Annotated in this window: 45 protein-coding genes; 16 read left to right on the forward strand and 29 right to left on the reverse strand. The window is 34.1% G+C overall.

Annotated features, from left to right (window positions below; genetic code table 11):
* From IDG64_RS15585 to IDG64_RS10400, 4 genes are all read right to left on the reverse strand, one after another.
* Positions 1 to 61: hypothetical protein (locus tag IDG64_RS15585; protein ID WP_481906130.1), on the reverse strand; the 61-nt coding region annotated here is incomplete at its 3' end.
* Between the two features lie 685 nt (positions 62 to 746).
* Positions 747 to 1,448, reverse strand: a complete 702-nt coding sequence (gene isaA, locus IDG64_RS10390) for a lytic transglycosylase IsaA (protein ID WP_000751274.1) — start codon at positions 1,446 to 1,448, stop codon at positions 747 to 749.
* 607 nt (positions 1,449 to 2,055) lie between these two features.
* The gene (locus tag IDG64_RS10395) at positions 2,056 to 3,111 is read right to left on the reverse strand and encodes a PTS sugar transporter subunit IIC (protein ID WP_000200684.1); all 1,056 of its coding nucleotides are present in this window, start codon (positions 3,109 to 3,111) and stop codon (positions 2,056 to 2,058) included.
* A 126-nt stretch (positions 3,112 to 3,237) separates the two neighbouring features.
* Positions 3,238 to 3,336 carry a hypothetical protein gene (locus IDG64_RS10400; protein ID WP_223181132.1) on the reverse strand — a complete coding sequence of 33 codons (99 nt, stop codon included), beginning with the start codon at positions 3,334 to 3,336 and terminating at the stop codon, positions 3,238 to 3,240.
* Positions 3,337 to 3,520: 184 nt separating this feature from the next.
* Between IDG64_RS10400 and IDG64_RS10405 the strand changes: the two genes are divergently transcribed.
* The 3 genes from IDG64_RS10405 to IDG64_RS10415 all read left to right on the forward strand — a co-directional run bounded on the left by IDG64_RS10405 (position 3,521) and on the right by IDG64_RS10415 (position 5,237).
* Positions 3,521 to 4,090 carry a TetR/AcrR family transcriptional regulator gene (locus tag IDG64_RS10405; RefSeq protein ID WP_001789900.1) on the forward strand — a complete coding sequence of 190 codons (570 nt, stop codon included), beginning with the start codon at positions 3,521 to 3,523 and terminating at the stop codon, positions 4,088 to 4,090.
* 160 nt (positions 4,091 to 4,250) lie between these two features.
* Positions 4,251 to 4,787 (forward strand): hypothetical protein, encoded by a 537-nt coding sequence (locus tag IDG64_RS10410; protein WP_001808306.1) that lies wholly within the window; start codon positions 4,251 to 4,253, stop codon positions 4,785 to 4,787.
* A 219-nt stretch (positions 4,788 to 5,006) separates the two neighbouring features.
* Entirely contained in the window at positions 5,007 to 5,237 is a 231-nt protein-coding gene (locus tag IDG64_RS10415) for a DUF896 domain-containing protein (protein WP_000697134.1), read from the forward strand.
* A gap of 162 nt (positions 5,238 to 5,399) precedes the next feature.
* Here the strand turns inward: IDG64_RS10415 and IDG64_RS10420 are convergent, their stop codons facing one another.
* Genes IDG64_RS10420 through IDG64_RS10430 form a run of 3 tightly spaced genes read right to left on the reverse strand, consistent with a single transcriptional unit; the run spans position 5,400 to position 6,934 of the window.
* Entirely contained in the window at positions 5,400 to 5,777 is a 378-nt protein-coding gene (locus IDG64_RS10420; RefSeq protein ID WP_000616225.1) for a VOC family protein, read from the reverse strand.
* Positions 5,778 to 5,793: 16 nt separating this feature from the next.
* Positions 5,794 to 6,615, reverse strand: a complete 822-nt coding sequence (locus IDG64_RS10425; protein WP_000651837.1) for an NmrA/HSCARG family protein — start codon at positions 6,613 to 6,615, stop codon at positions 5,794 to 5,796.
* A gap of 19 nt (positions 6,616 to 6,634) precedes the next feature.
* Entirely contained in the window at positions 6,635 to 6,934 is a 300-nt protein-coding gene (locus IDG64_RS10430; RefSeq protein ID WP_000055853.1) for a DUF2316 family protein, read from the reverse strand.
* Positions 6,935 to 7,064: 130 nt separating this feature from the next.
* Here IDG64_RS10430 and IDG64_RS10435 point away from each other — a divergent pair, with 130 nt between their 5' ends.
* The 4 genes from IDG64_RS10435 to IDG64_RS10450 all read left to right on the forward strand — a co-directional run bounded on the left by IDG64_RS10435 (position 7,065) and on the right by IDG64_RS10450 (position 10,266).
* On the forward strand, positions 7,065 to 7,622 hold the full coding sequence (locus IDG64_RS10435; protein ID WP_001224187.1) for a TetR/AcrR family transcriptional regulator: 558 nt from the start codon (positions 7,065 to 7,067) through the stop codon (positions 7,620 to 7,622).
* Positions 7,615 to 8,319, forward strand: a complete 705-nt coding sequence (locus tag IDG64_RS10440; RefSeq protein WP_000161829.1) for an SDR family NAD(P)-dependent oxidoreductase — start codon at positions 7,615 to 7,617, stop codon at positions 8,317 to 8,319. The genes IDG64_RS10435 and IDG64_RS10440 overlap by 8 nt, the downstream gene beginning before the upstream one ends.
* Positions 8,320 to 8,405: 86 nt before the next feature.
* The gene (locus IDG64_RS10445) at positions 8,406 to 9,416 is read left to right on the forward strand and encodes an amidohydrolase family protein (RefSeq protein WP_000836419.1); all 1,011 of its coding nucleotides are present in this window, start codon (positions 8,406 to 8,408) and stop codon (positions 9,414 to 9,416) included.
* A gap of 19 nt (positions 9,417 to 9,435) precedes the next feature.
* Positions 9,436 to 10,266 carry an alpha/beta hydrolase gene (locus IDG64_RS10450; protein WP_000448914.1) on the forward strand — a complete coding sequence of 277 codons (831 nt, stop codon included), beginning with the start codon at positions 9,436 to 9,438 and terminating at the stop codon, positions 10,264 to 10,266.
* Between the two features lie 146 nt (positions 10,267 to 10,412).
* On the opposite strand, the gene IDG64_RS10455 is transcribed toward IDG64_RS10450, so the two are convergent.
* The 7 genes from IDG64_RS10455 to IDG64_RS10485 all read right to left on the reverse strand — a co-directional run bounded on the left by IDG64_RS10455 (position 10,413) and on the right by IDG64_RS10485 (position 16,504).
* Positions 10,413 to 11,303 carry a CobW family GTP-binding protein gene (locus tag IDG64_RS10455; RefSeq protein WP_000706519.1) on the reverse strand — a complete coding sequence of 297 codons (891 nt, stop codon included), beginning with the start codon at positions 11,301 to 11,303 and terminating at the stop codon, positions 10,413 to 10,415.
* 96 nt (positions 11,304 to 11,399) lie between these two features.
* A complete protein-coding gene (locus IDG64_RS10460; RefSeq protein ID WP_206171317.1) occupies positions 11,400 to 12,740 on the reverse strand; it encodes a ferrous iron transporter B in 1,341 nt (446 codons plus the stop codon).
* Positions 12,734 to 13,840: an NAD(P)/FAD-dependent oxidoreductase gene (locus tag IDG64_RS10465; protein WP_001163738.1), complete on the reverse strand. Its 1,107-nt coding sequence runs from the start codon at positions 13,838 to 13,840 to the stop codon at positions 12,734 to 12,736. Before IDG64_RS10465 ends, IDG64_RS10460 begins: the two co-directional genes overlap by 7 nt.
* Before the next feature lie 515 nt (positions 13,841 to 14,355).
* Complete coding sequence (locus tag IDG64_RS10470; protein ID WP_000447710.1) at positions 14,356 to 14,652, reverse strand: DUF4176 domain-containing protein; 297 nt, start codon at positions 14,650 to 14,652, stop codon at positions 14,356 to 14,358.
* Entirely contained in the window at positions 14,640 to 15,008 is a 369-nt protein-coding gene (locus IDG64_RS10475; protein WP_000066356.1) for a hypothetical protein, read from the reverse strand. The genes IDG64_RS10470 and IDG64_RS10475 overlap by 13 nt, the downstream gene beginning before the upstream one ends.
* Positions 15,009 to 15,022: 14 nt before the next feature.
* Positions 15,023 to 15,301: a TIGR04197 family type VII secretion effector gene (locus tag IDG64_RS10480; protein ID WP_000987949.1), complete on the reverse strand. Its 279-nt coding sequence runs from the start codon at positions 15,299 to 15,301 to the stop codon at positions 15,023 to 15,025.
* Between the two features lie 336 nt (positions 15,302 to 15,637).
* Positions 15,638 to 16,504 carry a fructosamine kinase family protein gene (locus IDG64_RS10485; protein WP_001005515.1) on the reverse strand — a complete coding sequence of 289 codons (867 nt, stop codon included), beginning with the start codon at positions 16,502 to 16,504 and terminating at the stop codon, positions 15,638 to 15,640.
* Between the two features lie 217 nt (positions 16,505 to 16,721).
* Between IDG64_RS10485 and IDG64_RS10490 the strand changes: the two genes are divergently transcribed.
* Positions 16,722 to 17,786, forward strand: a complete 1,065-nt coding sequence (locus tag IDG64_RS10490) for a quinone-dependent dihydroorotate dehydrogenase (RefSeq protein ID WP_000277415.1) — start codon at positions 16,722 to 16,724, stop codon at positions 17,784 to 17,786.
* Between the two features lie 154 nt (positions 17,787 to 17,940).
* Positions 17,941 to 18,216: a hypothetical protein gene (locus IDG64_RS10495; RefSeq protein WP_000159837.1), complete on the forward strand. Its 276-nt coding sequence runs from the start codon at positions 17,941 to 17,943 to the stop codon at positions 18,214 to 18,216.
* Between the two features lie 185 nt (positions 18,217 to 18,401).
* Here IDG64_RS10495 and IDG64_RS10500 read toward each other — a convergent pair whose 3' ends face one another.
* Complete coding sequence (locus IDG64_RS10500) at positions 18,402 to 19,124, reverse strand: epoxyqueuosine reductase QueH (RefSeq protein ID WP_000606213.1); 723 nt, start codon at positions 19,122 to 19,124, stop codon at positions 18,402 to 18,404.
* A 353-nt stretch (positions 19,125 to 19,477) separates the two neighbouring features.
* Here IDG64_RS10500 and IDG64_RS10505 point away from each other — a divergent pair, with 353 nt between their 5' ends.
* Positions 19,478 to 19,927, forward strand: coding sequence for a VOC family protein (locus IDG64_RS10505; RefSeq protein WP_000125711.1), 450 nt, complete (start codon positions 19,478 to 19,480; stop codon positions 19,925 to 19,927).
* Positions 19,928 to 20,007: 80 nt separating this feature from the next.
* On the opposite strand, the gene IDG64_RS10510 is transcribed toward IDG64_RS10505, so the two are convergent.
* On the reverse strand, positions 20,008 to 20,595 hold the full coding sequence (locus IDG64_RS10510; protein ID WP_000151113.1) for a TetR/AcrR family transcriptional regulator: 588 nt from the start codon (positions 20,593 to 20,595) through the stop codon (positions 20,008 to 20,010).
* Between the two features lie 142 nt (positions 20,596 to 20,737).
* Between IDG64_RS10510 and IDG64_RS10515 the strand changes: the two genes are divergently transcribed.
* Positions 20,738 to 22,420, forward strand: coding sequence for a CocE/NonD family hydrolase (locus tag IDG64_RS10515; RefSeq protein WP_001071574.1), 1,683 nt, complete (start codon positions 20,738 to 20,740; stop codon positions 22,418 to 22,420).
* A 108-nt stretch (positions 22,421 to 22,528) separates the two neighbouring features.
* Here the strand turns inward: IDG64_RS10515 and sasK are convergent, their stop codons facing one another.
* From sasK to panB, 4 genes are all read right to left on the reverse strand, one after another.
* Positions 22,529 to 23,146, reverse strand: a complete 618-nt coding sequence (gene sasK, locus IDG64_RS10520) for an LPXTG-anchored surface protein SasK (RefSeq protein ID WP_001838109.1) — start codon at positions 23,144 to 23,146, stop codon at positions 22,529 to 22,531.
* 99 nt (positions 23,147 to 23,245) lie between these two features.
* The gene (gene panD, locus IDG64_RS10525) at positions 23,246 to 23,629 is read right to left on the reverse strand and encodes an aspartate 1-decarboxylase (protein WP_000621530.1); all 384 of its coding nucleotides are present in this window, start codon (positions 23,627 to 23,629) and stop codon (positions 23,246 to 23,248) included.
* A gap of 1 nt (position 23,630) precedes the next feature.
* Positions 23,631 to 24,482, reverse strand: a complete 852-nt coding sequence (panC, locus tag IDG64_RS10530; RefSeq protein ID WP_000163742.1) for a pantoate--beta-alanine ligase — start codon at positions 24,480 to 24,482, stop codon at positions 23,631 to 23,633.
* Positions 24,475 to 25,293: a 3-methyl-2-oxobutanoate hydroxymethyltransferase gene (gene panB / locus IDG64_RS10535; protein WP_000860050.1), complete on the reverse strand. Its 819-nt coding sequence runs from the start codon at positions 25,291 to 25,293 to the stop codon at positions 24,475 to 24,477. The genes panC and panB overlap by 8 nt, the downstream gene beginning before the upstream one ends.
* A 72-nt stretch (positions 25,294 to 25,365) precedes the next feature.
* Between panB and IDG64_RS10540 the strand changes: the two genes are divergently transcribed.
* Positions 25,366 to 26,226 carry an oxidoreductase gene (locus IDG64_RS10540; protein WP_000953569.1) on the forward strand — a complete coding sequence of 287 codons (861 nt, stop codon included), beginning with the start codon at positions 25,366 to 25,368 and terminating at the stop codon, positions 26,224 to 26,226.
* Between the two features lie 85 nt (positions 26,227 to 26,311).
* Here IDG64_RS10540 and budA read toward each other — a convergent pair whose 3' ends face one another.
* Together budA and IDG64_RS10550 are read right to left on the reverse strand one after the other, a co-directional pair.
* The gene (budA, locus tag IDG64_RS10545; RefSeq protein ID WP_000186117.1) at positions 26,312 to 27,016 is read right to left on the reverse strand and encodes an acetolactate decarboxylase; all 705 of its coding nucleotides are present in this window, start codon (positions 27,014 to 27,016) and stop codon (positions 26,312 to 26,314) included.
* Positions 27,017 to 27,293: 277 nt separating this feature from the next.
* Positions 27,294 to 28,253 (reverse strand): L-lactate dehydrogenase, encoded by a 960-nt coding sequence (locus tag IDG64_RS10550; RefSeq protein WP_000846637.1) that lies wholly within the window; start codon positions 28,251 to 28,253, stop codon positions 27,294 to 27,296.
* Positions 28,254 to 28,938: 685 nt separating this feature from the next.
* Here IDG64_RS10550 and IDG64_RS10555 point away from each other — a divergent pair.
* The gene (locus IDG64_RS10555; protein WP_000534428.1) at positions 28,939 to 30,387 is read left to right on the forward strand and encodes an APC family permease; all 1,449 of its coding nucleotides are present in this window, start codon (positions 28,939 to 28,941) and stop codon (positions 30,385 to 30,387) included.
* A 79-nt stretch (positions 30,388 to 30,466) separates the two neighbouring features.
* Here IDG64_RS10555 and IDG64_RS10560 read toward each other — a convergent pair whose 3' ends face one another.
* Complete coding sequence (locus IDG64_RS10560; protein WP_000030051.1) at positions 30,467 to 31,804, reverse strand: aspartate aminotransferase family protein; 1,338 nt, start codon at positions 31,802 to 31,804, stop codon at positions 30,467 to 30,469.
* A gap of 257 nt (positions 31,805 to 32,061) precedes the next feature.
* On the opposite strand from IDG64_RS10560, the gene IDG64_RS10565 reads away from it, so the two are divergent.
* Together IDG64_RS10565 and IDG64_RS10570 are read left to right on the forward strand one after the other, a co-directional pair.
* On the forward strand, positions 32,062 to 32,478 hold the full coding sequence (locus IDG64_RS10565; RefSeq protein WP_001641250.1) for a hypothetical protein: 417 nt from the start codon (positions 32,062 to 32,064) through the stop codon (positions 32,476 to 32,478).
* 122 nt (positions 32,479 to 32,600) lie between these two features.
* Positions 32,601 to 33,491, forward strand: a complete 891-nt coding sequence (locus IDG64_RS10570; RefSeq protein WP_001031409.1) for a fructose bisphosphate aldolase — start codon at positions 32,601 to 32,603, stop codon at positions 33,489 to 33,491.
* A gap of 193 nt (positions 33,492 to 33,684) precedes the next feature.
* On the opposite strand, the gene lqo is transcribed toward IDG64_RS10570, so the two are convergent.
* On the reverse strand, positions 33,685 to 35,181 hold the full coding sequence (gene lqo / locus IDG64_RS10575; protein WP_001130051.1) for an L-lactate dehydrogenase (quinone): 1,497 nt from the start codon (positions 35,179 to 35,181) through the stop codon (positions 33,685 to 33,687).
* A gap of 295 nt (positions 35,182 to 35,476) precedes the next feature.
* On the opposite strand from lqo, the gene IDG64_RS10580 reads away from it, so the two are divergent.
* A complete protein-coding gene (locus IDG64_RS10580; RefSeq protein WP_001838111.1) occupies positions 35,477 to 35,806 on the forward strand; it encodes a hypothetical protein in 330 nt (109 codons plus the stop codon).
* A 59-nt stretch (positions 35,807 to 35,865) separates the two neighbouring features.
* On the opposite strand, the gene mbcS is transcribed toward IDG64_RS10580, so the two are convergent.
* The 5 genes from mbcS to IDG64_RS10605 form a co-directional block, all read right to left on the reverse strand.
* Entirely contained in the window at positions 35,866 to 37,464 is a 1,599-nt protein-coding gene (gene mbcS, locus IDG64_RS10585) for an acyl-CoA synthetase MbcS (RefSeq protein WP_206171318.1), read from the reverse strand.
* 193 nt (positions 37,465 to 37,657) lie between these two features.
* Positions 37,658 to 38,101: an antibiotic biosynthesis monooxygenase family protein gene (locus IDG64_RS10590; RefSeq protein WP_001028786.1), complete on the reverse strand. Its 444-nt coding sequence runs from the start codon at positions 38,099 to 38,101 to the stop codon at positions 37,658 to 37,660.
* Between the two features lie 279 nt (positions 38,102 to 38,380).
* Entirely contained in the window at positions 38,381 to 38,593 is a 213-nt protein-coding gene (locus IDG64_RS10595; RefSeq protein ID WP_000011688.1) for a sterile alpha motif-like domain-containing protein, read from the reverse strand.
* Positions 38,594 to 38,870: 277 nt separating this feature from the next.
* Positions 38,871 to 40,580 (reverse strand): choline dehydrogenase, encoded by a 1,710-nt coding sequence (betA, locus tag IDG64_RS10600; protein ID WP_000066521.1) that lies wholly within the window; start codon positions 40,578 to 40,580, stop codon positions 38,871 to 38,873.
* 260 nt (positions 40,581 to 40,840) lie between these two features.
* A partial coding sequence (locus IDG64_RS10605) for an aldehyde dehydrogenase family protein (protein WP_206171319.1) occupies positions 40,841 to 41,437 on the reverse strand: 597 nt, incomplete at its 5' end.

Here is a 41,437-nt window from a genome sequence, read left to right on the forward strand (position 1 = left end):
ATCCAGGTAAGTATCGCGGGGAATACATTTTTTCTAAACGTTTAAAGTCTTTTGTATCCATGTTAATAAACGCCCCATTTATTTTTCTCTATTTTGTAGCATATCACAATATTTTTGAAAATAAAATATTGCACTGATTTTCATTAATTGATTTAACCCTTAATTAAGATAGTTTTAAATTTTTTATTAAGTAGAAAACAATTATTACAGTTAATTTCATTACTGCAAACCACATATAAATTTGTCGATTTTACTACATAACATAGATTATCATAGATTCTTGAATTTTTAGCAAAATAACTGTTATTTTCATTATATTTTTACAAAAAAAGGTTCGTTTTATATTTTATGCATATTACTGTAACAGAATCATTAAGATATGCTATTCGAATTTACTTTTAAAAAGTTGAATAAACTGATAAACTACCGCGCACTGTTATTAAAATATATCCACGGTGATATCTTTCCAACTCACTTTCAAATTTAACCATATGAAATGACAAATACTCACTCCATATTGAAGTATTTGTGTAAAAAGAATCATGGTGTATTGTTTATTTCGCCTTATCTAATTTAATAGTGACATTAATTCTTCTATCATGACATTAAAATCGTCAGGAATAATAAAATAACATCCTAACCTCTAGAATCAGACTTTAATTTCTAATAAAAAAACTCTCCCCAATTTCTATGGGAAGAGCTATATATTTAATGTCTAAACATTACTTTTATTTATTATGAAGGAATTAGAATCCCCAAGCACCTAAACCTTGTGCTTTGTATGCTTTAACAGCTGCGTTGATTTGTTGGTCAACAGTGTTTGTTGGACCCCAACCTGGCATAGTTTGGAATAAACCTGAAGCACCTGATGGGTTGTAAGCATTTACTTGACCATTTGATTCACGAGCGATGATTGCAGCCCATGTAGAAGCTGAAACACCAGTACGTTGAGCCATGATTTGAGCTGCTGATGAACCAGTAGCACCTGCAGTATTACCATTGCTTAATCTCACTGAACTTGAAGTAGTTGAAGTGCTGTAGTTATGGTAAGTTGGAGCTGAAACAGCTTCAACGTTTGAGTTACTTGATTGTGCATTGTAGCTTACTGATTGTACATTTGAACCTTGGTTGTATGAAGTAGTGTAGTCTGCACCTGCAACGTTTGAGAAACCAGCAGTTTGACCATTAGCTGCTTCATAGCTCCATGACCATGTAGTACCATTTGAAGTAAAGTTATATTGGAAACCATCTTTTACAAAGTGGATGTCATATGCACCATCTTTGATTGGAGCTGCATTTAATTGATCTTGGTGATTATGCGCTAAGTCAACTAAGTGTGCTTGATCAACGTTTACTTCAGCAGCGTGTGCTTCATGTCCTGTGCTTGCTGCGTAACCTGTTACACCTAATGCCACTGCTAATGATGATGCCATAATTGTCTTTTTCATAGTAAAAAATCCTCCAGTAATAATTGTAAGTTTATGTTTTTAGTAATTATATTTTGAATTTGAATGTCGTAGTGCAAGTTTAAATTGTCTTTTATTTCTTTCAACGGTACTCACTATATCACAAAAAACCAGCCAGTAAATTACACTTTCTTTACAAAACATTACAATATCAAGTGTTATTTGTAATGTTGAAATATGGCTGTTTTATACTGTAATGTGAAATATGTGCCCTTTAGAATCCAATCAACCCTTGAAATAGTCTTTAACACATAAGATTTTTACTATATTTAGCTCAACTATTACAGCTTTCGTAATATTACAGATTGTATTTTTGTTACATAGCTGTAATATATCTGACATGTAACTTCTCTTATTTTCGTACATTAAACGCAATTAAAAAGCAATCAACACATATGTTTCTACACATGTATTGATTGCTATTATTGTTGTATATTCAAAGTTTTAAAACACACATCTTTTGTGAATTGTCTTATCTTTTATTAGCGCAAATAAACTGCAGCTCAATTATATTGTTCAACTTCATTCTCGCAATTCACAATAACATTAAATAATTTTTGGTCTCATATTTTCAAAAAACATACTGTTATTATCCCATGAATTTAAAAATATCATTAGTATATAAACGAAACACTTTACGATAAATGATATCTGCAAGCCAAGCTGTTACAAATGGTACAACAAAGAACGCTACTACAATTAGTAAGACACTCAACCAAGCAGAATCAACCTCCATAAATTTAAATGCATTAATCGGTCCTACCATTCCTATAAAACCAAATCCAGCTGATTCTTTCGTTCCATGAATACCTACTAATGCTGATACCAAACCTGATACAATGGCTGTTGTCAATATTGGTAACATAAGAATTGGATATTTCACCATATTAGGTATCATCATTTTAACGCCTCCAAAGAAGACGGATAACGGCACCCCTAAACGATTCACTTTACTTGTACCAATTATCAATACTGCTTCAGTCGCGGAGATACCAATTGACGCTGATCCAGCTGCTAAACCTGTAATACCTATCGCAAAGGCAATGGCCACAGTTGATAGTGGCGAAATAATAATAAGACTAAATACCATTGAAATCAAAATACTCATGACAATCGGTTGTAATTCTGTAAAACCATTAACCATATTACCGATGGCTGTTGTAATCATTTTCGTATACGGCAATATTAAAACACCAATTGCACCTGAAATACCGCCAACAACTGTTGGGAATACAATCAATGCCATACTACCTACACGATGTTGAATAAGTAAAATGAACAACACTGCAATCGCTGCTGTAATCATTGTATTAATTAAATCACCAATACCCGTAATCATCCAAGCACCATTTTTAAACTGCGCTGCACCGCTTCCTACATATGCTGCACTTGCCACAACAGCAATTGCTAATGGCGATAGGTCAAATTTCATGGCAACCAATGCACCAATCAAAGCAGGTACTGTAAATTGAATTGCAACGACAACGCCTAATAACGTTTTAAAAATCGGATGATAATCCATAAAGTATTTAAAAATTTCTCCAAGTATCGCATTAGGAACTAAACCCGCAACAATACCTATGGCGACACCTGATAAAACTCTAAATATAAAATCTTTGGGTGTAATTGTTTTAATTGATGTCATAATATCATCCTTCCATTTATGTATATACATCTGTATGCAAATAATAAAGAGCCTTAAGTTATAAGCTGCCACTAGCTTAAATTCTAAGATGTGCATGCCGATGTTGTTATATTTAGGCTAGCAGTATCATCTATAACTCAAGACTATGAAAAATAGTATATCACAAAATTCTGAATTTTTAGATAAAGAAATTGGCAATTTTTCAAACATATTGTTACAATACACTTTTATTTTATCTTCATTTTTAAAATCCATTAATACAATAGAAGAAAGACATTCAAATGCTTACCAAAAAGGTACATTATTTGTTAGGAGCGTATCAGCACTTACATATCATCAACACAATTGACAATATAATAGAAGATACTGATAATAAGTGTTAAAACAACAGATGTTAGGTAGTGAACAAATGATGGAAAGTAAATCCATAGATCCAAGAATCGTTAGAACCAAACAATTGCTTGTCGATGCTTTTCTTAAAATTTCTAGAGAAAAGAAATTATCTCAAATTACAGTTAAAGATATCACTGATATTGCTACGCTAAATCGTGCAACATTTTACGCTCATTTCACTGATAAAGAAGACCTCCTAGACTACACATTATCTGTAACCATTTTAAAAGACTTGAATGATAACTTGAGCATTTCTAATGTCATTAATGAAAAGGTGCTGCGTAATATTTTCATTTCAATTGCGAGTTATATCAAAGATGCTGCAAAGTCTTGCGAATTAAATAGTGAAGCATTTTGCAACAAAGCACATCAACGTATTAATAATGAATTAGAAGATATTTTTGCGATTATGTTAGAAAACAGCTATCCGGAGCATCAACGAGATATCATTGTAAATAGTGCGAGTTTTTTAGCAGCTGGTATCTCAGGCTTAGCATTACATTGGTTTAACACGAGTCAAGAGACAGCCGATGTGTTTATCGATCGCAACCTTCCATTTTTAATTCATCATATAGCACATTTTTAACAAAACTTGGTATTTAGTCATGCATCTTGAAATCACTATGTGACTTAGGTTCATACTTGTACACACAATAAAATTTAACGTATTACGATTGATTAGCCGTGTCTAGGACATAAATCAACGTCCTATACTCTACAATGTCATATTAGCAGTCGTTAACTGAATGAAAATAAGCTTGTCATTAAAACATAAAGATTTTAGTGACAAGCATTTTGTTTTTGCGTACTTAAACAACACTTCAGGCAATATGTTGTTTAGGCAACAAATGATATGTGCGTGTTTATTGGCAAACGTACGACATAGTAGTATAGTATGTCTAAACAACATATGTTGCATAGTTGATATGCGTTGTTTAAATACTAAGATAGGAGGGATTGACGTGAGCGAGACAGATGAACCTCAGGGGTTTGAACGCACGCATAATATATTAAATATTAATCAGAGTAGTCTGGGTGTAGTGACATACATTACAAATAAATTAAAGTCGACGTTGAAGCAACACATAATAATTGCTCGTGGTAAAAAGCGAATCGACTATCGACTGTCGTATAACTTTTACACTACGTATTATGATAATGTAGAAATCAAGAAAATCGACTGTGAATATACCTATGCTATGCCCATTGCAATTTTAATAAGACACACGATGTCATTCGACAATGCTCATTTCTTTGCTCAGTTACGTCATCCTGTCTTATAAAACAACATTGCAGACATGTATATCAAACGACACTTCAATAACATCACTTTGCCATCGTACTACTATTAAAATCGTGTCTCAAACCCCTTATTTTAATTCCAAAAATCTGCTGGTCAAAAGACCGAGAAACTAAAAACATTACTGGATGTGTTGATAAATTATCTTATAGAAATAAACTCAAAATATATCAACACTTGATTCTAAGGAGGATATGACAATATGAAAATTTTAGATAGAATTAATGAACTTGCAAATAAAGAAAAAGTCCAACCACTTACTGTAGCTGAAAAACAAGAACAACATGCATTGCGTCAAGACTACTTAAGCATGATCCGAGGACAAGTATTAACAACATTTTCCACAATAAAAGTGGTTGATCCAATCGGTCAGGATGTCACACCAGACAAAGTTTATGATCTTCGCCAACAATACGGTTATATTCAAAATTAATATTTGCTCACGAGGTATTGCACTTAAGGTGCCAACTGACCTCATAAACAAAGCCCATACTGATTGAAGACACTAATGTGTCGCACCATGTCTCTTACGACATGTGCACATTAAACTTCATCTTTGTATGGGCTTTTTATTTATTCTTTTGAGAATTTCATTTTAGCAGACTAAAAAATTAAAATGGTGTCCATCAAGATCTTTGAACATTGCACCATAAAACCCTTGGCTTACTGTTGGTTCTTGAACGACTGCGCCACCCGCTTCTTTCACTTTATTCACCAACTGGTCAACTTCTTCATTTGTGTTCACACCTAGAGAAATCATCACTTCATTTGGTTCAGTATTAAGGCTTTGCTGACTTACATTTTGAAAATGCTTGTTTTCTATTAAAATTACGGTTGTTTGACCTATTTGAATACCGACCATTTTATCTAACATTTGTGGGTTTCTATTTATTTTAAATCCTAACGCTTTATAAAACTGTGCGCTCTTTTCTAAATCTTGCACATGCAAATTAAACCACATTGATTGAATCATGATTGCACCCCATTCATTACTTATTATAGTTTTGGACTTTAAGCCAATCACTTAATGATAATCTTGTTGGATTTATTTCAGCCATTAATTCAAAGTCTACTTCATAACCTTTTTCTTCCAACCATTGCTTTTCTGCAACACCACTAACAAATTCTCCTTCTATAACAGTAGATTTACCTGTCACTTCACTAAAAATTGTTGCTGCTTCACTTAATGTAACTTCATCGGAACCAATCTCTATTGATTGATGCGTAAAGCTTTGTGGATGTGCAAAAATATACGATGCAATTTTAGCTATATCAATAGAAGAAATCATTGTGAATTTTATATTCGGATTAATAAATTCTGGTAATGTAATACGTTCATCTTCGACTTTAGCAATGCGTAAAAAATTATCCATAAAGAATGATGGTTTGATAACTGTTGCATTTATATTAGATTCCATTAATCTATTTTCTATTTTTGCTAGTACTTCAAAGTGTGGGCCAGTTCGATTTCGATTAACCCCTCCCGCAGTACTATACACAATATGTTGAATATTTTCTTGCTCAGCTATTTCAATTATCTTCATACCTTGTCTTAATTCTTCGCTAACATCATCTTTAACGATTGGCTGAATACTGTATAAGCCATACTTCCCTTTCATCGCTGATTGCAAACTAACATTATCACTCAGATCACCTTCAACGATTGATAAATGCGGATGTCCTATGTCTGAAAGTTTACGATTATTCTTATTTCTAGTTAATGCACTTACATACCATCCATCCTCTAACAACTGTTTTACAACTGCATTACCTTGCTTCCCTGTTGCGCCTATTACTAAAATATCTTTCATTTTAGATCCACTCCTCTTTTTATCTTAAAAACCAATAGTCCTCTTTTTCACCTTTTAAATACGTATATGGTTCTGGTGTTTGTCCATTTCCTTTAATATTGTCGTTTATTACATCTCTGACATCCCATACTAAATGAATAAATCGTTGTAATTGATGACTAAAAATGCCTAGTGGCGCTGTCATAGCTAATAGTTTTTCCACATCTTCTGTAGTGACATTCAGTTTTTCAGCAATCATTTGAACCGATAAGGTAGATTCTTCAAAATGTGCTTGCAACTCTTCAGCTGTGATGCGTCTTTGCTCTTTATTTAAAGACATTATCAACACTCTTTTCTTTTATGATATTTAATAGTTATTGCAAATTCATTGCTAACTTTCTTAACACGTTTTATAATAAACGGAGAGTTATCCGTTTGTCAATTTTAGAGAATTTTAAGTAGGTGTAATCATGCGAAAAGATGCAAAAGAGAATAGGCAACGAATTGAAGAAATAGCGCACAAACTTTTTGATGAAGAAGGCGTTGAAAACATTAGTATGAATCGTATTGCTAAAGAACTAGGTATCGGTATGGGGACATTGTATCGACATTTCAAAGATAAAAGCGATTTATGCTACTACGTCATACAAAGAGACCTTGATATTTTTATCACTCATTTTAAGCAAATTAAAGATGACTATCATTCTAATTATGAGGTTATGCAAGTGTCGTTAGATTATCTTTTACAATTTAAAATCGATAATAAGGCACTACTGCAATGTATTGAAGCAGGCAACAATAAATTACGTTTTTACCAAAGCGCATTTTATCAAGAATTATTTGATTTTTATTATGACTTATTTAAAAGTGATGACGACACTTACACGAAGTTCAAAACAGATATGCTGTTGCAATCATTATCAACTAGTGTATTTGCCTTCCAAATAGAGCATCGCCATATTTCAATTGAAGCGTACAGAAATTATTTATTAAACATTTATTTAGATGAGGTGGAACGTAATGACTAAAATTGTGTTAATCACAGGAGGCAATAAAGGGTTAGGCTATGCAAGTGCAGAGGCACTTAAAGCATTGGGTTACAAAGTTTATATAGGTTCTCGGAATGATGTAAGAGGACAACAAGCATCACAAAAATTAGGTGTTCATTATGTACAGTTAGATGTTACAAGTGACTACTCAGTCAAAAATGCTTATAACATGATTGCTGAAAAAGAAGGCCGTCTTGATATCCTCATTAACAATGCAGGTATATCTGGTCAATTTTCAGCACCTTCCAAATTGACACCTCGTGACGTTGAAGAAGTATATCAAACGAATGTATTCGGTATCGTACGAATGATGAATACATTCGTCCCTCTCTTAGAAAAATCTGAACAACCTGTTGTCGTCAACGTATCAAGTGGTTTAGGTTCATTTGGAATGGTTACAAACCCCGAAACAGCTGAATCTAAAGTGAATTCATTAGCTTATTGTTCGTCTAAATCGGCAGTAACAATGCTAACGCTACAATACGCTAAAGGATTACCTAACATGCAAATCAATGCTGCTGATCCAGGCGCTACAAATACTGATTTAGTTGGTGATTTTAGTAATAATTCCAAACACGTTTCTGAAGGAATCAAGCCAATCATTCAATTAGCAACGATTGGTGCAGATGGCCCAACAGGTACATTTATTAATGGCGATGGAGAGATGCCTTGGTAGATAAATTTTATGTTACAAACATTGAAATTAGAGGTATATAAAAAATGCTTCTGCAATAGATGCAATACAATATGGAGGCGAATTAAATGAAAAGTATTACGTTTGAAGAACATTATGTCATTGAAGATATTCAAAAAGAAACGATGAATGCGATATCAGCAGATCCTAAAGGTGTACCGATGAAAGTAATGTTAGAAGGCCTTGAAAAAAAGACAGGTTTTACAAATGCCGACGAATTATCACATCATGATGAACGTATCCAATTTATGAATAATCAAGACGTTCAAATTCAAGTCTTATCTTATGGAAATGGTTCTCCTTCAAATTTGGTTGGTCAGAAAGCCATTGAATTATGTCAAAAAGCAAATGATCAATTGGCAAACTATATTGCACAATATCCCAATCGCTTTGTAGGCTTTGCAACTTTACCTATCAATGAGCCTGAAGCCGCAGCGCGAGAATTCGAACGTTGCATCAATGATTTAGGATTCAAAGGTGCGCTCATTATGGGACGTGCACAAGATGGTTTTCTTGATCAAGACAAATATGACATTATTTTCAAAACAGCTGAAAATTTAGACGTACCGATTTATCTACATCCCGCGCCAGTTAACAGTGACATTTATCAATCATACTATAAAGGAAATTATCCTGAAGTAACTGCGGCAACATTTGCTTGTTTTGGTTATGGTTGGCACATTGATGTCGGAATTCATGCAATACATCTAGTATTATCTGGCATTTTTGATCGTTATCCAAAGTTAAATATGATTATTGGACATTGGGGTGAGTTTATCCCATTCTTCTTAGAACGTATGGATGAAGCTTTATTCGCTGAACATTTGAACCACCCTGTAAGCTATTACTTTAAAAATAATTTTTATATCACACCGAGTGGCATGTTAACGAAGCCACAGTTTGATTTAGTCAAGAAAGAAGTAGGTATTGATAGAATTCTTTATGCTGCTGATTATCCATATATTGAGCCTGAAAAATTAGGTGTATTTTTAGATGAACTGGGTTTAACAGATGAAGAAAAAGAGAAAATAAGTTATACAAATGGTGCTAAATTATTAGGTTTATCACCTAACAATTAACAAATGGAGGTCATTGAATATGGAAACTTTAGAATTACAAGGCGCTAAATTACGATACCACCAAGTCGGACAAGGACCCGTGCTCATCTTTATTCCTGGTGCAAACGGTACCGGAGACATTTTTCTGCCTCTTGCAGAACAGTTAAAAGACCATTTTACTGTTGTAGCCGTTGATCGTCGTGATTATGGAGAAAGCGAGTTAACTGAACCACTCCCTGATTCCGCTTCAAACCCTGACAGTGATTATCGTGTCAAACGCGACGCACAGGACATTGCCGAACTTGCAAAGTCATTAAGTGATAAACCTGTCTATATATTAGGTTCAAGTTCAGGTTCAATCGTTGCGATGCATGTGTTAAAAGATTACCCTGAAGTCGTTAAAAAGATTGCATTTCATGAACCACCAATTAATACATTTTTACCAGACAGTACTTATTGGAAAGATAAAAATGATGACATTGTGCATCAAATTTTAACAGAAGGCTTAGAAAAAGGCATGAAAACATTTGGTGAAACATTAAATATCGCACCAATTGATGCAAAAATGATGTCTCAACCTGCTGATACTGAAGAAGGACGTATAGAACAGTACAAACGTACGATGTTCTGGTCAAAATTTGAAATTAGACAATATACGCATTCAGATATTACTTTGGATGATTTCACAAAATACAGCGATAAAATCACCCTACTAAATGGGACAGATTCTAGAGGCTCCTTCCCACAAGATGTTAACTTTTATATAAATAAAGAAACTAGCATACCTATTGTAGATATTCCAGGCGGTCACTTAGGTTATATTCAAAAACCTGAAGGCTTTGCTGATGTATTATTAAATATGTGGGGTTAATCTATCGTTCTCTAATAAAATAGCTTGGACAGTTTTCAAATTATATTTGATGGCTGACCAAGCTTATTTTTATTTACGCTTAAACGTTCAAATCAACTCGTTATTATACATGAAGGCATGTTAACCATTCTCTTCCACTGAAAACACTACTGTTCCAAACATTGATAGTCTTCTTTTGAAATACCCTTTCCGATAAGCACCAAATATTCTGGCACTTTTTTTGAAAATGCTACAGGTGTTAATTCATATTGTCCTTGTGTAAATTGAATGAGATACGTATGTGCGGTGTCTTCAAATGTCATAAACCCTTTCAACCTATAAATATGAGACGGAAGGCATGCTAAACGTTTTATAAACTCTGCTTTAGTACATTTGACTGGTGATTGCACAAATTGATGATTAATCATTTGATGTAACGACTTATGTTTATTGTCAGAAGTTGCTGTCATTTGTCTAACTGATATTGGCAAAGTGACGCTGCCATGCATACCGACTTGTATATCGGCCTCTGGGTTAATAACTTCTAAATCTTTCAATAGTTTGCTCGTTGTTTCAACATCTGCTGAATCTATTTTATTAACAAATAAGACAGAACAATATGCTAATTGCTCATAAAATAAGCCTTGGATGTCTTTAGGGAATGATTTAATGTGTTTATACATGCTTGCGTCTATTACACCAATCATATGTGTAATTGTTGTAAACGGAGCTAAAATAGGCGTTAAACAAGCATCTAAGACAGAGACTGGTTCTGCAATCCCACTACATTCAATAAATACAATGTCTGGTTGCTCTTTTAAATATAATTGATGTAACTGTTCTGATACATCTGCTTTCATTGCGCAACAGATACACCCCTCTGTCAGTTCACTTAAAGGTATGTCTTCAGATACTAAGGCACCATCAACACTCATTTTCCCAAATTCATTCATGATGACTGCTGGTTTCAGCGATTCCTTTAATGATTCAGCGAGCAAATGATTTAAGACAGTCGTTTTACCGCCACCTAAAAACCCACCTATAATAACTATTTTCATCTGCGACTCTCCTCTTATACTTCATATGAATAGCATATTCCAAGATAGATCTCCTATTGACTGACATGACTCTATATTCAGTTATAGTTCATTTTTTTAAATAATCAGCATTACTATTTTAACAATGATGCCTATACCAATAACTAAAGACAATGATGTCACCATTTGCTTTCCAATTAATTTTAGTGCTGACTGACCACCTAAATGTTTCAAAAGCATCGTCATTGTGACCGAGCACGCTGTAAATGTTGAACTAAAAAACACAAGTAGTAGTAACTGTGTTGCTGTCATTCCTTGTAATAAGGCGCCCTGATGCAAATTAAACAAGAGCATGCCGTCTTTTCGAATCATTGAAAATAAAATCCCTGGTGACAATTCTGACGAGATGCCTAATAACGATAATATAGGTGTAAATATTTGTGATAAAACATTCAAAATTGGCGTTAGTGATAAAATACTAACAATAAGACAGATTGTGATAAAAATAGGTAGCGCTTGAACGATAAACATTTGTATATTTTGCCACATTTGTAGCAACATTTGACGTATATTTGGCATATGTAATTGCCTATCATAAGGTAGCGGAACGCTAAGTTGTTGATCATTCTTTTTCAACCATATCCTATTATGTAAGATGCCACCTAAAAGTACTAATATTAAGTACGGCATAAATAGCCATGACTTTCCAGCTACACTAAAAATAGATAATGTCGCACCTATTTGATAACTACAAGAACTACCAAAGCTTATTAAACTCATACACTGTGTCTTCGTGCAGGTATGGCATTGGTGTGCTGCTTGTGAAATAGCTGCTGCATTACATCCAAACCCTTCTAATAGTGGCACGATATCATTACCTTGTAATCCTATCCGTAACATTGATGGTTCAATTGCCCATATCATCCATGATTTGAATCCTGTTTGATCAATTATAGCAGTTGATAAACTAATCAATATTACAACCGGCAATGCCCATACGAGCGAATATGTTCCAAGTGATAGCACACCATAATCACCAAATAATATATGCTGTAATATATCGTGATTGAGCAATGTTGTTTGAGTTAAATATTCTATCCATGCTGATACATACTGATTTTGAAACCAATCTGAAAATTGATAAGCGATACCGATTGGTAATGCAAACATTAAAAATATCAACAACCAGGCTAAAAATGTCGCACTTATTTTAGGTCTTAAATGTCGTCGCTCATGTTGAAATAGTGTCAATTGTTCTATCACATGTTCACTCGCTATAGGCGAAGAAACTACACTTTCTGCCAATGAAATATCTAATTTCTGTTTTATGATTAATAATCTTAATTTCGCTTTTTCTGTTGCGGTAAGTTTATCCGCATGACTAATAACCAAATAATGAGGTTCATTAGGTATGGGCGTATAATGCCCAGTTCTCATATCATATTTCACTTCTAACATGTGCATGACACTTCACAACATGAATAATCATCTAGATACATTTGATTTTTTTGGTAATTTTCAATGACCTCTTGTTTAGCTGGTAAGCCTTCCCGCTGTGTTAAAAGATGGGCAAGTACTGCAAATCGCGCTCTGAATTTATAGATATAGCATAATTTGGCATTATCATTTTCAACTGTCGCACCAATCATAAAAATATTCGGATAACGTGTCGATTCATCATGTGTTGTTAATTTAATATCTTGATTTGTTGTCGCAAATAATTGTTGAACGATTGGATTTTTTGTTGCATCAAAGCCAGTTGCTAGTATTGGTTCATGAGGCGTATGCACACTTTGTCCGCTATCAAAACTGATATGATACTGTCCATTGTTAAAATCAATATCTTTAACTGTATAATGTACATTCATTTCGATGCGAGCACCTTGCTTAATGACATTACCTAGTCGCTGACGTGTATAAGGTGACAATCTAACACTAGGATCAGCATCCGGATCATTTAAACCGGTTGTGCTAGTATAAAGTGCGATGTCAGAGCCATTTTTTGCAAGTTGATATGCAGCATCAAAGCCACTTTCATTACCTCCGATAACCACATATTGTCCCTTATTAAAGTTATCAAAGTCTTCAATTTCACTATAATGAATACCATATTTAAATGGCTTTTTAGGGAAATTATAATCACCTGTTGCGACAAAGATATAATCCGCGTGATATGTCTCTGTTGTCGTTGCAATCGTATAAAATGCATCATCTACAGATATATTTGTGACAACTGTATTTTCAAAGATATTCAGCTCGTAATGGTTGGCAACCACTTGTAAATATTCAGCATATGTTTCTCCGGAAATATGTTCTTCATTAAATGTAAATGCTGGTGAAGTATCCATGGAAATTGCATTCATATCAGGCATGCCAAATCCATTAGACGTAAATGATGGCGTAATCGTAAGGGTCGATTTCGGCCAATGTTTAAATGAATGTCCTACTGTTCCTTTTTCTAAAATAATGACATCTGTTATACCGAAATCTTTTAAGGTAATGGCCATACCTATACCTGCAGCACCGGCACCGATAATAGCCACTTTATGATGTTGCATATTAACACTCCCTCAATGATCTATTTCAAGTTATTGTTTTTGGTTATAAATCGTAATAATTACGATTTATAAAGTATAGACCTATCCTTGAGAAATTTCAATATTAAAAGAAAAACTTCCGCTATTGTAGAGGATTCATCTACATTTCGGAAGTTGGTATGTGTCTTTTTTTTAAAATTTAAGGATGCTACGTTTAGTTCAAATGATTATGAATGACATTTCATGGTATCATCCAGCCTCAGTACTTGGAGATAACATTTTGGCGGTGAGACAGAAATCATATTTTTACAAAATTTATTTCGTCGTCCCACCCCAACTTGCACATTATAGTAAGTTGACTTTCCGTCAGCTTCTGTGTTGGGACCCCAGCTAATTCATCATTTTTGAGCCTAGAACATTTATTTATGTCTCAGATTCTTACACATTAGCCGCAGCCCAGGTGTGCTTAAAAAATGGGAATACATGTGTAAAGCTCATGCATAAGAAATACTAATTTCTAAAGATAAAGTATTTCTTTATTGTTGTGTAACTTCTCCACGTTGTATTTCACTATCCAAATTTTGTTTCATATTTTCAAACAACTCTTGAAATCTAACCTCATCTTGATCAGAATAACCTTTAAAAATAACTGAATCTATATTTTCTTCGTTAAAATAATAAATTTCATCTTCCACAACACCAATCGGATATTTACATGCAGAATAGTCAAACATATACTTTTGATTTTCAATTTCTACAATTGGTCCTCTATTAATAATCATTAACTTTTGCGAACCTTCTTTTAAATAAATAATGCTTCCTATTGTTTCCATTTATTTTCCTCCTTTGTCACCGTCTCAATTTCAACATTCCTTCGCATTTCCAAGTCAATCATCTCTTCTTCCGCTTTACGAATGCCATGTTGAATTTGCTGTTGCTGCTCGTATAACGCTTCCGTTGAACGTCGTTTCGCAAAATGAAATTCATCGCGGAACTGTTCCATACGACTAGCCATATTGCTACTATAATAACGCTCACCTAAATGTTGATATAATTGATCTATCGAATGATTAAGCGCATCACTTTCATCTATCAATGCTTTAACCTCTCGCTTTTCATCATATAAGTCATCCATTTGCTTATGTTTCGCTGTGATTATTTTATTGATTTCATCCAGTTTATTCGACATCATTTCACCACGTTTTAATTTTTACCAATTTCATTACCAATCATTACGTCAGTTTGGTCAAAAGCCTCACCAACTTTTTGTATATTATCGCTCGCAGTTCGTATTGCTTCAGCAACAGATTGATTCTTACTCATCAAATCATCTATCACACTATGAGCATTATTATTTCCACTTACTGTTGTACTTTCATCTTTATCCGGTTTCGACACATTATTACATGTTTCAACAGCGCTTTTAATAGATGATGATGCACTATTAGTCTTGAAAATATCACTTTGAACTGTACTCATCATTTACACCTCTCTCCATTTAAATTATTTTAAAATTATTAGAAACTGTATCAATATATGATATTCAAACATTCAATTATACTTAAATATTGTTTTATGATTATATTCAAAATTATTGTATCAATAAATATGTATCATTCCTAGAATTTTATTGAACAAAAAGTTATAAAATCACTTTTATTGTAACTCAACCTTGTTTTACATTACAGAAATTAACAATAGCGATTAAAATTTTATTTTCCAACAATAAAAAAGCACAAATATTTTTATTGAGGCAGCTGAAGGCCTTCTCATAGCAAAAATATCTGTGCATATTATTATCTCAATCTAACGTAATAACTAACTTGTTGTATCTTGTAAAATCTTATCCATAGAATGCGCAACACTATCACGGTACATCTCACCAAATTTCAATAAATGGACCATCAATAAATATAAACGATAAAATTCAAGTCTATAGGATGCACCTTTTGCGAGTGGATAATGTTTATTATACGCATCATAAAATTCACTCGTAAAACCACCAAATACCGTTGTAATACCGATATCGAATTCTCTGTCACCATATAATGGCGCTGGATCAAATAACGCCGGACGACCATCTTGTAAGAACATATAATTACCACCCCATAGGTCACCATGTAATAAAGACGGTTTACTTTGATGCTTTTCTAATTCCGCCACAATTTGACGTCGCACTTTGTCATATACTTTGATATCGTTGGCATCCCATAGCCCTCTATTTAGCAACTCATCTTTCAAATGGTCCATGCGCTTGTCGACAAAAATGGTACACCAATCGTCTTGCCAATGATTATCAAAAGAAATATCGCCACCTTCATAAGGTAATGAGAAGCCAAATTTGCCTTCTTCTTGTTGCTGACTGTGTAATTGAGCTACGAGTTGCCCTAATTGGCGTTGACTCCCTGAAGCCCCTTCTTCTAAATACGTCATCACTAAATACGCATCACCGTTAACCTCGCCACTTGCAATTACTCTAGGTGCCGTGATACCTGCACGTTCAAATTCATTTAAACCTGCAATTTCTGCAGCATAAAATGATTCTTTTCGTCCACGTTGGACAAGTAAGAAAAATGTATCCGTATCTGTTTCGACTCGATATGCTTCGTTTACATCACCACCACTCACTGGTGAAATCTCTTTAATATCTTTTAAAGGTAAATGCTCTAACCATTGTTCATTCATACAAACACCTTCCAATCTACTTACTTTATATTATAATATTGCCTAATTAGGATGATTTAATCTTAAAAACGTTATTCAAACTTGCGTCAATTTTCAAAACTTTTTAGTTTTAACTAGGAAATTATGTAGGGAAATGCTAGTCTATTAAAAGAATATATTTCACATATATTAAGTTGAGGATAGTAAGCCTCAAATATAATGAAATAGGAGCATACTCATGTACAAATTAATTAAACCTTTCTTATTCAAAATCGAACCCGAAAAAGCACACGGACTAACTATCGATGCATTAAAAACGTTACAAAAGTTTCCGGTTTTATTCCCAGTCGTCGATAAACTATTTACTTATAAGAATCCAACGTTATCACAAACGATACAAGGTAATACGTACGACAATCCAATTGGCTTAGCAGCTGGTTTCGACAAATCTTGCGAAGTACCAAAAGCATTGGAACACCTTGGATTCGGTGCTTTAGAATTAGGTGGTATCACACCTAAACCTCAACCGGGTAACCCTCAACCACGTATGTTTAGATTATTAGAAGATGACGCCTTGATAAATCGAATGGGCTTCAATAATATTGGTATGAACAAAGCACTCAGTCATTTGCGTAAAAATGCTTATCAAGTACCTGTTGGTATCAATGTTGGTGTGAATAAAATGACACCTTATGAAGCGCGTTATCAAGATTATATAAAGGTTATTGATACGTTTAAACACGACGTTTCATTTTTCACAGTCAACATCAGTTCTCCAAATACTGAAAATCTTCAAAACTTCCATGATAAAGATGAATTTTCAATGTTATGCCAAGCTTTAACAGCATTTAAAAAACAACATGATGTAACAGTGCCAATTTATTTAAAACTAACGTCTGATATGGATTTCGATGGCTTAAAAGCACTATTACCAGCGATTACTGAGACATTTGACGGTATCATCTTAGCAAACACAACGCGACAACGAGATGGTTTAACTTCTGCTAATAAAGTCGAAGAAGGCGGTTTGAGTGGTCGTCCATTATTTGAACGTAATTTAAAATTGATTAAGTATGCTTATCAGCAAACAAATGGCGAATTTTTAATTATAGGTACAGGCGGCGTATTCAGTACTGAAGATGCAATCAAAATGATGCGTCACGGTGCGTCACTTATTCAAATTTATTCATCACTTGTTATTGAAGGCCCAGGTTTAACTAAGAAAATGAACAAAGGCATCGCACGTTACTTAAAAGATCATCATTTTGACAATGTCAGTGATATTATAGGACTAGATGCCTAATCCAACATAGTCAAATAATACTTTAAAACTTGCTGAATCGTCTTATTAAAATTATGATATAACTCAAGAAGATATATTTATCACCATTTTTCAAAATAATGGCTTAAATATCACATATCATTAAATATAGCGTTTTATAACGGAGGCGTTTGTTATGACTAAAGAAACAGATAATAAAAAAACAGTAGCGACTTCTGACAACAAAGACACACAGCAACAAAATCAACCTGAAGAAGATGAACGTCAAGGTTTGAATGGTTATCGTAAAACAGATCTTGATTTAGAAATCGAGCAAGAGCTACGTGAAATGATGAAAACAGGAGAAAATGAAACGAAAAATGACTACAAAAAGTTTAAAGTGTTTTCACTTATTTCAACACTTGTCATTGTCATTTTAGCAATTATAAGATTTGTTCATAAAATGATGTAATTAGAGTGAGACATTGTTTTATGTCTCAGAATCCAGTTATTCATTATAGCTACAATATTTACGATTATATAAATAACCCGAGATTTTAGTATGATTTATTTCACTAAAATCTCGGGTTTCTATTTGATAATTTTTAATAGGGCATGGCTTGTATATGCGCCTGCCTTTTATCTCATTTCCAATGATTAATCTGGATATTGTTCTAAAAATGCTTTCGCTTCTTTATTAACTGTTTTAAAATCAATACCTTGTTGCATCGCTGCAAAGACACATCCACAATAACACTGCCTAAAGATATTATAGTCATTACACATTTCTATGGAACGCTCATAACCTTTACTTTTCTTAAAATCACTTGGCAAATAGTTCACATCGTATATTTTTTGGACATCCATACCAAGTTCATTGATTAATTGTGCGTTCTTTTTAGGTGATAATGTGATTGCACTGCCAAAATAATCATAGCCATGTTCTACAGCTGCTTTCGCTACAATATCCAAACGCATTTCAAAACAAGTGGTACAACGTAAGCCGCCTTCTTTTTCATCAGCTAATTCTTTATCCTTCACCATTTTCACAAACTTATGCGGTTCATAAGGTGCTTCAATATACTTCACATTCGCACCAGTCTTGCGATTAAAATCTTCCACAAATTGTTCTTGCACTTTAGCACGTCGTAAGTACTCATTTTTCGGATGAATATTTGAATTCGCGAAATAAATTGCAATGTCTGCATATTGTGTTAAAAACTCTAATGTATATGTACTACAAGGTGCACAACAACTATGCAATAAGATTTTAGGTCTGATTGCTTCTCTTTCCCACTGCCCGATTAATTTCTTCAACACCTTGTCATAATTAATTTTTTGATTTTTCATTTTACTGATAATAGGTTCAGCATTAATCATGATTTAACCTCCCACATTTAATCATTAACTTCTATTATATATGATTCATATTAAATGTCAGTCAAAAAAGTTAGAAATTCATTTTAATGCATTTATATTTCGAAAATCCCTTATGTATCTAAAAGCATTTTTTAAACTTGAATTTTAAAACACTAAACAACACATACGTCTCTGTGTCATTTTCATTTTTTGTATGTCATATATATGTTTACTTCATTTAAATCAATTTCATCTTATAATTTATCGTGTATTTTACAAAAGATTGACTTCAATTCATCGTAAAAGTTATACTTTTGCCATTTTTTAATGTAACATGGTGTTAGTAATAAAAATAATACATTGAGGTGTTTTACATGACAGCATTATTCCCTTATATCGCTTTTGAAAATTCAAAAGAAGCCCTTGCATATTACGAAGAAGTATTTGGTGCAACTGACGTTAAACGTTTAGAAGTTAGCGAAGAACAAGCGTCACATTTTGGTATGACTAAGGAAGAAGCGCAAGAAGCAACTATGCATGCTGAATTTGAAGTGCTTGGCGTAAAAGTGCTATGTTCTGATTCTTTTGGTCGCGCTGACAAAATTAATAATGGCATATCATTATTAATTGATTATGATGTTAACAATAAGGAAGATGCTGATAAAGTTGAAGCATTCTATGAGCAAATTAAAGATCATTCTTCAATTGAAATAGAATTACCGTTTGCTGACCAATTCTGGGGTGGCAAAATGGGCGTCTTTACCGATAAATACGGTGTTCGTTGGATGTTACATGGTCAAGACTATACTGCAATCCAACAATAATGTTATTGATAAAGATATCATTTAATAAGCTTATGTTATTTAGCAAGGCAAGCCACTCTCGATTCATGGCTTGCCTTATTTTATTGTATATTTTTAATTATCGTTGCTGGCCCTTGATTGACAATCGTATTAAAATGCATTATTAAGTCAACTTTGTCTATACGGTTTGGATCTTCTACCCAATGTCTTATCAAAGACAATCCCGCACCTGAAACATAACTCATGAAATAGGAAAATGGTATACCATTAATTTGATCATTTTCATTTTTATAACGTTGTAAATGACACATAATTAAATCATAAAGTTTTTCGTGGATATTTGAATCTTTACCCATACGAAACATCAATTGATAAAATGCGATGTCTTTTTCTATCATTTCTATTAAAACGGTCATAATTTGATGTATGTTATCCGTGGATAACTTAACTGCTCCATTTAACTTCTCATCATGAATGAAGTCTCTTATTTCCTCCAACTGCTGGTCCTCTAATTTTTCAAGCAAATCATATTTATCATAATAATGCGTATAAAATGTACTACGGTTAACATCAGCTAAATCTGCAATTTGTTGCACAGTAATCTCTTCTAATTGGTGTTGATGTAAAAGTTCAATAAATGCATTTCTCATTGCAACTTGTGATTTTCTAATACGTCGATCTATAGTCATTTGTATCAAGTCCTCCCCAATGATTATTAACAATTATAAACGTTATGTTCATTATCCCACAAATCTCCAACATTGATGATTGGCACACAATGTTTACCTGTTTAATATAGGTGATACAAACAAACAGAAAAAGGTGATAACAATGAACCAACATTTACTAGGAAATCCAAAATTAACTGTAACTCATGTCAATGAAGTGAAAGCCGGTATTAACCACATCGTTGTCGACAGTGTTCAATATGGAAATCAAGAAATGATTATGGAAAAAGATGTCACTGTGGAAATGCGCGATGGCGAAAAATTATATATTAATATTTTCAGACCAAATAAAGATGGCAAATTCCCTGTAGTTATGTCTGCAGATACTTACGGTAAAGATAATAAGCCTAAAATCACAAATATGGGTGCCCTTTGGCCAACATTAGGTGCCATTCCGACATCTAGTTTTACACCTGAAGAATCACCAGACCCAGGATTTTGGGTGCCAAATGATTATGTTGTAGTTAAAGTTGCATTACGCGGTAGTGACAAATCCAAAGGCGTCTTATCTCCATGGTCAAAAAGAGAAGCGGAAGATTATTACGAAGTGATTGAATGGGCAGCAAAACAGCCATGGAGTAATGGAAATATCGGAACAAATGGTGTTTCTTATCTTGCGGTGACTCAATGGTGGGTCGCATCATTAAATCCACCACATTTAAAAGCAATGATTCCTTGGGAAGGATTAAATGATATGTATAGAGAAGTAGCCTTTCACGGAGGTATACCGGATACTGGCTTTTATCGTTTCTGGATACAAGGTATTTTTGCGAGATGGACAGATAATCCAAATATCGAAGACATGATTCAAGCACAACAAGAACACCCTTTGTTCGATGATTTTTGGAAACAGCGTCAAGTGCCATTATCACAAATTAAAACACCTCTACTAACATGTGCTAGTTGGTCTACACAAGGTTTGCACAACCGTGGCTCTTTTGAAGGATTTAAACAAGCTGCATCTGAAGAAAAATGGCTATATGTGCATGGACGTAAAGAGTGGGAAAGTTACTACGCTAGAGAAAATCTCGAACGCCAAAAATCATTCTTTGATTTTTACCTTAAAGAAGAAAATAACGATTGGAAAGATACGCCTCATGTCATTTATGAAGTTAGAGATCAATTTTATAAAGGCGAATTCAAATCAGCGTCAGCGTTCCCTTTACCTAACACAGAATATACACCATTGTATTTGAATGCTGAAAATCACACATTGAATCATGCAAAGATTAGTAGCGCGCATGTCGCACAATATGACTCTGAAGATAAACGACAAGATGTAAGTTTTAAATATACGTTTGACAAAGATACTGAGTTAGTTGGAAACATGAACTTAAAACTATGGGTAAGCACTAAAGACTCAGACGATATGGATTTATTTGCAGGTATTAAAAAGTTAGATCGTCGTGGTAATGAAGTTAACTTCCCTGATTTTAATCATATTGAAAATGGTCAAGTAGCTACCGGTTGGTTACGCGTATCACATCGTGAATTAGATCAAGAAAAATCCACAATTGCGCAACCTTGGCATAAACATGAAACAGAATTAAAGTTGTCACAAGATGAGATTGTACCTGTTGAAATCGAATTGTTACCTTCAGGCACGCTATTTAAACAAGGCGAAACATTGGAAGTTGTTGTAAAAGGTAGTGAAATTGTAATTGGTAATAGTACCCCTGGCATGAAAACGCGTTATGAACATGAAGAAACCGTAAATAAAGGCATGCACATGATTTATACTGGTGGTAAATATGATTCACAATTAATCATTCCTATCGTTAATTGATATGCAACAATTACGGTTGCTTTTGATTAAAAGTGACATAGTGATAGGACTGTATAACAAGAGAAGACCACACACTTGGAATCTTAAACCAAGGTGTGGCCCTTTTTATTATTGATGGCTATTTAATTTTATAAATCTTGTCACTAAACTTACTACAAGCAATATTAAACCAATAAATAAAGCCATAATTGCTGTATTACTTTCGTTGTTTACTCCTGTTTTTGGCAATTCTTTCAATTGTTGCTTATGTACTGACTTGCTCTTGCTATCCAAATGAATACTTTGTTGTTTAGCCATTTGTTTATTACTTTTTGTGTGAATATCATTTGCTTTAATACTTGGATTTACAGCACTATTATTCGATGTTCCATTTGCGTTTTTCAACTGATTAATAACATTTGGATCTTTCGTGCCATCTATTAAATTATCTGGATGTTTTAGTAAATGTCTGCAGTCGGATACTATTTTAGAATCTTTTGCCTTTACCGCATTATTCGGCACCTCATTATCATCTTTCAACTGCTTGATAACATCTGGATCTTTCGTGCCATCTATTAAATTATCAAGTTTTTTCACACGTGCTATGTCACTAACTGGCCCTGGATAATTTGCATCCGGTTGTCTAACTGGTATTAAATTGCTGTTTTCATTCACACCTTCAGGTTTGTTATTTTCGGCGTTCGCATTATCCGTAAAAATCAACACTGATAAAATTGCAACGATAATACCTTTACTTCTATTACGCTAACCCAATTGGCATAAAAATAAAAACCCCTAATGGATAACTACATTGTTATCTACTAGAGGTTTCTAACTTATACTATTTTATAACACTATCGTATTTTCTTTTTCATGAATCATTTCAATAATGACATTGTCTTCATTCATTACTGCTACTTTAGGTGCATGGTGTTTAATTTCTTCTTCATTCAACTGTGCATAAGTCATGATTATGACTACATCGCCTACTTCAACAAGTCTTGATGCTGCACCGTTTAAACAAATTTTACCACTACCTCTTTCACCAGCTATTACGTATGTTTCAAAACGGGCACCATTATTATTATTCACGATGGCTACTTTTTCATTTGGCAAGATGTCTACCGCTTCCAATATATCTGAATCAATCGTAATGCTACCTACATAATTTAAATTTGACTCAGTCACTCTTGCTCTATGAATTTTAGCATTCATCATTGTTCTTATCACTTTATTCAGCTCCAATTATTATATTATCTATTAAACGCGCTTTTGAAAATTTAACAGCTAACGAGATAAATATGCGTCCAGTTATTTCGTGTTGTTCTACTAATTGAGGATAACTATAAACAGCAACTTCTTCAATGCGTCCACTTATATGTGATTCAAGATATTCAGTAACCCTGTCTATAATTACTTTACTTTGACGTTCACCGTCTTGATACAACGCTTGTGCTAATAGCAAACTTTTACTTAAATGTACCGCTTCTTGTCGTTCTTGCTCCGTTAAATAAACATTTCTTGAACTTTTCGCCAAACCATCTGCTTCTCGAACGATATCAATACCAATAATTTCAACGGCATGATTGAAGTCTTTTACCATTTGCTCGACAATAGCCAATTGCTGGGCATCTTTTTTACCAAAATAAGCATAATCCGGCATAACAATATTAAATAGCTTATTAACTACTGTTACCACCCCATCAAAATGCCCTGGACGCTTCGCTCCTTCTAACACATCAGCTAATGGACCTACTTTGACATCAATACCTAATTCACCTGGATACATATCTTCTACTGCAGGATGAAAAACAATGTCCGCCCCTACTTCTGATACTAATTCTAAATCTTTATCAATTTGTCTCGGATAAGCATCGAAATCTTCGTTTGGACCAAATTGTAATGGATTAACAAATACACTCACAACTGTAATATCATTTGTACTAACTGATTCGCGTACCATCGTTAAATGTCCATCATGTAAGGCACCCATTGTTGGGATAAAACCAATCGTTGTTCCTGAGCGTTTGGCTGCTTTAACAATGTGTTGCATCTCTTTTACCGTAGTAATCAGCTTAGTCATTGTTATTAACCTCATTCATAATTTTCTTTTTATACGTATATTCTTCTGATGGAAATGCACCAGATTTAACTTCTTGATCGTATTGTTTTAAACCATCCACACCAACACTAAAATCAGCAAATTGCTTCACAAATTTCGCTTTATGTTCAACACCATAATTTAACATATCGTGATAAACCAATACTTGACCATCTGTACCTTTTCCTGCACCAATACCAATGACTGGAATTGTTAAGTGCTTGCTAATTTCTTCTGCTAAATCATTTGGAATTGCTTCAAGTACTAACGCAACTGCACCAGCTTGTTCTACATTTTTCGCATCTAAAATAAGTTGCTCCGCTGCTTCTTTCGTTGCACCTTGTAATTTATACCCCATAACGCCAACACTTTGAGGTGTTAATCCTAAATGTGCAACAACAGGAATACCAATTGCCGTTGCTTTTTCAATAAATGGTGTAATATGCGCTCCTTCTGCTTTAATTGCATTTGCATTCGTCTCCTGATAAAGCTTTAGAGCATTATTTAAGTCTTGTGTCATAGAGATGCCTACTGCACCAATCGGCATATCAACAACTACAAATGTATTTGGTGCGCCTCTTCTTACTGCACGACCGTGATGAATCATATCTGCTAACGTCACTTGTACGGTACTTTCATAACCTAATACAGTCATACCAAGTGAATCCCCAACAAGAATCATATCAATACCCGCTGCTTCCACTTGTTTAGCACTTGGAAAATCATAAGCTGTTACCATAGAAATTTTAGTTTGCTTTTGTTTCATATCTATTAATTGACTTACTGTTTTCAATGTTATTCAACCTCTTTTTGCAGTATTATTAGAAATAGTATAATGAATCTTTTATAGAAAGGAAAGAAGAAGATGTTATCAGTTGCGATTATCGGCCCAGGCGCTGTCGGTACAACTATTGCCTATGAATTACAACAATCATTGCCTCATACAACGCTTATCGGGAGACACGCCAAAACAATAACATATTATACTGTACCACATGCACCTGCACAAGATATTGTTGTGAAAGGTTATGAAGATGTCACAAACACATTTGATGTTATTATTATTGCAGTCAAAACACATCAACTTGATGCAGTTATTCCTCATTTAACTCATCTTGCACATGAGGACACGCTCATCATTTTAGCCCAAAATGGTTATGGTCAACTCGAACATATTTCATTTAAAAACGTATGCCAAGCAGTTGTCTATATAAGTGGTCAAAAGAAAGGCGATGTTGTTACGCACTTCAGAGATTATCAATTACGTATACAAGATAATGCATTAACACGACAATTTAGAGATTTGGTCCAAGACAGTCAAATCGACATTGTATTAGAAGCAAATATTCAACAAGCTATTTGGTATAAATTGTTAGTTAACTTGGGCATTAATTCTATCACAGCACTCGGGAGACAGACAGTTGCAATCATGCATAATCCTGAAATACGTACACTGTGTAGACAGCTATTACTAGATGGTTGTCGTGTTGCACAGGCAGAGGGGTTAAACTTTTCAGAACAAACTGTCGATACTATTATGACTATATATCAAGGTTATCCCGACGAAATGGGAACGAGCATGTATTACGACATTGTGCATCAGCAACCTCTTGAAGTCGAAGCAATTCAAGGCTTTATTTATCGACGTGCACGTGAACACAATCTTGACACCCCATATCTTGATACTATTTATAGCTTTTTACGCGCGTATCAACAAAATATGTAAGCTCATATATAATATAAAAAGACCTTAACGATGCATTTAGAACCACCTGTTCCTTATATCGCTAAGGTCTTTTAATTATATTAGACTATTCAGCTTCTCTAATTTCTTCTGCCACATCTTTATAGTCTATTTTCGCTTTAACAAACGTCTCGTTATTTACCGGGAAATGTTGTTGGAATGTTTCAAAGTTTTGTATCTCAACGACAACGTCATCCACTTCAAAGTCAAGAACATGTCCACCATAAGCTCTTTCATCATCCGCAAAATGTATATGAAAACCAGCAGATCCTACGCCATGAAATAATTCTGGTGTAAAAAATCCAACAATGGCACCACGAATATCTTGTCTTTTTTCCTCAGGTTGTCTGCGTGCTGAATCAATCAAACGTGTATATGGCGGTTGCTGAGCAGGCATCATTCGTACATGCATATGTTTAAATGTGCCATAAATTTTAACAGCCGAAAATAAATTCTCACTTAACATTTCATTTTTAATTTGTGCGAATACATCATCTTGTGATAATTGTTGCAATGGAAATGTCTTACTCGCTTTAAAATTAGTAATCGATGCATACGGTACTTTCTCATCGCCTTTTAATTCTATAAATTCTTTATGCTCGTTAGCATGATATGCCTTTCCGTCTAAAAATATTACTTCGCCATCAGACCCTGTTAACGTTGCAATCCCTAAATTCCCATGTTCTAACAATTCATTAATTGTAGCTGTGCCTTCTAGTAAGCCAGCCATTAACGTACCTAATGTACCATGTTGATACAAGACATTCGTCATTCCAAAACCATCTCCCTATAGTTATTCCTCGTTGTCATGCTCTACTTCGTGATTAATGCAGAACTACTTTCCTTTATACTCAATGACGCCTCAACATTTTTATTCATGTCACTAAATTTTCACGAGTCATAATACTTTATTCAATTATTATTTTACGCAAAAGTATTGCCTCTATCAATGCTTGCTAAAAAAATGGACCTATCAGTGCCACGTGTTACTGCAACACTAATAGATCCTCTTACCATTAATATATTTCTAATTAATACTTAAAATAGGCTTAGTCTTCTAATAAATATTTAATTGAATCAAATGTATCTTCTAATGTTTTAACAGATTTATCGAACAACGCTTGTTCTTCGGCACTTAATGGCATTTCATAAATTTTAACTGCGCCATGTTGGTTAACTAATGTTGGTACACCTAGGTAAACGCCTTTGTGACCACCATATTGACCATCTAATTGTATAGAAACATTTAAGACATTATTTTCATTATTTAAAATGGCTTTTGAAATGCGCATCAATGCTAATGCAATACCATAGTATGTTGACCCTTTAGCTTGGATAATTTCATAAGCAGCGTCACGTGTATTTACATAAATTTCTTCCGCTTTAGCTTCGCTACCAGTTTGTTCTTTTAATGTGTCATATACTGAAATACCTGCTACATTTGCTTGTGACCAAACTGCAAGTTCAGTATCACCATGCTCACCAATAATACTAGCGTCAACACTTGAAGGTGCAACACCAAGTTCTTGGCTAATTAAATATTGTAAACGTGCACTGTCCAATACAGTACCTGAACCGATAACACGCTCTGCTGGTAATCCAGTATATTCTTTTACAAATCTTGTTAAAATGTCTACAGGGTTTGCCGCGATTAAGAAATATCCATCAAAGCCACTATCCATAACACTCTTAACGATGCTCTTCATAATCTTAGTATTTTTTTCAACTAATTGTAAACGTGTTTCACCTGGCTTTTGAGGTGCACCAGCTGTAATAACAACTAAATCTGCATCTTTACAGTCTTCGTATTCACCTGCTTTCACATCAACTGGTGAAGGACTGTGGACTGTACCATGGTTTAAATCTTGAACATCTGCTTTTACTTTGTCTTTTGCAATGTCAATAATTACAAATTCATCAGCAACACCTTGCGTAACCATTGCAAAGGCATAGCTTGATCCTACAGATCCATCTCCGATTAATACAACCTTTTTACCAAATGTTTTCATAATTATGTCTCCTAACCTAATTGAATTTATTTTACACGTGACTACACGTAAAAATATCTATACTGAAATTAAAGATTAACAATTTTATTTTATTATAATATTATGCTACCAAATTACAAACATAAAACTGAGATGTAAGCGGAGTCAAATTACACTCTATCGCCAATAAATATTGATATCTCAAGCTTTAGCACGTAATTTGAAATTTGTGACAATTTTTAGCATTCTAAAATTGCGTAATGACGCTATTTAAAGCCTTTAACAAACTATTGACCTTTCTATTTTTTTCATTTTAAAAAGGATGGCTATTCGACTTAAATGACTTACTATATAACCTACTATTTTCCGCCTTACTCTCATCATATTTGATGCATCTTTTTATAGTCAAAGAATTACATTTCATACAAACTAGCCAATCAGACATAAACATGAAATTGATTTTAAAAATATAATGCGCAAAATTGTTAGAAAATTAGCAAAAATAGTACTTATTCATTTAATATCTGTTATAATCAGTTTTATCATTTAAAAAATCTATGGATGTTATCAAGACAAGTCATTAATACGTAACATAAAGTTGTGATTTTTCAGAATTTTTAGACAAAATGTTGATTATTTGTGCTATGATATAACATATTAAAAAACACCGTATAGAGTTGTTTATGAATGTTTGGGAGGAAAGTTTATGGGAAGTTTTTTCAATAAAATAGCACGAAAAGAGGATCCGGCTATCTATCAAAATAAAGATGGTCATTTAAAGCGTACACTTCGGGTGCGTGATTTCTTAGCTTTAGGTGTAGGAACAATTGTATCGACATCTATCTTTACGCTACCTGGCATTGTTGCTGCAGAACATGCAGGACCGGCCGTTGCGTTATCATTCTTACTCGCTGCTATTGTTGCTGGTTTAGTTGCATTTACTTATGCAGAAATGGCTGCCGCTATGCCATTTGCAGGTTCAGCCTATTCTTGGGTCAATGTATTATTTGGTGAATTTTTTGGATGGGTTGCCGGTTGGGCTCTATTAGCTGAATATTTTATCGCCGTAGCCTTTGTTGCATCAGGATTCTCAGCGAATTTACGCGGACTTGTGAAACCAATTGGCATCGAATTACCAGCAGCATTATCAAATCCATTTGGTACGAATGGCGGTTTTATCGATATTATTGCTGCTATCGTTATTTTATTAACTGCATTATTACTATCACGTGGTATGTCGGAAGCAGCACGTATGGAAAATATTTTAGTTATTTTAAAAGTATTAGCTATTATTTTATTTGTCATCGTAGGTTTAACAGCAATAAATGTTAGTAACTATGTGCCATTTATTCCAGAACACAAAGTAACTGCTACAGGTGACTTTGGTGGTTGGCAAGGCATATATGCTGGTGTTTCAATGATTTTCTTAGCGTATATCGGTTTCGATTCTATCGCAGCAAACTCAGCAGAAGCACTTGACCCTCAAAAGACAATGCCTAGAGGTATTCTTGGTTCTTTAAGTGTTGCTATCGTATTATTTATTGCTGTAGCACTTGTGTTAGTTGGTATGTTCCATTACTCACAATACGCAAACAATGCTGAACCTGTTGGTTGGGCTTTACGTCAAAGTGGTCATGGTGTTGTAGCAGCTATTGTTCAAGCTATCTCTGTTATCGGTATGTTTACAGCATTAATTGGTATGATGTTAGCAGGCTCACGTTTACTTTATTCATTTGGACGTGACGGCTTATTACCTTCATGGTTAAGCCATTTAAACGACAAACATTTACCTAATCGCGCACTAGTTATACTTACTATTATTGGTGTTTTAATTGGTTCTATGTTCCCATTCGCATTTTTAGCACAATTAATTTCAGCCGGTACACTTGTTGCATTTATGTTCGTTTCATTAGCAATGTATCGTTTGAGAAAGCGTGAAGGTAAAGATCTACCAATTCCTGCATTTAAATTACCTTTATATCCTGTGTTACCAGCAGTTACATTTGTTTTAGTATTGCTAGTATTCTGGGGATTAGGATTCGAAGCGAAATTATACACTTTAATTTGGTTTATTGTTGGTATCATTCTATATTTAAGTTATGGACTTAGACATTCTAAGAAAAATGACGTAGCTGAATACCACCCACCAAAATAAAAATCAAAAAAATCATTTCCCATCTGATTAACATCCAGATGTGGAAATGATTTTTTATTTTATATTAAGATAATCGCTATTACCAACCTTGTCCAGATATGTCATATTGATCTAAGTTACCTGCTTCCAAAGCAGTCAGTGCATCTTCTATAGTGTTTAACGCCGTGTCTAATTGCTCATATGTTATCACCAATGGCGGTTGGAATCGCAACACATTTCCTGCTACAGCTATAATAACTACGCCATGCTCAAAGCAGTAATTACAAATTTTAAGTGCCGCACTGGCATCACGTGTTTTGAATTTTTTGTCGGAAACAATATCAATACCAATGCTCAGACCTTTACCTCTAACATCGCCTACACTATTGTATTTAGATACCCATTGATCCATTCGTTTCCTAACATATTCCCCTTTTTCCGCACTAGTCTGAAGAAGCGACTGATCTTCAATCATTTGAATTGTGGCTAATGCAGCTTCACAACTAACTGGATTAGCACCTGTTGTAAATAAATGTGCTGGCGCTTCTAAACAATTCATAATCTCTTTGCGTCCAACAATTGCTGACATAGGCATACCACCTGCTAAGGATTTTCCAAAAGTGATTAAATCAGGCGTAAAATTAAAATGCGAGACTGAACTCCATGTACCTGTTCGCCCAAAACCTTGTTGAATATCATCGACAGCGATTAAAATACCATGTTCACGACAAATCTTTTCTAACGCTTCAAAATACCCTGGAACTGGTTCTAAAAGTCCACCATCGCCTTGTATCGTTTCAATAACAATACATGCTACTTCGTCAGCAGGTACATATTTCGCAAACATTTCTTTTAAGGGTGCTAAATATTCTTCTACTGAATTAGCTTGCGGCTGCTCGTACATACCACGATATTTATCTGGAAACGGAATATGATAAAAACCATTCAATAATGGACCATAATGTTTGCGCATATTTAAACTAATAGCTGACATAGACAACGAGCCAAAAGTTGAACCATGATATGCATTAGTGAAACTAATGATATAAGGGCGCCCTGTATATGCTCTGGCAAATTTAATGATGCCATCATTTGCGTCTGATCCGGTTAATCCGAAAGTCACTCTTTTTTCAAAATCTCCAGGTGCAATCTCACAAAGCTTCTTAGCTAAACGTACCAACGGTTCATGATACATATATGCTGGTGTATAATGAATAAATTTATCAACTTGTGCCTTTATCGCTTCTGTTACTTCTCTAGGTGCATGACCTACGTTTTGAGAACTCGCACTCGATAACAAATCGATATATGTCTTCCCCTCAATATCAACCAATGTTGCTCCATATCCATGATCAATCGCTAACGGATAATATTTAATACGTCCTGATTTCGCAAAATAATGTTCATCCTCTTGAATTAATTGATGTGCTTTACTCATATACATTCCCCTCCCATTGACAGTATTAATATGCAAGCAAAGTGGCCTCTCTTAAATCGATTATAAAATCCGATTTAAAATCCTGCTCAAATACCGTCATGCCTCTATGAATACTATCCAATATACTAATAAAATTCAGATTTGTAAATATATTCTGATAATTAAGAATTTTATATCAATCTACTTTGTTTATGCGCATAATTTTGTTCGATTAGGGAATTGTTTACTATATTTCATTTGACTCTGAGGTGATACGAATGCGTTTAAAAGTATTGTTCCATTTCATTGCTGCTATTTTCATATCATTCATGTTGCTATGGATGACCATGTTGTTTGACTTAATAAGCAATCAATCACATTTAAAAGCTTTATTATTGAATTTAGATTTTCTAATTCCTTCTGACAATACACCATATATTCTAGAAATAATATGTCACTTACTAATTGGTAGCGTCATTTATTTTGTATTTGTGTTGCTGTTTCATACTTCTAAAAGGCTTTACTATCTATGTTATATCCCTTTATTTTTCTTATTTATAGCATTGTATCCCTTTTTAGTATTTATTGCGCAACGTCCAATTTTTCAATTTAGTGTGACAGAATTAATCGGTTGGATTATTACACATATTTTCTTTATGTCATTAATAGCGTTAGTCATACCTAGAATAAAATAATATTTTTAATTAAACTGACAATTATTTTTCACATTTTATACACTTTTCAAGGTTTATGACTTGAGAAATGTTCTCATTTTTATCATACTGGAGGTGTATTGAAAAGTTAAGGAGTGGAAAGTATGAATAAAGAGCAATTAGAAAAAATGAAAAATGGAAAAGGCTTTATTGCCGCATTAGACCAAAGTGGTGGTAGTACACCAAAAGCACTTAAAGAATATGGTGTAAACGAAGATCAATATAGCAATGAAGACGAAATGTTCCAACTTGTTCACGATATGCGTACACGTGTGGTAACTTCACCTTCATTCTCACCAGATAAAATTTTGGGTGCTATTCTTTTCGAACAAACAATGGATCGCGAAGTAGAAGGCAAATACACTGCAGATTACTTAGCTGATAAAGGTGTTGTTCCGTTCTTAAAAGTAGACAAAGGTCTTGCTGAAGAGCAAAATGGTGTTCAATTAATGAAACCAATCGACAACTTAGACAGTTTATTAGACCGTGCAAACGAACGTCACATTTTTGGTACAAAAATGCGTTCTAACATTTTAGAATTAAATGAGCAAGGTATCAAAGACGTTGTTGAACAACAATTTGAAGTTGCTAAACAAATTATTGCTAAAGGTTTAGTTCCAATTATCGAACCAGAAGTTAATATTAATGCAAAAGATAAAGCTGAAATTGAAAAAGTATTAAAAGCTGAACTTAAAAAAGGTTTAGATAGCTTAAATGCTGATCAATTAGTAATGTTGAAATTAACAATTCCTACTGAACCAAACTTATACAAAGAGTTAGCTGAACATCCTAATGTTGTTCGTGTCGTTGTATTATCAGGTGGTTACAGCAGAGAAAAAGCAAATGAATTACTTAAAGATAACGATGAACTTATCGCAAGTTTCTCACGTGCATTAGCTAGTGATTTAAGAGCTGATCAATCTAAAGAAGAATTCGATAAAGCTTTAGGTGATGCTGTAGAATCAATTTACGATGCTTCTGTAAACAAAAACTAATTTATGCATTAAACGTATTTTTTGATATAAACTACTAAAAAGGACTCATACATGTGCTTTAATGGCATTGTGTATGAGTCTTTTTTGATTAAAGTTGATTTTGCCGTATGTATTAGATTACGTAAAAAAATCGGACAGCTGAAAAATCTTTAAGATTTCTCAGTTGTCCGATTTTAAATATAGCTATTAGAATTTAGTTTTCGTAGTAACCTAATTCTAAGTCTTTTGAAGTTTGTTTACGGATTTTTCTCATTAATTTTTCGTCTTCAATTAATGATTCACCGTATGATGGAATCATTTTCTTGATTTTAGGTGCCCATTCAGTTTTGTATTCAGGGAAGTTACGTTCTAATACTTCTAACGCAACTGAAACTGAAGTTGAAGCCCCTGGTGATTCACCTAATAATGCGATTACAGTGTGGTCTTGTGAGTTAACCACTTCTGTACCGAATTGGATGAATCCTTTACCGTGTTCAGGTGTATCTTTGATAACTTGTACACGTTTACCAGCAGTGTATAATTGCCAATCTTCATTACGTGCTTCTGGATAGAAAGTACGTAAGTGGTTCATACAACCTTCTTTTGTCATAATCACTTGGTCAAATGAGTATTTAATTAAAGGTAAGTTTTTAACTGCTGCTGCTAATAAAGTTGTAATGTTGTATGTTTTAACAGACTTGAATAAATCTAAGTTAGAACCATTTTTCAAGAATTTAGGTCCAACATTAGCAAATGGTCCAAATAATAATGTTCTTTGACCATCAATGTAACGCGTATCTAAATGAGGTACAGTCATTGGTGGTGTACCAGGTGGCTCTTTACCATAAACTTTGGCATCGTGTTGTTCAATAACTTGTGGGTTTGTACAAGCTAAGAATTGACCACTGATAGGGAATCCACCTAAATGTTTACTTTCAGGGATACCTGTTTTTTGTAATAATGGAATTGCTCCACCGCCAGCACCGATGAATACATAGTCAGTTACTTGTTTGAATTTCTCACCAGTTAGGCGATTTTTAACAGTAACTTCCCATTGCCCATTTGATAATTGTTCAAAATCAACAACTTCATGGTTAAATTGCACTGTAGCATTTGGATGTGCTTCAATGCTTTTAGCCATTTTACGTGTTAATTCACCGAAGTTTACATCTGTACCTTCGTCAATTTTACTTGCCGCCATGATACCAGGGTTATCTTCACGGCCTTTCATCATCAATGGAATCCATTTTTTCATTACTTCGATGTCCTCAGTATATTCGATATTATCGAACATAGGGAAAGCTTTCATCGCTTCGTAACGATCTTTTAAGAATTTAACATTGTTTTTACCTCTAACATAACTGATGTGTGGTAATGGATTGATAAATTCTCTTGGGTTCTCGATGCTACCGCTTTTCACTAAGTGACCCCAGAATTGTTTTGAAATCTCAAACTCTTCGTTAATCACTTTCGCTTTTTCGATGTCGATAGAACCATCAGGTTGTAAAACTGTGTAGTTCAACTCACATAATGCTGCATGACCCGTACCAGCATTATTTCTTTCGTTTGAACTTTCGATTGCAGGACGATCCAAGCGTTCGTAAACGTGGATATTCCAGTCTGGCTCAATTTCTTTTAACATTGAACCAAATGTTGTGCTAAGTACACCGGCTCCAATTAAAACGATGTCTTTACTATTAGACTTAGCCATTGGTTTCACCTCTCCAAAAATTGTAAATGTGTATCATCAATATGAAAGTTACATAAAACTGACATATTTCTTTAAAATATCAACGCCATAGATAACTTCCTGTTTTAATTGATACGCTGTAACAAAATACTATAGTTAGTGCTTACATGTATATGTTAAAGCAAGCAGTGGTAAATGTAAATTATAATTATTCATTAACTTTGCAATATATTAAATCTTTTATTCATAGAAGATAAATATCAAATCGATCATAATTATTTGACAACAAATAGCTAACGATTGTTTTAATCTACATTTGGATTATAGCATTTTAAACCTATACTCTATTTTGATACAATATAAGTGTAAAATCAATCATAAAAAGGAGATTCAATATCTGCATCCAAGAAAAACATCACAATTACCTTTAATATTGAAAACTATTTTGAATCTTTCACTTATAGGCATTGTGATTATCGTTTTTACACATGCTGAGTTTAAGTTTAATGCCGGTGATAGTAATGTGTTTTTATTAACATGGGATATTCGAGGTTTAACATCTTATATTTTCTCATTCTTAATACTGGTTGCGCTTGTTTCTAAACTAATTTTAATATTTATAACTAGACGACAAAGAACATCATAAATAAACAAGCAGTCCAGTGCGTATCATCATACCTTACGCATTGGACTGCTTTGCTATGTTTATTGATTGCTATCTTTTTGTTGTTGCCATTTTTCTATTTCAGAATCTCGTAGTTCAACACGACGAATTTTACCTGAGTTTGTTTTTGGTAAGTCGTCAACGAATTCAATCTCTCTCGGATATTTATATGGTGCAACTTCATTTTTAACAAATTGTTGTAGTTCTTTAACTAACGTATCATCACCCGCAGTATGGTCCTGTAAAATAACGAATGCTTTAACAATATTTCCTCGTATATCATGAGGTTTTGCTACTACAGCACATTCTTTAACGGCTGGATGATTCGTTAACGCATCTTCAACTTCAAAAGGCCCAATCGTATAGCCTGAACTAATAATAATGTCATCTCGACGTCCTTCAAACCAGAAATAACCATCATCATCTACATGAGCTAAGTCACCAGTGATGTAGTATTTACCTGTTTGCGCTTTCGCCGTACGTTCTGGCTCTTTATAATACCCTTTGAAAAGTGCTGGCAAATCAAGTGGTACTGCAATATTCCCTTTCGTATTAGCAGGTACGCTATTCCCCTCATCATCTACTACAGTGACCGAACTACCCGGAATGCCTTTACCCATTGATCCAATCCTCTGTGGTGTATCTTTTAAAAAGCCTATAAGCAAGGTACTTTCAGTCTGGCCATATCCATCTCTTACAGTTAAATTAAAGTATTTCTTGAATTGTTCAACTACTTCTCGATTTAGTGGCTCACCTGCAGAAACGGCACTATGTAAATGCGTTAAGTCATAATCATTTAAGTTCTGTAATTTAGCCATCATACGATATTCTGTCGGTGTACAACATAAAACATTAATTTGATATTTTTGAAGCAATTCTAAGTATGTTTCAGGACTGAACCTTCCATTAAATACAAAAGCAGTTGCACCTGAACCTAATACAGATAAGAAAGGACTCCATACCCATTTTTGCCAACCTGGTGCTGCTGTTGCCCAAACTAAGTCATCTTCATTAATACATAACCAATGTTTTGGTGCCATTTGTAAATGTGCAAATCCCCATCCATGACAATGTGTAACGGCTTTAGGATTGCCAGTTGTACCAGATGTATATGACAGAATCGCCATATCATCACGCGTCATATCTGCCATTTCTAGTTTGTTACTTGCGTTTTCTTTTTCAGCTTCAAGTGAAATCCATCCATCTTTTTGACCGGCAATAACAAATTTAGTTAACGCATCATATTCTTTAATTTTTTCAAATTCAACTGTGAATGGCTCTAGTGCAATAACTGCATTAATTTCACCATGTGTGATACGGTATTGTAAATCTTTAGTTCTTAGCATTTCAGAACATGGAATGATTGCAACACCTAATTTTAAAGCAGCAATATATAATTCATACGTCGCAATAGATCGTGGCATCATAATGAGTACTTTATCGCCTTTAGATAAACCGTGCGATGCTAAAACATTACCTACTTTATTAGACTGTTCAATGAGCTGTTGGTAAGTGACTGATATATCTTCGCCTTCAGTATTATGATATAAAATTGCCTTTTTATCTGGTATGTGGCTATATTTTTCGATTTCCGAAATAATGTTATATTTTTCAGGCGCGAATAGAGCTGACTTTTGCATAACTAACTTCCTTTCATACATCCACTTTTCCTGTGATGAACATTGTAATTTTATAAATGAATTATATATATCATACGCCTATCTTTACAGAATTTTCAATTAAATAGGGTTAAATACCAAAGTCCTCGACACTACACTTTGACATGACGTAGCATTCAAGGACTTTCAAATGATTGAGGGTTGATATCTCGGGCTAGACCATATCAGCTAATTCAATACGAATATTGTATGATAATTCACGATTAATTATTTTTACATCTGCACCTTTCGAAGTGCCACGATGCTTGTGTGTATGCTTGTACTCAGCTGAATTTTGCCAATGATAAAATGCTTGCCTATTTTCCCACAGCGTAATAATGATATAGTGTCTACCAGCTGTTCTAGGTCTTAAAAACCTTAATGCTTTAAATCCATCAACGTTTTTTAAATGCTTATTACGTCGCAAAAATTTTTGCTCGAATGTTTCTTCTTGTCCTTCGTTAATATATAAATGATTTAACACACATAATGAATCATTTGATAAATCATTTATCGCTTCTAGCACATCGTAATATGCAGTGTCATTATTTTTTTGTATTGTGAGACAATCATCCAGTTCTTCTATTACATAACTTCTATATTCATCATAAATGTTCATAATAAATGCCTTCATTTCATTTATATTTTTGGTCATATTACTTTATATCTATTACTAATTCATTCCCGTATTTATTAATTACAATCATAGTTTGGCTTCTTTTTAAAAGATAAGACTTTGTAAAAAGTATTAATATTTCATGCAAATGGGGACAGGAGTCGCCCACTATTTTTGTGTCTTCAATTTCATGATCATTATTTAACATTAGTCATGAAAATAGCCGACAACTTCATCTGTGAAATCACCGGCCTTTTATTTTAGCTAACTTTATTTCTGATTTTACGATTTTAATTGATCATACAGAGAAAGTGATCTTTTTACAATTTCTAAAAACTCATGATCTATATTGGACATTTGATGAAAATAAGACAAAATGTTTTCTGTTAGCTTCTCTTGTTTTGGGAATGAATCATCTTCTTTAATCCAAATCGCTAATTCGCCTAATGGTGTTTTATCATCTTTAAATGTTTGTATATATTCGTAAAAGCTCATAGTATTCCTTCTCTCAATTTACTTATATAAATCCTACCACGAAAGCTTTCAAGAAAACACAATTAAATGTCTATTTAGTGAACTTTTTAAGGTTGTGCACTCTTTTAATGTCTGCCAATTAGGTCAATTAATCATCACAATGTACAATTAACTCTATTTTCAGTTCATATACTCACACACCGTTTTTGAACAACACATTAACTTCTCATTTAGATAAAACGCAAAAAAGCCTGGCACCAATACAATAGATGCCAGACTAAGAGTCTACTATATAAATTTATTTAGCGTATGGTTTTACTTCGATTGCACCTTCATTTTCATCATGAACACCATGCTTATAATAATCAATATATTGTGGCTCTAAAGGCTTTCTGCCACGTATAATGTCTGCTGCTTTTTCAGCTAACATTAAAACAGGTGCGTGTATATTGCCATTTGTCGTACGTGGCATAGCGGATGCATCAACTACACGTAAATTTTCCATACCGTGGACTTTCATTGTTAACGGGTCAACTACTGCCATTGGATCTGAAGCAGGACCCATTTTAGCACTACAAGATGGGTGTAATGCTGTTTCACCATCTCTACGAACCCAATCAAGAATTTCTTCGTCTGTTTGCACTTCTGGTCCTGGTGAAATTTCTCCACCATTGAATGGATCCATTGCTTTTTGAGATAAGATATTTCTTGCTACACGAATTGCTTCTACCCATTCTTTTTTATCTTCTTCTGTTGATAAATAATTAAAGCGGATACTTGGTTTTTCGAATGGATCTTTAGATTTGATTTTCAAGCTACCACGAGAGTTTGAATACATTGGTCCTACGTGAACTTGATAACCATGTGCGACCGCTGCCTTTTGACCATCATATCTTACAGCTATTGGTAAGAAATGGAACATTAAGTTAGGATAATCAACTTCGTTATTTGAACGTACAAATCCGCCACCTTCAAAATGGTTAGATGCTGCTGCACCTGTACGTGTGAAAATCCATTGTAAACCAATAAATGGCATGCGCTTGATATCTAAGCTTGGCTGTAATGATACAGGTTCCTTACATTTATGTTGTATGTATACCTCTAAGTGATCTTCAAAGTTTTCACCCACACCAGGTAAATGAACACGTGGCTCAATGCCTTTTGATTTTAGGAACTCTGAATCACCGATACCAGATAATTGCAGTAATTGTGGCGTATTGAATGCCCCACCAGACAAAATGACTTCATTAGCATCGATGGTATGTAATTTGCCATTTTTCTTATACGTAACACCAGTTGCTCTTCTACCTTCATAATGAATTTCAGTTACAAAGGCACGTGTTTCAACGGTTAAGTTTTTACGCTTCATAGCTGGATGTAAATATGCTCTTGAAGCTGACATTCGGCGACCACGATGTACTTGACTATCGAACGGTCCAAAACCTTCTTGTCTAAATCCATTCACATCAGGTGTTTTATGATAGCCTGCTTCAACACCTGCATCAAAGAATGACTGGAATAAAGGATTCGTTGCTGGCCCTCGTTTTAACTTAATTGGTCCATCATGGCCTCTAAATTTATCATAAGGCGCTGCACCGTATGTTTTTTCTAATTTTTTAAAATACGGTAAACAGTGCGCAAAATCCCAAGTTTCCATACCTTCTGGTTCTGCCCAGCCTTCATAGTCCATTGGATTACCACGTTGGTAAATCATGCCATTAATCGAACTTGATCCACCTAAAACTTTACCTCGGGCATGTGCTACTTTACGACCGCCCATATGTGGTTCTTCATCTGTTGAATAAATCCAATCGTAAAATTTATTGCCTGAAGGGAACATTAACGCAGCAGGCATTTGGATAAATAAATCCCAAAAATAATCACTGCGACCCGCTTCTAATACTAAGACTTCTTTATCTTTATCTTCACTCAGACGATTACCTAGTACAGAACCTGCACTGCCTCCTCCAATGATGACATAATCATATGATTTATTTTTGTTACTCATCGTTATGACCTCCAAAGTTTGTTGTATTTCAAAGTGAGTATTGCATGAAATATTTGTTAGTGGCTGATTGGTTATCGTTGAATTACTAAACTTAGCTAACCAAAACACTCGCTTTTCCTTTTACGATTGTTACTAAAAGTCATGAAATAATCTATGATTCATTTTGCGTTTAGTCCAAATTATCAATCAACATTTCGCCACTTATACAAAACAAAGTGAGTGTCTTGTGTTCTTACAATGGCACTCACCTTATCTAATTTTTATTTGCTAAACCAATTCACTAATTGTGGATTTGTATTTGTTAAAATGTGTTTTGAAACAAGGTACTCTTCTAAGCCTTCTTTGCCTAATTCTCTACCGATACCTGATTGTTTGTATCCACCCCATGGCGCTTGTGCAAAATATGGATGAAAATCATTAATCCACACCGTTCCAAGTTTCAACTTGTTAGCAACGCGTTGTGCTTTTCCAATATCTTTAGAAAATACAGCACCTGCTAAACCATATATAGAATCATTCGCTAATTGAATCGCTTCTTGTTCAGTTTCAAAGCCTTCTACAGTAACGACAGGTCCGAAAACCTCTTCTTGTACAATACGCATTGACGTATCACAATTTGTAATGACTGTTGGCTCGAAGAATAGACCATCTTTTAAATCGTCTCTATCTGGACGTTTACCACCAACAGCAATTGTTGCGCCTTCTGCTTTAGCTACATCCATATAAGATTCGATCTTATTACGATGTTCTGTTGAAATCACTGGTCCCATTTCAGTATCAGCATCAAAACCATTACCTAATTTGATTTTTTTCACGCGATCAATAAGTGCTTGCTCAAATTTGTCTTTAATACTGTT

Origin of the sequence: Staphylococcus sp. EG-SA-15 (genome assembly GCF_017151895.1) — a bacterium.
Taxonomy (GTDB): Bacteria; Bacillota; Bacilli; order Staphylococcales; family Staphylococcaceae; genus Staphylococcus; species Staphylococcus aureus.

Bases quoted from the DNA above. Each gene is read 5' to 3' on its own strand.
- IDG64_RS10505 (WP_000125711.1), top strand. From the start codon at position 19,478: ATGACAGCATTATTCCCTTATATCGCTTTTGAAAATTCAAAAGAAGCC.
- IDG64_RS10425 (WP_000651837.1), bottom strand. From the start codon at position 6,615: ATGAAAGATATTTTAGTAATAGGCGCAACAGGGAAGCAAGGTAATGCA.
- IDG64_RS10595 (WP_000011688.1), bottom strand. From the start codon at position 38,593: ATGAGCTTTTACGAATATATACAAACATTTAAAGATGATAAAACACCA.
- IDG64_RS10540 (WP_000953569.1), top strand. From the start codon at position 25,366: ATGTTATCAGTTGCGATTATCGGCCCAGGCGCTGTCGGTACAACTATT.
- IDG64_RS10455 (WP_000706519.1), bottom strand. From the start codon at position 11,303: ATGAAAATAGTTATTATAGGTGGGTTTTTAGGTGGCGGTAAAACGACT.
- IDG64_RS10410 (WP_001808306.1), top strand. From the start codon at position 4,251: ATGAAAATAAGCTTGTCATTAAAACATAAAGATTTTAGTGACAAGCAT.
- IDG64_RS10590 (WP_001028786.1), bottom strand. From the start codon at position 38,101: ATGAACATTTATGATGAATATAGAAGTTATGTAATAGAAGAACTGGAT.
- panC (WP_000163742.1), bottom strand. From the start codon at position 24,482: ATGACTAAGCTGATTACTACGGTAAAAGAGATGCAACACATTGTTAAA.
- IDG64_RS10490 (WP_000277415.1), top strand. From the start codon at position 16,722: ATGTACAAATTAATTAAACCTTTCTTATTCAAAATCGAACCCGAAAAA.
- IDG64_RS10495 (WP_000159837.1), top strand. From the start codon at position 17,941: ATGACTAAAGAAACAGATAATAAAAAAACAGTAGCGACTTCTGACAAC.
- mbcS (WP_206171318.1), bottom strand. From the start codon at position 37,464: ATGCAAAAGTCAGCTCTATTCGCGCCTGAAAAATATAACATTATTTCG.
- IDG64_RS10460 (WP_206171317.1), bottom strand. From the start codon at position 12,740: ATGTTAGAAGTGAAATATGATATGAGAACTGGGCATTATACGCCCATA.
- IDG64_RS10405 (WP_001789900.1), top strand. From the start codon at position 3,521: ATGATGGAAAGTAAATCCATAGATCCAAGAATCGTTAGAACCAAACAA.
- IDG64_RS10510 (WP_000151113.1), bottom strand. From the start codon at position 20,595: ATGACTATAGATCGACGTATTAGAAAATCACAAGTTGCAATGAGAAAT.
- IDG64_RS10450 (WP_000448914.1), top strand. From the start codon at position 9,436: ATGGAAACTTTAGAATTACAAGGCGCTAAATTACGATACCACCAAGTC.
- IDG64_RS10420 (WP_000616225.1), bottom strand. From the start codon at position 5,777: ATGATTCAATCAATGTGGTTTAATTTGCATGTGCAAGATTTAGAAAAG.
- IDG64_RS10485 (WP_001005515.1), bottom strand. From the start codon at position 16,504: ATGAATGAACAATGGTTAGAGCATTTACCTTTAAAAGATATTAAAGAG.
- IDG64_RS10550 (WP_000846637.1), bottom strand. From the start codon at position 28,253: ATGAAAACATTTGGTAAAAAGGTTGTATTAATCGGAGATGGATCTGTA.
- IDG64_RS10430 (WP_000055853.1), bottom strand. From the start codon at position 6,934: ATGTCTTTAAATAAAGAGCAAAGACGCATCACAGCTGAAGAGTTGCAA.
- budA (WP_000186117.1), bottom strand. From the start codon at position 27,016: ATGACGAATGTCTTGTATCAACATGGTACATTAGGTACGTTAATGGCT.
- IDG64_RS10570 (WP_001031409.1), top strand. From the start codon at position 32,601: ATGAATAAAGAGCAATTAGAAAAAATGAAAAATGGAAAAGGCTTTATT.
- IDG64_RS10515 (WP_001071574.1), top strand. From the start codon at position 20,738: ATGAACCAACATTTACTAGGAAATCCAAAATTAACTGTAACTCATGTC.
- IDG64_RS10470 (WP_000447710.1), bottom strand. From the start codon at position 14,652: ATGGAAACAATAGGAAGCATTATTTATTTAAAAGAAGGTTCGCAAAAG.
- IDG64_RS10555 (WP_000534428.1), top strand. From the start codon at position 28,939: ATGGGAAGTTTTTTCAATAAAATAGCACGAAAAGAGGATCCGGCTATC.
- IDG64_RS10475 (WP_000066356.1), bottom strand. From the start codon at position 15,008: ATGTCGAATAAACTGGATGAAATCAATAAAATAATCACAGCGAAACAT.
- lqo (WP_001130051.1), bottom strand. From the start codon at position 35,181: ATGGCTAAGTCTAATAGTAAAGACATCGTTTTAATTGGAGCCGGTGTA.
- IDG64_RS10435 (WP_001224187.1), top strand. From the start codon at position 7,065: ATGCGAAAAGATGCAAAAGAGAATAGGCAACGAATTGAAGAAATAGCG.
- IDG64_RS10440 (WP_000161829.1), top strand. From the start codon at position 7,615: ATGACTAAAATTGTGTTAATCACAGGAGGCAATAAAGGGTTAGGCTAT.
- IDG64_RS10465 (WP_001163738.1), bottom strand. From the start codon at position 13,840: ATGCAACATCATAAAGTGGCTATTATCGGTGCCGGTGCTGCAGGTATA.
- IDG64_RS10445 (WP_000836419.1), top strand. From the start codon at position 8,406: ATGAAAAGTATTACGTTTGAAGAACATTATGTCATTGAAGATATTCAA.
- IDG64_RS10500 (WP_000606213.1), bottom strand. From the start codon at position 19,124: ATGATTAATGCTGAACCTATTATCAGTAAAATGAAAAATCAAAAAATT.
- IDG64_RS10565 (WP_001641250.1), top strand. From the start codon at position 32,062: ATGCGTTTAAAAGTATTGTTCCATTTCATTGCTGCTATTTTCATATCA.
- betA (WP_000066521.1), bottom strand. From the start codon at position 40,580: ATGAGTAACAAAAATAAATCATATGATTATGTCATCATTGGAGGAGGC.
- IDG64_RS10560 (WP_000030051.1), bottom strand. From the start codon at position 31,804: ATGAGTAAAGCACATCAATTAATTCAAGAGGATGAACATTATTTTGCG.
- IDG64_RS10480 (WP_000987949.1), bottom strand. From the start codon at position 15,301: ATGATGAGTACAGTTCAAAGTGATATTTTCAAGACTAATAGTGCATCA.
- IDG64_RS10395 (WP_000200684.1), bottom strand. From the start codon at position 3,111: ATGACATCAATTAAAACAATTACACCCAAAGATTTTATATTTAGAGTT.
- isaA (WP_000751274.1), bottom strand. From the start codon at position 1,448: ATGAAAAAGACAATTATGGCATCATCATTAGCAGTGGCATTAGGTGTA.
- IDG64_RS10415 (WP_000697134.1), top strand. From the start codon at position 5,007: ATGAAAATTTTAGATAGAATTAATGAACTTGCAAATAAAGAAAAAGTC.